The sequence below is a fragment of the Castellaniella defragrans genome (assembly GCF_014203015.1).
Lineage (GTDB): Bacteria > Pseudomonadota > Gammaproteobacteria > Burkholderiales > Burkholderiaceae_B > Castellaniella > Castellaniella defragrans.
The window spans coordinates 226277-273708 of the sequence record NZ_JACHIB010000002.1 but is presented as its reverse complement, the minus strand read 5'-3'; the positions used below and the strand labels follow the sequence as shown (position 1 = coordinate 273708).

General features: G+C 69.1%; 43 protein-coding genes, 2 tRNA genes, 1 rRNA gene and 1 riboswitch (1 of these 47 cut by a window edge). Of the genes, 14 read left to right on the top strand and 32 right to left on the bottom strand.

The genetic code is table 11. The features are described from left to right. Positions 1-205 precede the first annotated feature (205 nt). Positions 206-318 (top strand): 5S ribosomal RNA (rrf, locus tag HNR28_RS02505). A 266-nt stretch (positions 319-584) separates the two neighbouring features. Here the strand turns inward: rrf and trpB are convergent. The 10 genes from trpB to HNR28_RS02455 all read right to left on the bottom strand — a co-directional run bounded on the left by trpB (position 585) and on the right by HNR28_RS02455 (position 10187). Then, positions 585-1787, bottom strand: coding sequence for a tryptophan synthase subunit beta (gene trpB / locus HNR28_RS02500; RefSeq protein ID WP_151024413.1), 1203 nt, complete (start codon positions 1785-1787; stop codon positions 585-587). Positions 1788-1892: 105 nt separating this feature from the next. Further along, positions 1893-3356 (bottom strand): Nramp family divalent metal transporter, encoded by a 1464-nt coding sequence (locus tag HNR28_RS02495; protein WP_151024412.1) that lies wholly within the window; start codon positions 3354-3356, stop codon positions 1893-1895. A gap of 265 nt (positions 3357-3621) precedes the next feature. Then, positions 3622-4248: a Maf family protein gene (locus tag HNR28_RS02490; RefSeq protein ID WP_151024411.1), complete on the bottom strand. Its 627-nt coding sequence runs from the start codon at positions 4246-4248 to the stop codon at positions 3622-3624. Positions 4249-4303: 55 nt separating this feature from the next. After that, positions 4304-5746 carry a pyruvate kinase gene (pyk, locus tag HNR28_RS02485; RefSeq protein WP_043683297.1) on the bottom strand — a complete coding sequence of 481 codons (1443 nt, stop codon included), beginning with the start codon at positions 5744-5746 and terminating at the stop codon, positions 4304-4306. A 16-nt stretch (positions 5747-5762) separates the two neighbouring features. Then, complete coding sequence (gene rlmH / locus HNR28_RS02480) at positions 5763-6233, bottom strand: 23S rRNA (pseudouridine(1915)-N(3))-methyltransferase RlmH (RefSeq protein WP_043683295.1); 471 nt, start codon at positions 6231-6233, stop codon at positions 5763-5765. Between the two features lie 14 nt (positions 6234-6247). After that, complete coding sequence (gene rsfS / locus HNR28_RS02475) at positions 6248-6640, bottom strand: ribosome silencing factor (protein ID WP_043683292.1); 393 nt, start codon at positions 6638-6640, stop codon at positions 6248-6250. After that, entirely contained in the window at positions 6637-7242 is a 606-nt protein-coding gene (nadD, locus tag HNR28_RS02470) for a nicotinate (nicotinamide) nucleotide adenylyltransferase (RefSeq protein WP_043683289.1), read from the bottom strand. Before nadD ends, rsfS begins: the two co-directional genes overlap by 4 nt. Further along, entirely contained in the window at positions 7233-8135 is a 903-nt protein-coding gene (hemF, locus tag HNR28_RS02465; protein WP_151024410.1) for an oxygen-dependent coproporphyrinogen oxidase, read from the bottom strand. The genes nadD and hemF overlap by 10 nt, the downstream gene beginning before the upstream one ends. A gap of 22 nt (positions 8136-8157) precedes the next feature. Beyond that, entirely contained in the window at positions 8158-9459 is a 1302-nt protein-coding gene (purD, locus tag HNR28_RS02460; protein WP_151024409.1) for a phosphoribosylamine--glycine ligase, read from the bottom strand. Then, the gene (locus tag HNR28_RS02455) at positions 9456-10187 is read right to left on the bottom strand and encodes a YebC/PmpR family DNA-binding transcriptional regulator (protein ID WP_043683283.1); all 732 of its coding nucleotides are present in this window, start codon (positions 10185-10187) and stop codon (positions 9456-9458) included. Before HNR28_RS02455 ends, purD begins: the two co-directional genes overlap by 4 nt. 219 nt (positions 10188-10406) lie before the next feature. Here HNR28_RS02455 and HNR28_RS02450 point away from each other — a divergent pair, with 219 nt between their 5' ends. Then, positions 10407-11399 (top strand): quinone oxidoreductase family protein, encoded by a 993-nt coding sequence (locus HNR28_RS02450; protein ID WP_276809257.1) that lies wholly within the window; start codon positions 10407-10409, stop codon positions 11397-11399. Positions 11400-11486: 87 nt separating this feature from the next. Here the strand turns inward: HNR28_RS02450 and HNR28_RS02445 are convergent, their stop codons facing one another. Together HNR28_RS02445 and pepN are read right to left on the bottom strand one after the other, a co-directional pair. Continuing rightward, on the bottom strand, positions 11487-12497 hold the full coding sequence (locus HNR28_RS02445) for a class 1 fructose-bisphosphatase (protein WP_043683281.1): 1011 nt from the start codon (positions 12495-12497) through the stop codon (positions 11487-11489). Between the two features lie 179 nt (positions 12498-12676). Beyond that, positions 12677-15379, bottom strand: a complete 2703-nt coding sequence (gene pepN / locus HNR28_RS02440; protein ID WP_151024408.1) for an aminopeptidase N — start codon at positions 15377-15379, stop codon at positions 12677-12679. Between the two features lie 348 nt (positions 15380-15727). On the opposite strand from pepN, the gene HNR28_RS02435 reads away from it, so the two are divergent. Continuing rightward, complete coding sequence (locus HNR28_RS02435) at positions 15728-16267, top strand: DUF4136 domain-containing protein (RefSeq protein ID WP_170288446.1); 540 nt, start codon at positions 15728-15730, stop codon at positions 16265-16267. Positions 16268-16273: 6 nt separating this feature from the next. On the opposite strand, the gene HNR28_RS02430 is transcribed toward HNR28_RS02435, so the two are convergent. Further along, on the bottom strand, positions 16274-16648 hold the full coding sequence (locus HNR28_RS02430) for an H-NS histone family protein (RefSeq protein WP_043683276.1): 375 nt from the start codon (positions 16646-16648) through the stop codon (positions 16274-16276). A gap of 160 nt (positions 16649-16808) precedes the next feature. Between HNR28_RS02430 and HNR28_RS02425 the strand changes: the two genes are divergently transcribed. Further along, entirely contained in the window at positions 16809-17627 is an 819-nt protein-coding gene (locus tag HNR28_RS02425; RefSeq protein WP_043683274.1) for a carbon-nitrogen hydrolase family protein, read from the top strand. A 65-nt stretch (positions 17628-17692) separates the two neighbouring features. Beyond that, a complete protein-coding gene (tldD, locus tag HNR28_RS02420) occupies positions 17693-19147 on the top strand; it encodes a metalloprotease TldD (protein WP_043683271.1) in 1455 nt (484 codons plus the stop codon). 69 nt (positions 19148-19216) lie between these two features. Here tldD and pncB read toward each other — a convergent pair whose 3' ends face one another. After that, positions 19217-20422, bottom strand: a complete 1206-nt coding sequence (gene pncB, locus HNR28_RS02415; RefSeq protein ID WP_151024406.1) for a nicotinate phosphoribosyltransferase — start codon at positions 20420-20422, stop codon at positions 19217-19219. A 175-nt stretch (positions 20423-20597) separates the two neighbouring features. After that, a tRNA-Thr gene (locus HNR28_RS02410) sits at positions 20598-20673 on the bottom strand. A gap of 215 nt (positions 20674-20888) precedes the next feature. Here HNR28_RS02410 and HNR28_RS02405 point away from each other — a divergent pair. Further along, a complete protein-coding gene (locus HNR28_RS02405) occupies positions 20889-21257 on the top strand; it encodes an MAPEG family protein (protein ID WP_043683266.1) in 369 nt (122 codons plus the stop codon). On the opposite strand, the gene HNR28_RS02400 is transcribed toward HNR28_RS02405, so the two are convergent. From HNR28_RS02400 to HNR28_RS02385, 4 genes are all read right to left on the bottom strand, one after another. Beyond that, entirely contained in the window at positions 21208-22323 is a 1116-nt protein-coding gene (locus tag HNR28_RS02400; RefSeq protein WP_084330661.1) for an AI-2E family transporter, read from the bottom strand. The two genes, HNR28_RS02405 and HNR28_RS02400, sit on opposite strands and share 50 nt — an antisense overlap. A gap of 24 nt (positions 22324-22347) precedes the next feature. Then, positions 22348-23577 carry a DUF3422 domain-containing protein gene (locus tag HNR28_RS02395; protein WP_151024405.1) on the bottom strand — a complete coding sequence of 410 codons (1230 nt, stop codon included), beginning with the start codon at positions 23575-23577 and terminating at the stop codon, positions 22348-22350. A gap of 167 nt (positions 23578-23744) precedes the next feature. After that, positions 23745-23987 carry a hypothetical protein gene (locus tag HNR28_RS02390; protein WP_151024404.1) on the bottom strand — a complete coding sequence of 81 codons (243 nt, stop codon included), beginning with the start codon at positions 23985-23987 and terminating at the stop codon, positions 23745-23747. Positions 23988-24196: 209 nt separating this feature from the next. Continuing rightward, positions 24197-24760, bottom strand: a complete 564-nt coding sequence (locus HNR28_RS02385; RefSeq protein WP_151024403.1) for a DUF488 domain-containing protein — start codon at positions 24758-24760, stop codon at positions 24197-24199. A gap of 113 nt (positions 24761-24873) precedes the next feature. On the opposite strand from HNR28_RS02385, the gene HNR28_RS02380 reads away from it, so the two are divergent. The 5 genes from HNR28_RS02380 to HNR28_RS18840 all read left to right on the top strand — a co-directional run bounded on the left by HNR28_RS02380 (position 24874) and on the right by HNR28_RS18840 (position 28881). Continuing rightward, positions 24874-25257 carry an RNA-binding S4 domain-containing protein gene (locus tag HNR28_RS02380; protein ID WP_151024402.1) on the top strand — a complete coding sequence of 128 codons (384 nt, stop codon included), beginning with the start codon at positions 24874-24876 and terminating at the stop codon, positions 25255-25257. Positions 25258-25338: 81 nt separating this feature from the next. After that, the gene (locus HNR28_RS02375; RefSeq protein ID WP_170288445.1) at positions 25339-25485 is read left to right on the top strand and encodes a hypothetical protein; all 147 of its coding nucleotides are present in this window, start codon (positions 25339-25341) and stop codon (positions 25483-25485) included. Between the two features lie 192 nt (positions 25486-25677). Further along, positions 25678-26655 carry a 4-hydroxyphenylacetate catabolism regulatory protein HpaA gene (hpaA, locus tag HNR28_RS02370; protein WP_151024401.1) on the top strand — a complete coding sequence of 326 codons (978 nt, stop codon included), beginning with the start codon at positions 25678-25680 and terminating at the stop codon, positions 26653-26655. Between the two features lie 154 nt (positions 26656-26809). Continuing rightward, the gene (locus tag HNR28_RS02365; RefSeq protein ID WP_151024400.1) at positions 26810-28735 is read left to right on the top strand and encodes an FAD-dependent monooxygenase; all 1926 of its coding nucleotides are present in this window, start codon (positions 26810-26812) and stop codon (positions 28733-28735) included. 29 nt (positions 28736-28764) lie between these two features. Beyond that, a complete protein-coding gene (locus tag HNR28_RS18840) occupies positions 28765-28881 on the top strand; it encodes a FecR/PupR family sigma factor regulator (RefSeq protein WP_151024399.1) in 117 nt (38 codons plus the stop codon). A gap of 94 nt (positions 28882-28975) precedes the next feature. On the opposite strand, the gene HNR28_RS02355 is transcribed toward HNR28_RS18840, so the two are convergent. From HNR28_RS02355 to HNR28_RS02335, 5 genes are all read right to left on the bottom strand, one after another. Next, positions 28976-29051 (bottom strand) — tRNA-Asn (locus HNR28_RS02355). 106 nt (positions 29052-29157) lie between these two features. Then, on the bottom strand, positions 29158-30684 hold the full coding sequence (locus tag HNR28_RS02350; RefSeq protein ID WP_043687014.1) for a DHA2 family efflux MFS transporter permease subunit: 1527 nt from the start codon (positions 30682-30684) through the stop codon (positions 29158-29160). 95 nt (positions 30685-30779) lie between these two features. Further along, positions 30780-32105 carry an HlyD family efflux transporter periplasmic adaptor subunit gene (locus HNR28_RS02345; protein WP_151024398.1) on the bottom strand — a complete coding sequence of 442 codons (1326 nt, stop codon included), beginning with the start codon at positions 32103-32105 and terminating at the stop codon, positions 30780-30782. Between the two features lie 19 nt (positions 32106-32124). Then, a complete protein-coding gene (locus HNR28_RS02340; protein ID WP_084330656.1) occupies positions 32125-33615 on the bottom strand; it encodes an efflux transporter outer membrane subunit in 1491 nt (496 codons plus the stop codon). 91 nt (positions 33616-33706) lie between these two features. Continuing rightward, on the bottom strand, positions 33707-34246 hold the full coding sequence (locus HNR28_RS02335) for a MarR family winged helix-turn-helix transcriptional regulator (RefSeq protein WP_043683248.1): 540 nt from the start codon (positions 34244-34246) through the stop codon (positions 33707-33709). Positions 34247-34287: 41 nt separating this feature from the next. Here HNR28_RS02335 and HNR28_RS02330 point away from each other — a divergent pair, with 41 nt between their 5' ends. Next, positions 34288-35208 (top strand): DMT family transporter, encoded by a 921-nt coding sequence (locus tag HNR28_RS02330; protein WP_043683246.1) that lies wholly within the window; start codon positions 34288-34290, stop codon positions 35206-35208. 87 nt (positions 35209-35295) lie between these two features. On the opposite strand, the gene HNR28_RS02325 is transcribed toward HNR28_RS02330, so the two are convergent. The 5 genes from HNR28_RS02325 to norR form a co-directional block, all read right to left on the bottom strand. Then, positions 35296-36480, bottom strand: a complete 1185-nt coding sequence (locus tag HNR28_RS02325) for a DUF3734 domain-containing protein (RefSeq protein WP_043683243.1) — start codon at positions 36478-36480, stop codon at positions 35296-35298. After that, a complete protein-coding gene (locus HNR28_RS02320; protein WP_244978160.1) occupies positions 36467-37258 on the bottom strand; it encodes a LysR substrate-binding domain-containing protein in 792 nt (263 codons plus the stop codon). The genes HNR28_RS02325 and HNR28_RS02320 overlap by 14 nt, the downstream gene beginning before the upstream one ends. Positions 37259-37384: 126 nt before the next feature. After that, the gene (locus HNR28_RS02315) at positions 37385-37762 is read right to left on the bottom strand and encodes a SirB2 family protein (RefSeq protein WP_043683238.1); all 378 of its coding nucleotides are present in this window, start codon (positions 37760-37762) and stop codon (positions 37385-37387) included. 93 nt (positions 37763-37855) lie between these two features. Continuing rightward, on the bottom strand, positions 37856-39646 hold the full coding sequence (locus HNR28_RS02310) for an ABC transporter ATP-binding protein/permease (RefSeq protein ID WP_151024444.1): 1791 nt from the start codon (positions 39644-39646) through the stop codon (positions 37856-37858). Between the two features lie 130 nt (positions 39647-39776). Then, positions 39777-41351, bottom strand: coding sequence for a nitric oxide reductase transcriptional regulator NorR (gene norR, locus HNR28_RS02305; RefSeq protein ID WP_043683233.1), 1575 nt, complete (start codon positions 41349-41351; stop codon positions 39777-39779). A 194-nt stretch (positions 41352-41545) separates the two neighbouring features. Between norR and HNR28_RS02300 the strand changes: the two genes are divergently transcribed. Next, positions 41546-43831, top strand: coding sequence for a nitric-oxide reductase large subunit (locus HNR28_RS02300; RefSeq protein WP_151024443.1), 2286 nt, complete (start codon positions 41546-41548; stop codon positions 43829-43831). Between the two features lie 124 nt (positions 43832-43955). On the opposite strand, the gene HNR28_RS02295 is transcribed toward HNR28_RS02300, so the two are convergent. The 3 genes from HNR28_RS02295 to panD all read right to left on the bottom strand — a co-directional run bounded on the left by HNR28_RS02295 (position 43956) and on the right by panD (position 46455). Further along, positions 43956-44396, bottom strand: a complete 441-nt coding sequence (locus HNR28_RS02295) for a nucleoside deaminase (RefSeq protein ID WP_043683229.1) — start codon at positions 44394-44396, stop codon at positions 43956-43958. Between the two features lie 142 nt (positions 44397-44538). Continuing rightward, complete coding sequence (locus HNR28_RS02290) at positions 44539-45804, bottom strand: purine-cytosine permease family protein (protein ID WP_043683227.1); 1266 nt, start codon at positions 45802-45804, stop codon at positions 44539-44541. Positions 45805-45856: 52 nt separating this feature from the next. Next, positions 45857-45949, bottom strand: a riboswitch (TPP riboswitch). A 92-nt stretch (positions 45950-46041) separates the two neighbouring features. After that, positions 46042-46455: an aspartate 1-decarboxylase gene (gene panD, locus HNR28_RS02285; RefSeq protein WP_043683224.1), complete on the bottom strand. Its 414-nt coding sequence runs from the start codon at positions 46453-46455 to the stop codon at positions 46042-46044. 165 nt (positions 46456-46620) lie between these two features. On the opposite strand from panD, the gene HNR28_RS02280 reads away from it, so the two are divergent. Then, positions 46621-47432: the 5' end (the start) of a SulP family inorganic anion transporter gene (locus HNR28_RS02280; protein WP_151024442.1), read on the top strand. The gene runs 958 nt beyond the window's last position; 812 of the gene's 1770 nt are visible here — the first part of the coding sequence; it begins with the start codon at positions 46621-46623; the stop codon falls past the right edge of the window.

Below are 47432 nucleotides of genomic sequence, written 5' to 3'. Positions count from 1 at the left end.
TAGTGATCGTGTGTGTGTAGCCGACACAATTGAACGAAACAACGCAACCCCAGTGCAAGGCGCCCCGAGTCTGCTACAATGCAGCCCGTCGCGTCGAACACTGCAAGCGCCGCAGGCCCGCTAGGCTTGCCGCGCAGTGCTTCTTCCAAATTGGCGATCCAGTCCAAGGCCCTCGCGGCCCCAGACTCGACCGCAACCAGTTATGCTTGACGACCATAGCAAGGTGGACCCACTCCTTCCCATCCCGAACAGGACAGTGAAACGCCTTCGCGCCGATGATAGTGGGTGGACACCTGTGAAAGTAGGTCATCGTCAGGCTTCTATGCCTCAAAGCCCCTGCAGATAACCTCTGCAGGGGCTTTGTCTTTGGGGGGGGGCGCCGCGCGCCAGGCAGCGCGAGCTCCCGCAACGGCGCGTTGCCAGGCCACGCACGGGCGGCCACGGCGCGTCTCCGGACCACGCACGGGCGGCCAGACCGGCCTCCTGGCCACCCACGAAACGGCACAAGGCCGCCGCAGAAAACCGGCCCCCGCGGGATCACGTCCCCCGGGGGCCTTCGCGTTTCCGGGCGCGGAGTTCCGGACTCAGAGATCCAGCACCTGTGCGACGTAGTCCGCGTCCTTGTCGCCGCGCCCGGACAGGTTCACCAGGATGTGCCCGTCGCGCGGCAGCGTGGGGGCGGTGCGCATCGCCCAGGCGACCGCATGGGCGCTTTCCAGGGCGGGAATGATGCCTTCCACGCGCGACAGGGTCATGAAGGCATCCAGGCATTCCTGGTCGGTCACGGTGTCGTAGCGCACCCGGCCGACGTCCTTCAGATAGCTGTGCTGCGGCCCCACGCCCGGGTAGTCCAGGCCCGAGGCGATGCTGTGCACGACGTCGGGTTCGCCCTGGGCGTTTTCCAGCACGTAGCACTTCATGCCGTGGATCTGGCCGGGCTTGCCCATGCTCAGCGTGGCGGCGTGGCGCCCGGGCCGGTCGGTGCCTTCGCCGGCGGGCTCGACGCCCACCAGCCGGACCTCGGCATCGCCCAGGAAGGCGGTGAACAGGCCCATGGCGTTCGAGCCGCCGCCGACGCAGGCGCAGGCGTAGTCCGGCAGCCGGCCGTGGCGTTCCATGAACTGCTGGCGCGCCTCGCGGCCGATGACGCTCTGGAAGTCCCGCACCATCATCGGGAAGGGATGCGGGCCGACCACCGATCCGATGGCGTAGAAGTAGTCCTGGGGATTGGAGAGGTATTCCTCGAAGGCGCTGTCCACCGCTTCCTTCAGGGTGGCCGCGCCTCGCGTCACGGCGACGAGCCGGCAGCCCAGGATGCGCATCTTGGTGACGTTGGGATGTTCTTTCTCGATATCGACCTGGCCCATGTGGATTTCGCAGGGGATGCCCACCAGGGCGCAGGCGGTGGCCAGCGCCACGCCGTGCTGGCCCGCGCCGGTCTCGGCGATGACCTTTTTCTTGCCCATGAACTTCGCCAGCAGGGCCTCGCCCAGGCAGTGGTTGATCTTGTGCGCGCCGGTGTGGTTCAGGTCTTCGCGCTTGAGATGGATCTGGGCGCCGCCGAGCCGTTCGGACAGCCGCCGGGCATGGAAGATCGGGCTGGGGCGGCCGACGTAGTCGGCCAGCAGGCCGGCCAGTTCCTGCTGGAAATCCTCGCGCCGGGTGATCTCGGCGTAGGCGCGGCCGATGTCGTCCATGACGTGCTTGAGGACGGGCGGGACGATCTGGCCGCCGTAGGGGCCGAAGAACCCTTCGGCGTCGGGCATGGGGGCAAACGATGAGGTCATGATCTGCAGCTCGGGTTGAAAGACTGGGTTGGAAAAGAATGGTTGCAGATCAGTTTAATCGCATCGGCCCCGCCGCGTCCGGCCCGGCGCGGCGGGGCCGAAGGATCAGAAGAGCTTGCCGAACTGGTTGATGACCAGGTAGATCGAAAAGCCGCCGTAGAACAGCACGGCCCACAGGATGGCGACGTAGCGGGCGCCGCCCAGGCCGATGGTGCGCGGCAGCATGCAGCGGTTCAGCTGGATCAGCAGCACGGAATACACGAACATCACCAGGCCGTTGAGCGCCGAGGCGATCACCAGCAGGAGCAGCGGCTGGCTCACGCCCGAGAGCAGGATGATGGAGCCGAAGGCCACCATCAGCCACACCACCAGGAAGTACAGGCGGCTTTCCGTCCAGGTCTGGCTGTCGCGCAGCCAGTTGGTCTTGGCGATGTCCGCCACGATGCGGCCGATCATGTCCAGCACGGTCAGGTTGGTCGACAGCAGCACCACCACGCCGGTGAACCAGAAGGCCGGCCCGACCCAGGAGCCGACGCGCTCGTTCAGGGTCTCGCCCAGCAGCCGCACGAAATCGAAGTTCTGCGCGGTGCTGCCGACGCCGACGTACATGTAGGCGAGCATCATGAACAGCAGGATGGCGAACAGGCCCAGCACGAAGAAGGTGACGAACTGCTCGCGGTCGGCGACTTTCCACCAGCCCTTCCAGCGCCGCAGGTTGGCTTCGTCCTGGCGGAAGAAATAGCCGATCGCCGCCTCGGTGGTTTCCTGGCCGGTGATGGGCGAGACGATCTTCGGCAGGTGGGCGCCCATGCCCAGGCCTTTGTCGCGCACCCAGTTCGACTGCGCCAGGTTCATCACCCCGCCGGCTCCGGCGAAGGCGATGGCGCCCAGCAGCAGGGCGATGGGCAGCTTGCCGATGGATTCGGGGATCTTCGGGATCTCGGTCGTGAAGCCCGCCACCAGCGCGCCCCAGGTCTGGCCGTCGAGCAGCCCGACGACGATGTAGATCATGAACAGCACGATCAGGGCGACGAGGAAGAACTGGATCTTCTCGACCGTCTGGTAGACCACGGGCGAAATGGTCAGGATGATGCCGATCAGCACCAGCGAGGCGATGGTGATCGGGATGACGGCATCGGCCGACAGGCCGAAGGCGTAGGTCAGCGCCGTGGAGCTGCCGGTGGCCCAGCCGGGCCACATCCAGGGAATCACGGCCATGATGATGAACAGCCAGCTCCAGGGTTTCCATAGCCGCGTGAAACCCGTCACCGCGGTCTCGCCGGTGGCCAGCGTGTAGCGCGTGATTTCCATGTTGAGGAAATACTGGGTCAGGATGCCGATGGTGGCCAGCCAGACCAGCGCCAGGCCCGTCTGCGTGGAAATGTAGGGCCACAGCACGAATTCGCCCGAGCCGATGGACCCGGCCAGCAGCAGCACGCTGGGGCCGATGACCTTCTTCATGGGCAGGGGTTCGGGCAGGTCGCGGTAGGTTGCGGGAGGCAGGTTGTGGCTGCGGATTTCGCTGGCGGCCTGGGAGGACGGGTCTGGACTGACGGCTGGATCGACCATGTGTGGGACCTCTTCGAGGTGAGGTTGTGTGCCACGATGGTCATGCGATGCAGCCATGGCCATCACCGCGCGCCTGCCGGATTCAGCAAGACGTCAGTTCATGCTAGGGGTCCGGGCGGCAATGGTCAAGATAGTCGAAGCCTAAACGAGGGTTAACCAGTATGCCGGACCGGTATTCCAGCCCGCGGTTTCGAGCCGGGATCTCGAGCCGGGATCCCAGGGGGCCGGACCGGTCGCCAGGCCGGGTCTCAGCCGGAGCTCCGCCTCAGCCGGGGCTCTGCGCCAGCAGCCGGGCGGTCTCGTGCGCCGGCAGGCCCATGACGCCGCTGTGGCTGCCCGACAGATGGACGACGAAGGCGGCCGCACGGCCCTGGATGGCGTAGCCGCCCGCCTTGCCGAAGGGCTCGCCGCTGGCGATGTAGGCCGCGATGTCGGCGTCCGCGAGCGGCTGGAAGCGCACCGTGCTGATGCTGACCGCCTCGTGGAAGCGCCCGCCGCGCGCCAGGACCACGGCGGTGTGGACCGCGTGCTCCCGGCCGGACAGGCGCCGCAGCATGTCGGCGGCGTCGGCCGCGTCGCGCGGCTTGCCCAGCACGTCGCCGTCCAGGATGACCGTGGTGTCGGCGCAGAGGATGGGCGCGTCCCGCCATCCGGCCGGCCAGGCTCCGGGCAGCGGATCGGGCGTGCCGCCCGAGGTCAGCCAGGCGGCCGCCCGTTCGGCCTTGTCCCGCGCGGTGCGGCGCACGTAGTCGGCGGCCGGCTCGCCCGGCAGGCGGGGCTCGTCCTCGCCTGCCGGCGCGGGCACGCGCAGGATGCCGTGGGGAATGGCGAGCTGGTCGAGGATCTCGTGGCGGCGGGGGCTGGCGGAGGCCAGCAGGACGAAGGGCGGCATGGCGGCTGGAACGGGTTTCGGGATGGAGGGATGCGGGCCGGAGCTCAAGCCGCGCTCAGGCCACGCGCAGGATCTTCATGCCGTTGGTGCCGCCGCTGTCGCTGTAGAAATCGCCCTTGGTCAGGATGATCCAGTCGCCCGGCCGCAGCAGGCCCCGCTGGCGCAGGATGTCGATGGCGGCCTCGCTGACCTCCGCGGGCGGCAGCGTCGCCGCGTCGAAGGGCACGGTGTAGACGCCGCGGAACAGGGCGGCGCGGCGCTGCGTGGCGGGGTGCCGCGTGTAGCAGTAGATGGGCACGCCCGAGCGGATGCGCGACATGATGAGCGGGGTGTGGCCGCTTTCGGTCAGGCTGATGATGGCCTTGATGCCGGGGAAGTGGTTGGCGGCGTACATGCTGGCCAGGGCGATGGTCTCGTCGCAGCGCGAGAAGGTCTCGCCCAGGCGGTGGTGGGATTTGATGCTGGTGGGTTCCTGTTCGGCGCCCAGGCAGATCCGCGCCATGGCCTGGACCGCCTCGACGGGGTATTGCCCCGAGGCCGATTCGGCCGACAGCATGACCGCGTCGGTGTAGTCGAGCACCGCGTTGGCGACGTCGGAGACCTCGGCGCGGGTCGGGATCGGGCTGGCGATCATGGATTCCATCATCTGGGTGGCGGTGATCACCAGCTTGTTCAGGGTGCGGGCGTGCTGGATGATGCGCTTCTGGATGCCGACGAGCCGGGCGTCGCCGATTTCCACGCCCAGGTCGCCCCGGGCCACCATCACGCCGTCGCTGGCGCGGATCAGGTCGTCCAGCGCGGCGTCGTCGGCCACGGCCTCGGCGCGCTCGATCTTGGCGATGATCCAGGCGGAGCTGCCGGCCTTGCGCACCAGCCGGCGCGCCTGCTCGATGTCGGCCCCCGCGCGGGGAAACGACACCGCCACGTAGTCCAGTTCGAGTTCGGCGGCCAGCAGGATGTCCTGGCGGTCCTTGTCGGTCAGGCTGGGCGCCGAGATGCCCCCGCCGCGCCGGTTGATGCCCTTGTTGTCGGACAGCGGCCCGCCGACTTCGACGCGCGTGTGGACGGCTTCCGTGTCCACGGATTCGACCCGCAGGATGACCCGGCCGTCGTCGAGCAGCAGTTCGTCGCCCGGGGTGCAGTCCTGGACCAGAGGCGGGTATTCGATCCCCACGATGCCGGCGGTGCCGGCGTCCAGCGGGTGCCGGATGGACAGGGTGAAGGTGTCGCCCGGGTTCAGCATGACCGGGCCGGCGGCGAAGCGGCCGATGCGGATCTTCGGCCCCTGGAGATCGCCCATGAGGGCGATGTGGCGGTCGTGGCGGGCGGAGATCTCGCGCACCAGACGGACGCGCTCGCGGTGGTCGTCGGCGCTGCCGTGCGAGAAGTTCAGCCGGGCCACGTCCAGGCCGGCCAGGATCAGGGCTTCGATGCGTTCGGGGCTGGAGGTCGAGGGCCCCAGCGTGGCGACGATCTTGGTGCGGCGGCGGGCGGTCATGGTCGGGAGTCTCCTTTCAGTCGCGGTGGTAGGGATGGCCTGCCAGGAGGGTCCAGGCGCGGTAGAGCTGCTCGGCCAGCAGGATGCGCACCATGGGGTGCGGCAGGGTCAGGGACGAGAGCCGCAGGGTCTGGCGGGCGGTCCGTTTCAGGGCCGGGTCCAGCCCGTCGGGGCCGCCGATGACGAAGGCGACGTCGCTGCCGCCGGCCCGCCAGGCTTCCAGGTGGCCGGCCAGCTCGCGGGTCGTCAGGTCGCGGCCGTGTTCGTCGAGGACGACGCGCCAGGCCTGCGCGGGCAGGGCGGCCTCGATGCGCTGGGCCTCGGCGTGCATGAGCTGCTGGGCGGTCTTGCCGCTGGTGCGGGGCTCGGGGCGGATTTCGTGCAGCTCCAGGGCGCAGTCGCGCGGCATGCGCTTGGCGAAGTCCTGCCACGCCGCCTGGACCCAGGCCGGCATGCGGGTGCCGACGGCGTAGATCAGGAGCTTCATGGGGCGGGCCGCGCCTAGTCTTCGTCCGGCTCGCCGGGCTCGCTGGCCTGCGCCGGGCCCGTGGGCAGCAGCCGCACGCGTACCGGCTTGGCGCCCCAGATTTCTTCCAGGTTGTAGTAGGCGCGGATGGCCGGCTGCATGCAATGCACCACGATGTCGCCCAGGTCGATCAGCAGCCATTCGCCGGTGTCCTCGCCCTCGTAGGCGACGATCTGCAGGCCGTGCTTGCGGGCCTGCTCGGCCACGTGGCTGGCGATGGCGCGGGTCTGGCGGTTGGAGGTGCCGCTGGCGATGACGACGCGGTCGAACAGGCCCGTCAGGCCCGTAGTGTTGAAGACCTTGATGTCCTGGGCCTTGGCGTCCTCGAGGGCGTCGATGACGAGGCGTTGCTGTTTTTGCAGATTCATGGAGTTTCGGGGTCCAGGTAGAGCCGATGGGTTCGGATGTAGTCCAGCACGCGGGGGTCCAGCAGCGCGTCCACCGGCCGGCCGGCCGCCAGGTCCCGGCGGATCGCCGTGGCGGAAACCGGCTGCGGCGTGAAGGGAATCCGGACCAGTCCGCCCGGCGCCAGGGCCTGCGCGAGTTCGGGGGGCGGCGTGGCGGAGGTGCCGGGGCGTTCGGCCACCGCCAGGCGGACGTGCTGCAGCAGTTCGCGCCAGCGGTGCCAGGTATGGAAGTTGGCGAGCTGGTCGGAGCCCAGGATCCAGGTGTAGCGGGCCGTGGCGGGCAGGGCGGCGAGGGTGTCGATGGTGTAGGTGTCGCCCGCGCGGTGCAGCTCGATGGGATTGACGCGCAGGCCGGGGTCGCCGGCGCAGGCCAGTTCCAGCATGCGCAGCCGGTGCTCCGGCGTGGCCCCCAGGCGGCCGCGCTGCCAGGGGCGCGCGGCGGGCAGCAGTTCGACGTATTCCAGGCCCAGGGCGTCCCGGGCGGCCCGCGCCAGCGCGATGTGGACCCGGTGGACCGGGTCGAAGCTGCCGCCCAGCAGCCCGACCTGGGGGGTCACAGCCATGCGCGCGGCCGCAGATAGTCGGCCAGGGCCGATTCGGGCGATCCCGGCTCGGGCGTCCAGTCGTAGCGCCAGCGGGCGACGGGCGGCATGGACAGCAGGATGGATTCGGTGCGCCCGCCCGACTGCAGGCCGAACAGCGTGCCGCGGTCGTAGACCAGGTTGAATTCCACGTAGCGGCCGCGCCGGTAGGCCTGGAAGTCGCGTTCGCGCTCGCCGTAGGGCGTGTCGCGGCGGGCCTGGACGATGGGCGCGTAGGCCGGGATGAAGCAGTCGCCCACCGCGCAGGTGAGGGCGAAGCAGGTGTCGAAATCCGGCGCGTTCAGGTCGTCGAAGAACAGGCCGCCGACGCCGCGCGTCTCGCCCCGGTGGCGCAGCAGGAAATAATCGTCGCACCAGGCCTTGTAGCGCGGGTATTTGTCGTCCCCGAAGGGGGCGACCGCGTCGTGGCACACCTGGTGGAAGTGGCGCGCGTCGGCCTCCACCGGATAGTAGGGCGTCAGGTCCAGGCCGCCGCCGAACCAGAAGACGTCGGCGTCGCCGCCCTGGCCGTGGGCGACGAACAGGCGCACGTTCATGTGCGTGGTCGGCACGTGTGGATTGCGCGGATGCAGCACCATGGACACGCCCATGGCTTCCCAGCCGCGGCCGGCCAGCTCGGGCCGGTGGGCGCTGGCCGAGGGCGGCAGGGCGTCGCCGTGCACGTGGCTGAACAGCACGCCGGCCCGCTCGAAGACCGCGCCGTCCTCGCAATACCGGGCCACGCCGCCGCCGCCCTCCGGGCGCGTCCAGGGATCGCGGCCGAAGGCGCCGCCTTCGAGCGCTTCCAGAGACCGGACGATGCGGTCCTGGAGGTCGGAGAAGGTGTCGTGGACCAGGGAGACGGGGACGTGCATGGCGGGACCTGTGCTTCGGTGATCAGTCGTGCCGCTTGCCTGCGGCGGCCAGCGCGCGCCAGCCGATGTCGCGGCGGAACTGGCGGCCCTCGAACTGGGTCTGGTTGACGGCTTCGTAGGCGGCCTGCTGGGCGCGGCGGATGGAGTCGGCCAGCGCCGTGACGCACAGGACCCGCCCGCCGCTGGTGCGCAGGGGGCCGCCGTCGGCCGTGGTGCCGGCGTGGAAGGTGACGCGTTCGGCGGTGTCCGGGGCCAGCGCCGTGATGGGGTCGCCCTTGCGGGGGGCGTCGGGGTAGCCGGCCGCGGCCAGCACCACGCCCACGGCGGTGCGCCGGTCCCAGTCGATTCCGGCCTGGTCCAGCGTGCCGTCCACGGCGTGTTCCAGGGTCTCGGAAAAATCGTTCTTCACGCGCAGCATGATGGGCTGGGTTTCCGGGTCGCCCAGGCGGCAGTTGAATTCCAGGACCTTGAGGCTGCGGCTGGCGTCGGGGCCGGGGCCGATCATCAGGCCGGCGTAGAGGAAGCCGGTGTAGGGGATGCCGTCGTGCGCCATGCCCTGGATCGCCGGCTGGATGATTTCGCGCATGATGCGGTTGTGCAGGGCCGGGGTGACGATGGGCGCGGGCGAATAGGCGCCCATGCCGCCGGTGTTGGGTCCCGCGTCGCCGTCGAGCAGGCGCTTGTGGTCCTGGCTGGTGGCCAGCGGCAGGACGTGCTGGCCGTCGCACATGACGATGAAGCTGGCTTCTTCGCCGTCGAGGAATTCCTCGACCACCACGCGCGCGCCGGCCGCGCCGAAGGCGCCGTTTTCGCCCAGCATGTGGTCGATGGCGGCCAAGGCTTCGTCCAGGTCCTGGGCCACGACCACGCCCTTGCCGGCGGCCAGGCCGTCGGCCTTGACGACGATGGGCGCGCCCTGGGCGCGGATGTAGGCGCGGGCCTCGCCGGCATCGGTGAAGGTGGCGTACGCGGCGGTGGGGATGCCGTGGCGCACCATGAAGGCCTTGGCGTAGTCCTTCGAGCTTTCCAGCTGGGCGGCGGCCCGCGTCGGCCCGAAGATGCGCAGCCCGGCGGCGCGGAAGGCGTCCACGATCCCGGCGGCCAGGGGGGCCTCGGGGCCGACCACGGTGAAGGCGATCTTTTCCCGCCGGGCGAATTCGATCAGGGCGTCGATGTCCTGCAGCGGCACGTTTTCCATCAGCGGCGCCTGCGCGGTGCCGCCGTTGCCGGGCGCGACGTAGATCTTCTGCACGCGGGGGGATTGGGACAGCCGCCAGGCCAGGGCGTGTTCGCGGCCGCCGGAGCCGATGACGAGCAGCTTCATTCGGCCTCGTCCATGACGGCGGTGGTGTAGACCTCCTGGACGTCGTCCAGGTCTTCCAGGAGGTCGATGATCTTCTGCATCCGCTCGGCGTCCTCGCCGGCGAGCTGGACCTTGGACAGGGCCTTCATGACCACGCCGTGGATCTCGGCCGTCAGGCCGGCGGCGTCGAAGGCCTGCTTCAGGCCGGCGTAGTCGCCGGGCTCGCAGGTGACCTCGATCACGCCTTCCTCGTCCGTCTGGACGTCGTCGGCGCCGTTGTCCAGGGCGATTTCCATGACCTGCTCTTCCGAGGTGCCGGGGGCGAAGATGAACTGGCCGCAGTGCTTGAACATGAACACCACGCTGCCGTCCTGACCCAGGTTGCCGCCGTGCTTGGCGAGCGTGTGGCGCACTTCGGACACGGTGCGCTGGCGGTTGTCGGTCATGCAGTCGATGATCAGCGCGGCGCCGCCGATGCCGTAGCCTTCGTAGCGGATTTCCTCGTAGTTGGCGCCGTCCTCGGTGCCGGCCCCGCGCTGGATGGCGCGCAGGATGTTGTCCTTGGGCATGTTGGCGGACGTGGCCTTGTCCCAGGCCAGGCGCAGGGCGGGATTGGCGTCGGGGTCGGGGCCGCCGGCACGGGCGGCCACGGTGATTTCACGGATGATCTTCGTCCAGAGCTTGCCGCGCTTGGCGTCCTGACGCCCTTTGCGGTGCTGGATGTTTGCCCATTTGCTGTGTCCGGCCATGATGTGTGGAGTTCTAGAGGAAGCGTTCAACGAACCCTGGATTTTAGCGCCTTGGGCGGATTCAGTCTGCGGCGCCGCCCTGGATCGGCTCGCCGGAGATGCCGGTCAGCCCGAACGGGACGGCGGCGGCGTGGACGGCCATCGTGGCCTGGCGGGAATTCATGCTAGTCTGGTCCGGTGTCGAACAGTCGGGCCCCGGCGGGGCCGGAGGTGTCCATCGTGGAGAAAACGGAGAAGGCCCGGGCGATCCTCGTCCATGAGCATGGCGGCCCGGAATGCATGCGGCTGGAAGAAGTGGACGTCCCGCCTCCCGCGCCGCACGAGGTGCGCATCCGCCAGAAGGCGGTCGGCCTGAATTTCATCGACATCTATTGTCGCACGGGGCTGTATCCGAACCCGCTGCCGCACGGCCTGGGGGTCGAGGCCGCCGGCGTGGTCGAGTCGGCGGGGACCGAGGTGCGCCACCTGCGCGCGGGCGACCGCGTGGCCTACGGCCAGGGCCCCATCGGCGCCTACGCGGAGCTGCGCAACGTGCCGGCCGACCGGGTGGTGAGGATCCCCGACGGCGTGGGCTTCGAGCAGGCCGCCGCGCTGATGCTCAAGGGCCTGACGGTGCAGTACCTGTTCCGCCAGACCTACCGGCTGCAGGGCAACGAGACGATCCTGTTCCATGCCGCCGCGGGCGGCGTGGGCCTGATCGCCTGCCAGTGGGCCCGCGCGCTGGGCGTGCGCCTGATCGGCACCGCGTCCACCCCGGAAAAGGCGGCGCTGGCGCGCCGCCACGGCGCCTGGGAAGTGATCGACTCCTCGCGGGAAGACATCGTTGCCCGGGTCAAGGAACTGACCGAAGGGCGCAAGGTCCCGGTGGTCTACGACGGCGTGGGCAGGAGCACCTGGGAAATCTCGCTGGACTGCCTGCAGCCGCGCGGCCTGATGGTCAGCTTCGGCAATGCGTCCGGCCCGGTCGAAGGCGTGAACCTGGGCGTGCTGGCGGCCAAGGGCTCGCTGTACGTCACCCGGCCGACGCTGGCGACCTACGCGGCCACCGCCCAGGCCATGCAGGCCGCCGCCACCGAGCTGTTCGATCTGGTGGCGGCCGGCAAGCTGGACATCGTCATCGGCCAGCGCTTCACCCTGGCGCAGGCCGCGCAGGCGCACGAGGCGCTGAATGCGCGCGCCACGGCCGGCGCGACGGTGCTGACGCTGGACTGAGGCCGCCGAGAGGCCGCCCTGGGCCGCACCGGGCCCGCCGGGTCGAAGGCCGCGCGGGCCGCTCCGGCCGGCCCGGCGCGGGCCGGATCAGGCTTCCTGGTGGTAGCGCTGCAGGCGCTCGACTTCCTCGCGCGAGCCCAGGATCACGCCGACGCGCTGGTGCAGGGCCTCGGGCTGGATGTCCAGGATGCGGCCGGCGCCGTCGACGGCGCGCCCGCCCGCCTGCTCGACCAGGAAGCTCATGGGATTGGCCTCGTACATCAGGCGCAGCTTGCCCTTGCGCCCGGATGCGCGGGCGTCGCGCGGGTACATGAAGACCCCGCCGCGCGTCAGGATGCGGTGCACGTCGGCCACCATGGACGCGATCCAGCGCATGTTGTAGTTCTTGCCCAGGGGGCCGGTCTCGCCCTGCAGGCATTCGTCGATGTAGCGGCGCACGGGCGCTTCCCAGTGCCGCATGTTGGACATGTTGATGGCGAATTCGGCGGTCTGCTCGGGCAGGCGGATGTTCTCGTGCGTCAGCAGCCAGGACCCCATCTCGCGGTCCAGCGTGAAGCCCATGACGCCCGCGCCCACGGTCAGCACCAGCATGGTCTGCGGGCCGTAGACGGCGTAGCCGGCGGCGACCTGGCGGGTGCCGGGCTGCAGGAAGTCGGCTTCGGCGATTTCCCGGCCGGCGGCTTCGGCGGGCGCCTGCAGCACGGAGAAGATCGTGCCGATGGAGACGTTCACGTCGATGTTCGAGGAGCCGTCCAGGGGGTCGAACAGCAGCAGGTTCTGGCCCTTGGGGTAGTGGTTGGGAATGCGGTGGATGGTCTGCATTTCCTCGGAGGCCATGGCCGCCAGGTTGCCGCCCCATTCGTTGGCTTCCAGCAGGATCTCGTTGGACAGCACGTCGAGCTTCTTCTGCACCTCGCCCTGGACGTTTTCAGTGCCCAGGCTGCCGAGCACGCCGCCCAGCGCCCCCTTGCTGACGGCGTGGCTGATCGCTTTGCAGGCGCGCGACACGGTTTCGATCAGCAGGCGGACGTCGGCCGAGACGGCCTTGTGTTCGCGCTGCTGTTCGACCAGGTACTGGGTCAAGGTCTTGTATTTCAAGGTGGCTCCCTGAAGAAAATGGAATCAGTAAATGTTTGTTGTAGCGCTGCGTGGGCTGTGCCTACTGGCGTCCGCCTCGCGGCCTGCATGCCGCTCGGATTCGCCCGGCATGGGCAGTCCATGAGGACCGCCCCATGTCCGGGCCCATCCCGGCGGCAAAACGGCGGCAAAAGGACATGCTAAGTGGCAAGTGCTTTTGAAACGATTTCCCGGACGTTGCGCGACAGGCCCGGGGCGTCGAGCACGCGCCGCAGGGCGGCCTGCATGCCGGCGCGGGCGACGGGCTCGTGGCGCGCCCAGTTGTCGAAGGCGCGCGACAGCCGCGCGGCGACTTCCGGGTTCAGGGCGTCGAGCGCCAGCACCTGCTCGGCCCAGAAGTCGTAGCCTTCCGGGGTGTGCAGGTTGCCGGGGTTGTCCAGGCAGAAGCGGAAGACGACGGCGCGCGCGCGGTTGGGATTGCGCAGCGAGAAGTCGGGCAGGGCCATCAGGGCGCGCACGCCGGCCACCGTGCAGCCGGGCGCGCCCGCCTGGGCGCCGAACCAGCGGTCCAGCACCAGCGGGTCGTCGCGCCAGCGCGCATGGAAGTCGGCCAGCGGCCCGGCGGCATCCTGCGGCGCATGCTGCAGCAGGGCCGTCAGCGCGCCCAGGCTTTCGGTCATGTTGCGCGCCTGGCGGTATTGCGCCAGGGCCAGCTCGACGGCGCCCGGCGCCTGGCCGGCCAGCAGGTTGTCCAGCGCCAGGTTGCGCAGCGCGCGGCGCCCGGACGAGACCGGGTCGGGCGAATAGGGGCCGCCGTCGTCGGCCAGGGCGTCGTAGGCGGCGCGCCAGGCATCGGCCAGCCGTGCGCCCAGCGCCTGCCGGGTACGGGTCCAGGCCGCCACCGCGGCCTGCGGATCCATGGGCTCGCCGCGGTCGATGACCTCGCGCAGGGCGGGCAGGGCCAGCAGCCGCGCCTGGTAGGCGGGCGACAGTCGTTCGTCTTTCAGCGCGGCGCGCCAGATCTCCAGCAGCGTGTCCAGCGCCGGCTGCGGGCCGCCGGAGCGGCCGGCCTCGATGCAGGCCTGCAGGTGGCGGTGGGCGGTTTCCTGGACCGCGTCCCAGCGGGCGAAGGGGTCCGGATCGCGGCGCGCCAGCAGGGCCAGGTCGTCGGCCGTGCGGTCGGTTTCCAGGATGACGGGGGCGGAAAAGCCGCGCAGCAGCGACAGGACGGGTGCGCGCGGGATGTCCGTCAGGGTCCAGGTGCCGCTCGCCTCGCGCAGTTCCAGGACCACGGTGTCGCGCGCTTCGCCTTCCCACTGGATGGGCATGGAGCGGCCGTCCGCGTCGATCAGGCCGATGGCCAGGGGAATGTGCAGGGGCGGTTTTTCGGGCGGCGGGGATTGCCGGGCCTCCAGGCCCGCCGGCGTGCAGCGCTGCTCCAGGGTGATGCGGCAGGCGCGGGCGGCGGGGTCGTAGTGCGAGCGCACCCGCACGCGCGGGGTGCCGGCCTGCTCGTACCAGCGCCGGAAGACGGAGAAATCCTGGCCCGGGTGCCGTTGCGCGTAGATGGATTCCATGGCATCGACGAAGTCGTCGCAGGTCACCGCCTGGCCGTCGTGGCGGCGGAAGTATTCGTCCATGCCGGCGCGGAACCCGTCCTCGCCGAGCAGAGTGTGCTGCATGCGGATGACTTCGGCGCCTTTCTCGTAGACCGTGGCGGTGTAGAAATTGCCGATCTCCTGGTAGCTGTCGGGCCGGATGGGGTGGGCCATGGGGCCGGCGTCCTCGGGGAACTGCGCCAGCCGCAGGGTGTGCACGTCGTCGATGCGCTTGACGGCGCGGGCGCTGGCGGCCTCGGCGGGCGGCAGGCCCGCGGCCAGCATGTCGGCGGAGAATTCCTGGTCGCGGAAGACCGTCAGGCCTTCCTTCAGGGACAGCTGGAACCAGTCGCGGCAGGTCACGCGGTTGCCGGTCCAGTTGTGGAAGTATTCGTGGCCGATCACGGCCTCGATGCCGCGGTAGGCGGCGTCCGTGGCGGTGGCGGGGTCGGCCAGGACGTAGGCGGCGTTGAAGATGTTCAGGCCCTTGTTTTCCATCGCGCCCATGTTGAAGTCGCGCGCCGCCACCACCATGAAGCGGTCCAGGTCCAGTTCCAGGCCGAAGCGCCGCTCGTCCCAGTGCAGGGCGTTGGCCAGGCAGTCCAGCGCCCAGCGGGTCTGCTCGCGGTAGCCCTTGTCGCTGTAGACCTGCAGCAGCACTTCGCGTCCGCTGCGGGTGGTCTCGGTGCGCTCGATGCAGTCGAAGTCGCCGGCCACCAGGGCGAACAGGTAGCAGGGCTTGGGATGGGGGTCGCGCCAGAGGGCCTGGTGGCGGCCGTCCGGCAGGCCGGCCTGCTCGATCAGGTTGCCGTTGGACAGCAGCAGCGGATAGGCGGCCGGGTCGGCGCGCAGCAGGACCTCGAAGCGCGCCATCACGTCGGGCCGGTCCGGGAACCAGGTGATGCGGCGAAAGCCCTGGGCCTCGCACTGGGTGAAGAGCTTGTCGCCCGAGACGTACAGGCCCATCAGGGTGGTGTTCTCTGCCGGGCGGCACAGGCTGACGATGCCGATGGTGAAGGGCTTGCCGTGGCCCGGCGGGACCAGGCTGAGCGTGTCGTCGGCCAGCTGGTATTCGTCGGCGGCCAGCGGCCGGCCGTCGAGGCGGACCTCGACCAGCTCCAGGTCCTCGCCCTGCAGCACCAGCGGGGTGCCGGGCGCGGTGCCGGGGGCGGGCTCGAAGCGCAGTTCGGAGCGCACCCGGGTGGATTCCGCCGCCAGGTCGAATTCCAGCCGGACCCGGGGCAGCCGGTAGGGGTAGGGGACGTAGTCCTGGCGGAAGATGGTGGGGGCGGTATCCGTGCGCATGGTCTGTTCCGAAAGCGGTTTCGTGCCCTCATTGTAGTCGGCCCGCCGCGTCCGTCCCCGCCTGTATCGGAGTGCAACGGCCGGCTTCTCGCGCGGCGCGGCTGCGCCTATGATGGCTGATATGACCGGCTGCGGCGCGGACCGCGAAAATGGGGCCGCGTGAATGGGCCAGCGTGAATGGGCCCCGTGAATGGGCCGCGTGAATGGTTTCGCGCCGGACGGGTTTTTGGAATCGGAATGGGATGTGCGATGAAGGACGGTGGCCTGGGCGGGATGCAGAGGGGGCGCGGATGGATCCGGTGGTTTTCCGGATTATGTCTGGCGCTGTTGCTGGGCGGATGCGCCTCGGTGTTTTCCGCGCAGGTCACGCGCTATCAGCAGTGGCCGGAAAACGCCCAGGCAGCCACCTACTGGATCGCGGCCGACGAGACGCAGCGCAATAATCTGCAGTTTCAGACGTACGCCGACACGGTGCGCGCCGCCCTGGGGCCGACCGGACTGGTCGAGGCCCATTCGGAAGCTCAGGCGCGTTTCACGGTGCACATCGAATACGGCAGTCCGCGCGAACGCGAATGGCGCCAGGAATTCGTCGATCCCTACATGTATCCGGGCTTCTACGGGCCTTATGTCGGGTTTCATCATCCCCGCTGGGCCTGGGGGATGGGGCCGGCGATCCAGACCGTCGCGGTGGACGTGTATCGCATGACCCTGTCCGTGCGCATCGACGACCGGACGCAGCAGGGGCGCGAGGTCTATCGCGCCACGGCGGTGGCGTCCAGCCGGCAGGATCAGCTGGGCGCCGCCATGCCGTATCTGGCGCGCGCCATTTTCGACCGCTTCCCCGGCCGCAATGGCCAGGTCGTCGAGGTGCGGTATCCTGTGCAGTGAATCCGCTCAGGCGGATTCGGCGGCGATCAGGAAGGATTCGCGCGGGGTGCCGGCGGCTTCCGCATCGGTGATCCAGCGCGGCGCCTTGCCGCGGCCCGTCCAGGTGGCCTGGGTTTCGGGATGGCGGTATTTCGGCGCGACCACGCGCTTGGTGGCGGTGGCGGCCTTGCGCGGCGAGGCGACGCGTGCGCGGCTGGCCGGCTTGCGGCTGAAGGCCGCGGCGATTTCTTCCGGACTGATGTCGTATTCACGCATCGAACGCACGATCGCGGCGATCTTGGGCTGGCGCTGTTTGGCCTGCAGCGACTGAATCCTTTTCTGGATCTTGGCCATTTCTTTTTCGAGGCGGGATTTTTCGGTGTTATAGCTGGTACGGGTCATTCATGGCTCCGTTCGTGGTCGATCGATATGGCGGGATTCAAAAGAACCGGCATTTGAATACTGGCGAGTGATTTTAAACTTATTTCAGGCAATGTGCGCGACGCATTCCATTTCGAGGTGTGACCATGGCGCGGCATTCATTCGATAATCGGGAGCATTCATGAGCGGTCAGGACCATTCGATGGCGGTCGCGGCGGTGCAGATGGTATCCGGGATGGAGGTGGCGGATAATCTGGAGCAGGCGGCGCTGGGGATCGGGGATGCCGTCTCCGGCGGCGCGGCGCTGGTGGCGCTGCCGGAATATTTCTGTTTCATGGGCCGCCGGGATACGGATAAACTGCCGCTCGCCGAAACGCCGGGCGACGGGCCGATCCAGGCGTTTCTTTCGGACCAGGCGCGGCGCCACGGCATCTGGCTGGTGGGCGGCACGCTGCCCCTGCGCAGTCCCGACGCGGACCGCGTCCATAACACGTGCCTGGTTTACGATCCCCAGGGCCGGGCGTGCGCGCGCTACGACAAGATCCATCTGTTCGGTTTTCAGCGCGGCGAGGAATCCTACGACGAATCCCGCGCCATCCGTCCCGGCGACGGGCCTCCGCCGGTATTCGACATGCCGTTCGGCCGCACCGCCCTGGGCATTTGCTACGACCTGCGTTTCCCCGAATTCTTCCGCGCCCAGGGCGACGTGCGTCTGATGGTGCTGCCCGCCGCTTTTACCTGGACCACGGGTTCGGTACACTGGGAAGTCCTGCTGCGCGCGCGGGCCATCGAGAACCAGTGCTACGTGCTGGCCAGCGCCCAGGGCGGCACGCATGCCAACGGCCGGCGCACCTGGGGTCATTCGATGCTGATCGATCCCTGGGGCGAAATCCTGGATTGCGTGCCCGAAGGCCCGGGCGTGGCCGCGGGCACGCTGGACGCGGATCGCCTGGCGGCGGTGCGGGAATCCCTGCCCGCGCTGCGCCACCGGGTCCTGTGAATGCGAAACGCAAAAAAAGGCCGCGCGCGGGCGCGGCGCGACGATCGATTGATGAATGGTGTCAGATGAAAATTGTTGAACCGGGCCTGGATGCCCTGAATACCGCCCGGACATTATTGCTGGAACCCTGGGGATTGGACGAATCCCATCTGGCGCGCGCACTGTCCGATATCCACAGCCACCGGGTCGATTATGCCGACCTGTATTTCCAATACAGCTGCTCGGAAGGCTGGAGCCTGGAAGAAGGCATCGTCAAGACCGGCAGTTTCTCCATCGACCAGGGCGTGGGCGTGCGGGCCGTGAGCGGCGAGAAAACCGCCTTCGCCTATTCCGACAGCCTGTCGCCGCAGGCGCTGATGTCCTCGGCCGCGGCGGTGCGCACCATCGCGCGCCAGGGCGCGGGCCGCTGCCGCGTCGACGGCGGGGTCGATACGCCGCACCATCTGTACGCGGCCGTCAATCCCGTGGACTCGATGTCCGCCCCGGACAAGGTGGCCCTGCTGGAGCGGGTCGAACGCATGGCCCGCGCCGCCGACCCGGAGATCATCCAGGTCATGGCCGGGCTGGCGGCCGAGTACGACGTCATCCTGGTGGCCGGCAGCGACGGCCGCCTGGTGGCCGACGTGCGCCCGCTGGTGCGCCTGTCCCTGACCGTCATCGCGGAACGCAAGGGACGGCGGGAAATGGGCCACGGCGGCGGGGGCGGCCGCACCGGCCTGGCCTATTTCACCGATGAGATCCTGCGCGGCTACGTGGAGCGCGCGGTACACGAGGCGCGCGTCAATCTCGAAGCCCGGCCGGCGCCGGCGGGCCAGATGACGGTGGTGCTGGGTTCGGGCTGGCCCGGCATCCTGCTGCACGAGGCGGTCGGCCACGGCCTGGAAGGCGATTTCAACCGCAAGGGCTCCAGCGTGTTTTCCGGCCGCATCGGCGAGCGCGTGGCCTCGCGCGGCGTCACGGTGGTGGACGACGGCACGCTGGCCGACCGGCGCGGCTCGCTGAACGTGGACGACGAGGGCCATCCCACCCAGCGCAACGTCCTGATCGAGGACGGCATCCTGCGCGGCTACATGCAGGATTCCATGAACGCCCGGCTGATGAAGCAGGCCCCCACCGGCAACGGCCGGCGCGAATCCTACGCGCACCTGCCCATGCCGCGCATGACCAACACCTACATGCTGGCCGGGCGCGACGACCCCAAGGACATCATCGCCTCGGTGGACCGCGGCCTGTACGCCGTCAACTTCGGTGGCGGCCAGGTGGACATCACCAGCGGCAAGTTCGTGTTCTCGGCGTCCGAGGCCTACCTGATCGAGAACGGCCGCGTCACCCATCCCGTCAAGGGCGCCACGCTGATCGGCAGCGGCCCCGAGGCCATGGGCCGCATCGGCATGATCGGCAACGACCTGGCCCTGGATTCGGGGGTGGGCACCTGCGGCAAGGAAGGCCAGAGCGTGCCCGTGGGCGTGGGCATGCCAACCCTGCGCATCGACGGCCTGACCGTCGGCGGCACGGCGTAGTCCGGGCCTTTTCGCCGCTCCGCCGCCCGCAAGCGGCGAGGTGGGCGCAAGTCGCGGCGTGAGGGGGGTTCAGGCCGCGCGGCCGAACACCTGACGCAGGTAGGCCAGGAACGTCTCGTCGGTGCAATGGACCTTGCCGGGGCTGTCGGGCAGCTTGGCGGTCGGCATGCCGTTGCAGTGGAACAGCTTCATGACGATGTTCAGCGGCCTGGGGCCCAGGTCGTTGGTCAGGTTGGTGCCGATGCCGAAGGCCGGCTGCACCCGGTCGGCGAAGTGGCGGTACAGCGCCAGCGTGCGCGGCAGGTCCAGCCCGTCGGAAAACACGAAGCGCTTGCCCGCCGGATCGACGCGCAGCGTCCGGTAATGGGCGATCGCCCGTTCGCCCCAGGCGATCGGGTCGCCCGAATCGTGGCGCAGGCCGTCGAACAGCTTGGCGAAATACAGGTCGAAGTCCGCCAGGAAGGCGTCCATGCCGACCACGTCGGTCAGGGCGATGCCCAGGTCGCCGCGGTATTCCTGCACCCAGTCCTCCAGCGCGGCGCGCTGGAAATCGCGCAGCCGCACCTTGCCGAAGGCCTGGTAGGACTGCAGGTATTCGTGCGCCATTGTGCCCACCGGCACCAGACCCAGCGCGCGCGCCAGCGCGACGTTCGATGTGCCGGTGACGAACTGCGGCACCGCCTGGCGCAGGGCCGTCACCACCTCGGTCTGCCAGGCGCGGGAAAACCGCCGCCGCAGGCCGAAATCCGAGATCAGCAGGGGAAAGCGCCGCGCCGGCTCGCGGCCGAAATCCCGCAGCAGGGCGATCTTGTCCTGCAGTCGCCGGCGTCCCTCCGCCAGCACGTCCGGCGTCTGGTGGCGGCGGAAATACAGCTCGTTGACGATCGCCAGGACGAAGACCTCGAAGGCCATCACGTGGACCTGCGGGCCTTGCGCCACGATGTCCAGCGCGTCGCCGCGGGTCGAGACGCGGATGAAATGGCGCTGGAAGTGGAACAGCGACAGGAAATCGACGAAATCGGACTTGATGTAGCGCAGCCCGCGCAGGTAATCGAGCTCTTCGGGCTGGAAGCGCAGGGCGCAGAGGTGGTCCAGCTGCCGCTCGATCTCCGGCGCCAGCGCCGCCAGCGGATATTCCGGACGGTCGCGGCAGATGAAGCGGTATTCGGCCTGCGCGGCCGGATGGCGGTGCAGCATGGCCTGCCACATCGTGAACTTGTACAGATCGGTATCCAGCAGGGATTCGATCACGGGAACGAAGGATTCGGTCGGCATGCCCGGGCGGCCTTGAGGGGTGGACGATTCGGTCCATGTTAGCGGATTTCAAACGAACCATTCCGGCGCCGCCGCGGGCCATGCGCGCCCACGTCCAGGCGGCGGCCGATGACCGAAAAAATACCGGACAAAGAAAAAGCGGCTTTGCGAAATGCCCGCAAAGCCGCTTGAATCCTGGTGCCGGCTAGAGGAGTCGAACCCCCGACCTTCTCATTACGAATGAGCTGCTCTACCAACTGAGCTAAGCCGGCGACGGCGGGTGCATGAGGCACCCCGCCGATCTGGCGGCAAAGCAAATTCTTGCTCACCACCAAAGCCAGCCATTGTACATGATTTTTTCTGCGATTTGGAAGGCGACAGGCGACGGCAAGTGGCGGCATGGCGCCAAAATCCGCCCCCCCGGATGCCGTCCTCATGGGATGCCGTCATAATATCCGCATCGAACATCTCGCAGAACGAGGCCGGAATGAGCTGGATCCAGGGATTGATGGTGGCGGCGGCCGTGCTGCCGTACGGGGCCGCGGTGGCGGCCAAGGTGGGCGGACGCAGGTTCGACAACGACGATCCGCGCCCCTGGCTGGCCGCCCAGCAGGGCTGGCGGGCGCGCGCCAACGCGGCGCAGGCGAATCTGTTCGAGGGCCTGCCGTTCTTCTATGCCGCGGTGCTGTACGCCCTGTACGCCGGGGCGCAGCCGGAGCGGCTGGCAGGCCTGATGGGCGCCTGGGTGGCGCTGCGGGTGCTGTACGTGCTGGCCTACATCCTGGGGCGCGGCACGGTGCGCTCGCTCATCTGGGGAGCCGCTCTGGCGGTGAATCTGGCGATTCTGTGGGCCTGATGTCCCGCAGCCCCTGCTGGTGCTGGGCCACCGCGTCGGGGAACAGGTCCCAGCAGGCGATGAACAGCGCGGCGAACAGCGGTCCGATGACGAAGCCGTTCAGGCCGAACACCGACAGGCCCCCCAGGGTGGAGATCAGCACCACGTAGTCGGGCAGCTTGGTGTCCTTGCCCACCAGGATGGGGCGCAGCAGGTTGTCCAGCAACCCGATGACCAGCACGCCGAACAGGATCAGGACGACGCCCTCCCACAGGGCGCCGGTGACCAGGAAATAGATGGCGACCGGCACCCAGATGAGCGAGGCGCCCACCGCCGGCAGCAGGGACAGGAAGGCCATCATCACCCCCCAGAACAGCGAGCCCTGGATGCCCAGGAAGGCGAACATCAGGCCGCCCAGCAGGCCCTGGGTGGCGGCGATGACGATGTTGCCCTTGACCGTGGCGCGCACCACCGTGGCGAATTTCTGGAACAGGCCGTGGCGGTGCGAGTCTTCCAGGGGGATCAGGCGCTTGAGCTTGGGCACGATGGCGGCCCCGTCGCGCAGCAGGAAGAACAGCAGGTACAGCATGATGCCCAGGCCGACCACGAACTGGAAGGTGTTCTGGCCGATGTTGACGGCCTGCTTGGCGAGGAATTGGCTGGCCTGCAGGGCGCCGGTGGACAGTTTCTCGCGGATGCTGAGCAGGTCGCCCACGCCGAAGGAATCCAGCCAGCCGTGCACGGAGGGCGGCAGGGCGCCGACGATCTGCTCGTAGTAGACGCCCAGGTTCAGCTGGCCGGAATTGATGCGCGTGTACAGCCCGGCGACCTCGTTGGCGAGGGCGCCGGCGATGAACAGCATCGGCAGGATCACGATCAGGGTGATGCACAGCACCGTGAGGAAGGCCGCCAGGCTGGGGCTGTTCCCGCCCACGGCGCGCAGCAGGCGCCGGTACAGGGGGCGGAAGATCACCGCCAGCACGCCGCCCCAGAAGATCGCCGGGTAGAAGGGCAGCAGGATGCTGATGAAGGCGATGGAGACGGCGGCCAGCAGCAGCAGGAAACTACGGAAGTGCAGGGTGGGCATGATCGGGCAGGGAAGTCGGGACTGTCAGTGGCGCCGGGTGTTGCGGATGCGGTAGGCGATCGCGCCGATGATCAGCGCCGCCAGCGGCGTGCCGGCCAGCAGCGCCGTGCGGGGCGGCAGCTCGATTCCCAGCGTGAGCATGCCCTGGTACAGCAGCTTGAACAGGCTGAACAGATAATAGCTGATGGCGATGATGGACAGGCCTTCCACCGCCTTCTGGATCTTGATCTGGGTTTCGGCGCGGGTGCTCAGGCTTTGCAGGATCTGGCTGTTCTGCTCCTCCATCTCGACCTGGACGCGGGCCTGCAGCAGGCTGCTCAGGTGGGACACGGCGCTGCCGATGCGGCTCAGCCGCTGGTCGGTGGAGGCGCAGTAGCGCACCGTGGGGCGGAAGCGCTGGGCGATGAAGGTGCCCAGCTGCTGGCAGTCGCCGGTGCGGCTTTCGTGCAGTTCCGCGATGCGCTCGAAGACCAGCTGGGCGTAGGCCTCGGTGGCGCTCAGGCGCAGCCGCGTGCGGGCGCTGGTCTGGGTGATCCGGGCCGACAGGCGGGTGATGCGTTCCAGCAGGGCCTTGATGTCCTGGGATTCCGCGCGGGCGTTGGCATCGGACAGGGCGGCCAGTTCCTGCTCGTACTGGCGCAGTTCGGCGCTCAGGGCGCGCGCCACGGGCAGGGTCAGGGACGCCATCAGGCGGTAGGTCTCGACCTCCAGCAGGCGGCGCACCATGCGGCCCAGCCGCCGGCCGTCGAACTGCCGGTTGAGCACCAGGATGCGGTTCAGCCCGTTGCCGTTCAGGCGCAGGTCGCTCCAGACGATGGCCTTGCCGTCGTCCAGGCTGGAGCCCACCGGATCCTTGAAGCCGTAGTCCTCGACCGAGCCGCGCCAGCTGGCCTCGGATTCCACGCAGACCTGGTCGGCATTGACGAGCAGGGCGCTGTGGGCCTCGGCGACTTCGGCCAGCACGGGCGGCAGGGCGACCCAGGGCGTGGCCTGGGGGCCGGGCAGCACCAGGGTCAGGGTGAGGAATTCGGTGTGCCGCTCCCATTTCAGCCGCGCGCCGCCCACCGGGAACTCGCCCTGGGGCAGGCTGGGGTCGGCCAGCGCGACGTGGCGGTCGCACAGCGAGCGGACGATGGCTTCCGCCGCCTCGTGCTCGTCCAGGAAGGCCAGGTGGAAGACCTGGGCCGGCGCGTCGAAGTACATCGAGGGACGGGCGTGCAGTTCGTTGTGCAGGGCGTTGCGGTGCGGATGCATGCGGCGGGTCGGGACGAGAGGGGGAAATGGAAAAGGGAACCAGTGTATCGGAAGTCCCCGCCCCGCAGTATGAAAAAGGCAGGATGAAAAACGCGGAACGCCGCGGGTGGGAGCCCGCGGCGTCGGGATGGGCCCGGGCGCGCGCCCGGGGTGTGGGGGGGAGGCGCTCAGGCCGGCGTTTTCGGCGCCTGGGCGTGGTGCGTCTTCGCGCCCGGGTGGCTCTTGGCCGTCTTGGCGTGATGGGCGGCCATTTTCCGGGCGGGCATCTTCTTGCCGGCATGCTGCGGCGCCGATTGTGCGGCGGGCTGGCCGGCGGCGGGCGCGTCGGCGGCGAAGGCGGATGCCGTGGTGAGACCCAGGACGGCGGCCGAGCAGGCAACCAGGAAGGCAATGCGGGAACGTGTCGTCATGACATCAACTCCAGAGAACGCCCCGACACCCCTGTGTCCGGGCCGGTGGCGGACCACCTGATGCTCAGAGCGGCGGGCGGGAGGGAAGTTCTTCGCGGCCTTTCCGCCGTTTGTAATCAGGTGTTCCGCCCGCCCGGCAGCGGCCGCATGCGGCAGCAGGCGCGGCGCGGGTTTCCGCCAGGCGGTCCACCCGTGCCGGAAGCAGCTGATTACGAGGCTGACGGCGGGTTGAACGCCGCCTGCGGTCCCGGATAGGCGACCGAGCCGTCGTCGCGGACCACGGCGCCGGGCGTCAGGCTGGCCGGCTCCAGCCGGCCGGCGCCCATGATGTGGAACACGGGAATGCCCCGGGCGATCAGGTGGTCGGCCACGATGCGGCGGTGGCAGCGCCACCAGACCGATTCGGAGCACATCATGGCGGTGGGCCGCGCCCGGCCCAGCGCGATCAGCGCCTCCAGCCCCTGGCGGAACGCATCGCCCAGGGCGTAGTCCGCGTAGTGGTGGAAGCTGTCGTTTTCCCAGTAGCCGTTGGTGGCCGGCGGCACGGTCTTCGACCGGCCGCGCAGGCCGCCGAGCTCGGCCATGTGTTCGTAGGCGATGCCGTGGGGCGCCAGGGCTTCGGGCAGGCTGTCCCGGTTGAACTGGGGATTGGTGCGCGAGCGCGGCACGGTGCGGATGTCGGCCAGGCATTCGATGCCCGCCTGGGCCAGCAGGGCGATGAAATCGTCCAGGCTGCGGTTGGAATGGCCGATGGTGTAGAGGGGGTTCGTCATGGATCGACGATAATCCTTCTCTTGGGCGGGGGACAAGCCGGGCGGCACGGCCGGCGGCCCCCGGCAGGCGGCAGGCCCCCCGGGGGGCCGCGGACAGGCAGGATGGAGGCGCGATGGACAGGATGCGACTGGACAAATGGCTGTGGGCCGCCCGTTTCTTCAAGACCCGCAGCCTGGCGACGCACGAGGTCGATGCCGGGCGGGTGCTGGTCGGCGGCCAGACGGTCAAGCCCGCCCGCGAGATCGCCGTGGACGATCTGATCGAGGTGCGCCGCGCCGGCAGCCCGCCGGTGCGGGTCCGGGTGCGCGCGCTCAGCCTGGTGCGCGGCCCCGCGCCCAAGGCCGCGCTGCTGTACGAGGAAACCCCGGACAGCGTGGCGGCGCGGGAACGGGCCGCCGAGATGCGCCGCCTGGCGCCCGAGCCGGCCCGGGACTTCGAGGAGGGCCGCCCCACCAAGCGCGACCGGCGGCAGATGGACCGGTGGCGGGGGCGCTGATCGCAAGCCATCCCGGCCCGCCATCATCCGTCCGGCGGACCGTGTTCCACCCCCGCATCATGCGGCCAGCCGCCTCGGTCCATGGACAGCCGGGCATGCGCGGCGCATGCATTCCAGCATCGACCCGAAGACACGTTCATCCACTTCCGCGGCCGCTTGCAGGCCGCCGGCGGTGGCCTGCCGCTGTTCATCGTGGCGGTGAAGGCGGCCGCAGGCTTCCGCCACTGAATCGCCCGCCGGGGGGGAAGCGCATCCGCCGGGGCGTCCCCCTGGACGGGACGTCTTGCAAGAATCCCAAGCTATTCTGTTAACATATTAGCTAAATAGAGTCCCTTCAGACTGAGGACCCTCCAGCCTTCAGGACAGGCGCCCGCCCTTCCGCACTTCCGGTTCCGAGCTGCCATGAGCCATTGGCCAGACATGAACTCCAGGCGACGCCTCGCCAGCATCCCGATCCTCGATCTTGGCCAGGTCTACGATCAGCGCTACGCCGACGCCGACTTTCACTACGACGGCCATGACCGTCTCTGCGAATTCTTCGGCCGCAGCGTGGCGGTGCATCGCCATGACCGCTTCTTCCAGATCCATTACCTCCACAACGGCCACGTCCACCTCTACCTGGATGATCTGCAATACCGCCTGGACGGTCCGCTGTGCTTCCTGACCCCGCCCGGCGTCCCCCATGCCTTCGTCACCGATGCGGCCTGCGAGGGCCAGGTCATCACCGTGCGCCAGCAGTTGGTATGGAAGCTGTTCGACGGCGAAGCCGCCCTGTCGCTCCGGCTGAACCAGCCGCTGTGCGTCAGCCTGGGCGAGCAGCGGGGCGAGGCCGCCCGCGTCGCCGCGCACCTGGAACCTCTGTTCCATCAGGTGGCCGACGAATTCGCCGGCCGGCGCGACGGCCGCGAGGCCAACCTGCTGGCCCTGCTGCGGCTGATCCTGGCCAAGCTGCTGCACCTGGTCGAGCAGGCGCAGCATGACAATCCCGTGCCGGCCCATGACTTGCTGCAGTTTCACCGTTTCAATCAGCTGGTGGAGGCCCGCTACACCGAGCACTGGCCCCTGCAACGCTATGCCGGCGAGCTGGGCCTGACCACCGCGCGGCTCAACCTGATCTGCCGGCGCCTGGCGGGCATGTCGTCCAAGCAGCTGATCTTCGAGCGCCAGCTGCAGGAGGCCAAGCGCCTGCTGCTGCACAGCGGCCAGTCGGTCAACCAGATAGGCTTCGTCCTGGGTTTTTGCGATCCGGCCTATTTTTCGCGGTTTTTCCGCCGCCATGTCGGCATGTCGCCGAGCGACTATCTTGCACGGCGGGGGATCGCCGTGAAGCCTTGCGAAAAGTCCAAGATTAACGGCGAAAGCTGCATTCAGCGCACCCCCTCCATGCTCCTATCATAGTGTCTCCAACAGTCAGAAACAGCGGAGACGCCATGCCCCCCGAAACCCTGCGCCCCGGTAAATTCCCTGCCGGCGGCAGCCGCCCGTCCGCCGGCGATGCACGTCCGGCCAGCCTGCGCCGCGATCCCGATGCCACGACGGAAGGAGCGCGCTCATGCAGTACCATCTGAACGGCTTCAAGCCCGGCAATTACCAGGTTCCCGATGCGGCGCGCGAGCCCGCGCCGCCGCCGCCGATGGTCGATCTGCCGAAAGAGGTCGATGTGCTGATCGTCGGCTGTGGTCCGGCGGGCCTGGCGCTGGCGCGGCAACTGGCGGATTTTGCCGACATCAGGACCTGCATCGTCGAGCAGAAGTCCGGGCCGATGCTGTTCGGCCAGGCGGACGGCATTTCCTGCCGGACCATGGAAATCATGGAGGCCTTCAACAGCAGCGAGCTGCTGGTGAAGGAAGCCTATCAGCTGCACCAGAACGCCTTCTGGGAGCCGGATGCGCGGAATCCGCAGCAGATCAAACGCACGCACAGGGTGGCGGATGCGCGGCTGGGGCTGTCCGAGTTCACCCACGGGGTGGTCAACCAGGCGCGCCTGCACGACATCCTGCTCGACGGCATGGCGCATTCGGTCACGCATCTGGTCCCGCATTACAACCGCCGCCTGCGGGAACTGGTGGTGGATCGGAACCTGACCCAGGACCTGCGCGCGCATCCGATCACCGCGACTTTCGAGCGCAACGATGCCAGCCAGTCGAGCCAGGTCGAAACCGTCAAGGCCCGCTATGTGGTGGGGTGCGATGGCGCCCGCAGCACGGTGCGCAAGAGCCTGGGGATCGAGCTGCGAGGCGACTCGGCCAACAAGGCCTGGGGCGTGATGGACGTGCTGCCGGTGACGAATTTCCCGGACATCCGGGTCAAGAGCTTCATCCAGTCGAAGGACAACGGCGCGGTGATGCTGGTGCCGCGCGAAGGCGGCTACCTGGTGCGCCTGTACGTCGAACTCGATCTGCTGGGCAAGGACCAGCGCGCTTCGCAGCTGGACCTGCACGCCGAAGATCTCATCGCCAAGGCCCGGCAGATCATGAATCCGTATCAGCTGGAGGTCAAGGAGGTCGCCTGGTGGTCGATCTACGAAGTCGGGCAGCGCGTTGCCGAGCGCTTCGACGACACCCCGGCGGGTTCGGAGGACCTGATTCCGCGCGCCTTCGTCGCCGGCGATGCCTGCCATACCCACAGCCCGAAAGGAGGGTGGGGCCTGAATACCTCGCTGCCGGATACCTTCAATCTGGGCTGGAAGCTGGCGGCGGTGCTGCAGGGCAGGTCGCACCCGAAACTGTTGCAGACTTACGAGGCCGAGCGCCGCAAGGTGGCCTTCATGCTGATCGACGCCGACCGCGAAATGTCGGCGCTGGTCGCCACCCGCCCGGGTGCCGGAAGGGATGCCTCGTCGGCGAAAATCAGTACCGCCGACATAGAAAAATTCATCGCCCGCCAGAATGGCTTCATCGCCGGCACCTCGATTGGCTATGACGAATCCTGGCTGTGCACGGGACACGAGCATCAGGCGCTGGCGAGCGGGTTTCCGATCGGGCAGCGTTTCCATTCCGCCCAGGCCGTGCGCGTGGCCGACGGCCGGCCGGTGCAGCTGGGACACCTGAACAAGGCGGATGGCCGCTGGCGCATCTTCCTCTTTGGCGATGCGAAAAGCCCGCTGGATGCGTCTTCCGGGTCGGCCCGGCTGATCGGGTTCCTGGCCGGCGCGGACACCTCGCCGGTGAAACGATACACGCCGGCCGGGGCGGACGTCGATTCGGTGATCGATGTCTGCGCCGTGTTCCAGCAACGGGACCTGGCCATCGAGGAACTGCCGGATTTCCTCTGGCCCGCAAAGGGAAAATACGGCCTGCGCGATTACGAAAAGGTCTTCCAGACGACCGAGGCGCACGACATCTTCGCGCAGCGCGGCATCGACCGCTCGAAGGGCTGCATCGTGGTGGTCCGCCCGGACCAGCACATCGCCAGCATCCTGCCGCTCGATGCCCATGCCGAACTGAGCCGGTTCTTCGATGGGTTCATGCTGGGGTAAATCCGGGCGCCCGTGATGGTCGCCGGGATATGCGCGGGAAGTCCGGCCGCATGGACGAAGCCGAGCGCCGGCGGTTCGAGGCCTGGCTGCGGGCGTCTTCGGAGCATGCGCGGGAATACCGCCGGGCGCAAGGCCTTCGTGACTGACGCCCAGGCGCCCGGCCCTATCGCGGCGCATAGGGACAAACGCATGCGGGCAAACAAAAAGGACCTAGGTTTTCACCTAAGTCCTTGAATTTCTTGGCTCCCCGACCAGGGCTCGAACCTGGGACCTGCGGATTAACAGTCCGTCGCTCTACCGACTGAGCTATCGGGGAACTGCGAAGAAGCGAAACTATAGCATAAATTTCCGTGTGTGCGCAAAGCGGGGTGACAAGCGGGTTGGCGGGTTTGACGCGCCCCTTGCATCCCCTGGAGTGAGGCTCAATGCGCCCCCGCCGCCGCTCCCGATCCGCCGTGGGCCGCCGACTTCGGCCGGGCCAGCCAGATCAGGCCGATCAGGACCAGGAAGATCAGCGCCGAGGCGTAGAAGATGTCGGTGGCCGACATCGTGTAGGCCTGCTGGTTGATCACCCGGTCGAGCATGCCCGCGCCGCGCTGCGGGTCCACGCCCAGGCTCTGCAGGCCGCCCATGATGTGGTCGAAGGCCGGTTCGCCGGGGCGGGCGGCTTCGGTCAGGCGGCTGTGGTGCAGCGAGGCGCGGTTGTCCCAGATCGTGGTGGTGATCGAGGTGCCGAAGGCGCCGCAGACCAGGCGGAAGAAGTTCGACAGGCCGGCGGCGGCGGGGATCCGGTCCGGGCTCAGGCCCGACAGGGAGATCGTCGTCAGCGGGATGAAGAACGTCGCCATGGCCGCGCCCTGGATGAAGGTGGGCAGCATCACCGTGTACAGGTCCACGCTGGTGTTGAACTGGGCGCGCATGTAGCTGATCAGGGCGAAGATCAGGAAGGCGATGGTGGCGATCGGACGCGGGTCGTGGTGGGCCAGCAGCTTGCCCACCACCGGCGACAGGATGATGGCCAGGATGCCCACCGGGGCCGAAGCCACGCCCGCCCAGGTGGCCGTGTAGCCCATGGTGTTCTGCAGCCACAGGGGCAGCAGCACGACGGTGCCGAAGAACACGCCGTAGGCGACCGACAGGGCGATGGTGCCGGAGGTGAAATTGCGCTGGGCGAACAGGGTCAGGTCCACCACCGGGTGGGCGGCGGTCAGCTCCCAGATCACGAAATAGACGAAGGCCACCACCGTGGCCACGGCCAGCACGCAGATCAGCGGGCTGGCGAACCATTCCAGCTCCTTGCCCTTGTCCAGGATCAGCTGCAGGGCGCCGACCCAGACGACCAGCAGGAACAGGCCGATGCGGTCGATGGGCAGGCGGACGCGGCGCGATTCACGGTCCTTGTAGACCTGCCACGAGGCCCAGCCGGCGAGCAGGCCGACCGGCACGTTGATGTAGAAGATCCAGGACCAGGAATAATTGTCCGAGATCCAGCCGCCCAGCAGCGGCCCGGCGATGGGGCCGACCAGGATGGTCATGGACCAGAGCGCCAGGGCCATGCCGGCCTTGGCCCTGGGGTAGCTGGCCAGCATCAGGGACTGCGACAGCGGGATCATCGGCCCGGCCACCGCGCCCTGCAGCACGCGGAAGAACACCAGCGATTCCAGCGACCAGGCGAAGCCGCACAGCCAGGAGCTGATGACGAACAGCAGCACCGACAGCACGAACAGGCGCACCTGGCCGAAGCGCTGCGTCAGCCAGCCGGTCAGCGGCACGGTGATGGCGTTGGCGACGGCGAAGGAGGTGATCACCCAGGTGCCCTGGGTGGCGCTGACGCCCAGGTCGCCGGCGATGGTGGGAATGGAGACGTTGGCGATGGACGAGTCCAGCACGTTCATGAACACCGCGGCCGACAGGGCGATGGTGCCGAAGGCGCGGGCGCTGCCTTCCAGGGGCGGATAGCCCGTGGCGGCCGGCTGGGCCGGCGCGGCGGGCGCGTCGTCCGGGCGCGGGCCGGCCTGGTCTTCCGGCGTGGCGGCCGCGCTGCTCACGGCGTTTCCTTGGCGTGGCCGGCCGTGCCTTTGGCGCTGCCGGGCGTGCCCTGGGCGGTGCCGGCCGTCCCCGCCGGGGCGGCGCCGCCGCGGGAAAGGCCGGGCGCGTCCGCCGAGCCGATGTTGTCCTGGATGATCTGGCGGATGCGGGCGTCGATCTCGGCCGGGTCGTGGTCGAAGACCGGGGTGCTCAGGGCCGCTTCGGCCGCCTGGCCGCTCCGCCCCTGTCCGCCTTCGGTGGCCTGTCGTTCGGGCGCGGAGTTCAGATCGACCTCGACCGTCATGGACAGGCCCACGCGCAGGGGATGGTCCTGAAGCTCCTTGGGGTCCAGGCGGATGCGCACGGGCACCCGCTGGATGACTTTGATCCAGTTGCCGCTGGCGTTCTGCGCCGGCAGCAGGGCGAAGGCGCTGCCGCTGCCGGCGGCGATGCCCGCGACCGTGCCGTGATAGGTGACCTTGCCGCCGTACAGGTCGGAGCTCAGGGTGGCCTGCTGGCCGGGCCGCATGGCGTCGAGCTGGTTTTCCTTGAAGTTGGCCTCCACCCACAGGCTGTCCAGCGGCACGATGGTCATGAGCGGCGTGCCCGGCTGGATGCGCTGGCCCAACTGGACGGAGCGCTGGGCGACCATACCGCCCACCGGGGCCGGGATGCGGGTGCGCACGCCGGCGAGCCAGGCCTGGCGCACCTGATCGGCGGCCTGCAGCACGTCGGGGTGGGTGGCCACGGTGCTGCCGCGGGTCAGGGCCTGGTTGGTGGCAAGCTTGGCGCGCGCGGCCGCCAGGCCGGCGCGCGCCTGGGCCAGGCCGGCCTCGGCGGATTTCACGGCGACCTGGGCGTGCAGCAGTTCCTCGCCGCTGACGCCGCCGGTGCCGCGCAGCGCGTCGCGCCGCTGCAGGTCGTTGCGCGCCTTGCTGAGCTGCGTTTCCGCCTGCGCGACGTTGGCCTCGCCCACGGCGACGTCGGCCGCCAGGGCGTCGTTCTGCACGAACAGGGTCTGGGTGTGGCGCACGGTCTGGGCGAGCGCCGCCTCCGCCTGGGCCAGTGCGATGCCGGTGTCGCTGTCGTCCAGGGTCACCAGATGGGCGCCCTGGGCGACGGACTGGGTTTCCTCGGCGCCGATGGCGACCACCGTGCCGGGGATCTGGGCGCTGATCTGCACCAGATTGCCGTGGACGTAGGCGTCATCCGTGGATTCGTAATGGCCGGCGAAGAGCAGCCACCACGCGCCGTAGAGCAGGGCGGCCAGGACGAAGACGCCGGTGGCCCAGAGCAGCAGGCGGGTGCGGGCGGGAGAAGTGCTGGGGCTGGATACGGTCATGATGCGGTCGGGGTAAGGTTCACGGTTGAGTCGGATGCGTGGCGGCGGGCTGCCCGGCGGCCGGAGCCGAAGGGGCCGGATTCCCGGCGGCCGGATTCCCGCCGGCGGCGCGCGGCGCGCCGTCGTCCTGGACGTAGCCGCCGCCCAGGGCGGTCGCCAGCTGCACGTCCAGGATGTAGGCGCGGGCGTGCAGGTCGGTGGTCTGCACGGTCTGCTTCAGCGCCTCGCTCTGCGCCAGCAGCACCTGCACGAAGTCGCCCAGGCCGGCCTTGTAGCGGCTCAGGGCCACGTCGTAGGCCGAGGCGATGGCCTTCATGCTGGCTTCCTGGTGGCGGATCTGGTCCTGCAGCGAATGGATCGAGTCGCGCGCGTCGGCCACCTCGCGCAGGGCGCCCAGGATGGTCTCGTTGTAGCGGGCGATGGCCTCGTCGCGCTCGGCGCGGCGGCCTTCCAGCCGGGCGTTCAGGCCGCCGGCGTTGAAGATCGGCAGGGTGATGACCGGGCCGGCGCCGTAGTTCTCGCTGCTGCCGCGCACCAGCTTGTCCAGACCCAGCGACAGGTAGCCGAAGCTGGCCGACAGGTCGATGTTGGGCAGGAAGTCGGCCTTGGCGGCGGAGACTTCCGCGCCGGCCGCCTCGGCCTGCAGGCGGGCGGCGGTGATGTCGGCGCGCCGGCCCAGCAGGGCCATGGGCAGATGGCCGGGCACGTCGGGCGGCAGCGCGGCGCCCGGGCGCGCGGCCAGGTCCGGCAGTTGCTCGGGCGACTGGCCCAGCAGGGCGGCGAGCTGGTGGTGCAGCAGCTGGGCATTGTTGCGCGCCTGGCTGAGCTGCACCCGCGCGGACGAGACCGCCGAGTCGGCCTGGTCCACGTCCACCTGGGTGCCCAGGCCGTTCCTGTAGCGGTCGCGGGTGATGTCCAGGGCTTCCTGCAGCTTGCTGGCGATGTGGCCGATGGCGTCGGCCTGGGCGCGGGCGTTCTGCAGCTGGAAATAGGCCTGGGCGACCGCCGAGACCAGCAGCACGCGGGCCTGCCGGCGCGAGGCTTCGGCCGCGGCGGCGCGCTGGACGGCGGCGCCGGTCAGCGCGCGCTGGCGGCCCCACAGGTCCAGGTCGAAGTCCAGCTGCAGCCCCAGTCCGGTGTCGGTCTGGTACGAGCCGCCCAGGGGCGGCGGATAGATGTAGTTCTCGCTGTAGCGCTGCCGCGTCAGGTGGTAGTTGGCATTGACCTGCGGCCACTGCACGGCGCGGGCGCCGCGCGCGGCGGCCCGGGCGGCGCGCACGCGGGCGGCGGCGGCGTCCAGGGACGGGTTCGAGCGCAGCGCCTGGTCGATCAGGCCGTCCAGTTGCGGGTCCTGGTAGCGCGTCCACCACCGTTCACCGGGCCAGGCGATGGCGTCGTCGGACAAACCCAGGGTCTGGGCGTCGAGCGCGCGGGTGGCGGGCGTGCCCGGGTCCATGGGGGCGCAGGCGGAAAGCGACAGGGCGAGCAGCAGGGGGATGAGGGGTTTCATGCTGACAGGAAGCTGAATGTTATTGATTGGGTCTGTATCTGACTAGACAGTTATAGGACGCGGGCAGCGGCTTTCGTGCCTGGAGGAATCGTCAGGGGGTGTCGGGGCGGTCCGCGGCCTGCTGGAGGTGCCGTTCGCCGTTGGTGATCATGCGCTTGAGCAGGGCGATCAGCATGTGGATTTCGTCTTCGGAGAAGCCGCTCAGGTGGATGTTCAGCGTCTGGGCGATGGCGGGCAGGATCCGGGCGCCCACCGCGCGGCCCGCTTCGGTCGGTACGATCTTCACGACGCGCCGGTCTTCGGGCACGCGCTCGCGCCGCACGAAACCCTTGGATTCCAGGCGGTCCAGCATGCGCGTGGTGGCGCCGGTGTCCACGTCCAGGGTGCGCGCGAGTTCGGCCGGAGTGTCGATGCCGCGGTGCAGGATCAGCATCAGGGGGCGCCACTGGTTGGCCGTCAGGCCCAGGGGGCAGACCTGCAGGTCGATGATCCGGTGCAGCAGGACGTGCACGTGCTTGACGAGCAGGCCCACGTTGCGTTCGGGACCGAGATCGCCGGGGACGCCGCCATAGTGCTGGCAGGCGCCGCCCTGCGGAGGAGAGGGGGGGCCGTCGGGCCGGGTATCTTGCATGTTAAAATTCTAACCCAACAATATCTGACTAGGCAAATAAAATGACACCGCCTTCCCGGGGCATGTTCTGGACCGGCTTCGTGCTGGCGGGCCTGGGAGCCGTGCTGTTCTCGGCCAAGGCGATCGTGGCCAAGCTGCTGTACCTGCACGGGGTGGATGCGCTGGACGTGATCGGCTTTCGCATGCTGCTGGCGCTGCCGTTCTTCGCCGCGATCGCCCTGGCGCAGATGGCGCGCGTGCGCCGCGGGCTGCTGGCGCGGCTGGACCGGCGCGACAGCCTGCGCATCGCGCTGCTGGGCTTCATCGGCTACTACCTGTCCAGCTTCCTGGATTTCCTCGGGCTGCAGTACATTTCCGCCGGGCTGGAGCGGCTGATCCTGTTCCTCTCGCCGACCTTCGTGCTGCTGTTCTCCGCCTGGTTCCTGCGCAAGCCCATCGCCCCGCGCCAGTGGCTGGCCATGGCCCTGGCCTACGGCGGGGTGGCGCTGGTGTTCTGGGCCGACCTCTCGCTCTCGGGCGAGGACGTCGTCCTCGGCTCGGCCTGCGTGCTGGGCGCGGCGTTCTCCTATTCCATGTATCTGATCGGCTCGGGCGAGCTGGTCGAGCGGGTCACGGCGACCCGGCTGACGGCCTATGCGATGACGGTGTCTGCCGGGGTGACGATGGCGCACTTCTTCGCGGTCAAGGGCCTGGCCGGGCTGGATCAGGAACTGCCGGTCTACGGCCTGTCGCTGGTCCACGCCACGCTGAACACGGTGCTGCCGACCTTCATGATCATGTGGTCGGTGGCGCGCATCGGCGCGCCGCTGACGGCCCAGCTCGGGCTGCTGGGGCCGGTGTCGATCCTGTTCCTGGCCTGGCTCTTCCTGGGCGAGCCGATCACGCTGCTCCAGGTGGCGGGCACGGTCCTGGTGGCCGTTTCCGCCATCGTGCTGGGACACCGGCCGAAGGGGCGGGGCTGAGCGCGGCCGTTCCGGCGCGGCGGTCCCCGCGGTGGTCCCTTTCGGGCGCGGCGCTCCCGCATCCCGCCGCTCCGGGCCGGCGGGGGCTCACTTCATGCCTTGCTCGATCTCGTCGCGGTGCACGTCGTGGGTGATGAACCCGGCCGCGTTCTCGGGCATCGCCAGGTAGCGCGGATGGGCCAGCGTCTTGCGGATGTCCTGCAGGCCCGAGGCCCAGTGCTCCCGCATCGTCGCCAGGCCGAACTGGTAGTCGCGGAAGTGCTGCTCGTAGGGTTTGTCGCGGTAGATCAGGTGGATCACGTTGCTGCGCTTGTCGCTGGCCATTGCGGCGGCCTTCTGGCAGGCCGGATCGGCGCTGCGCCGGCTGGCCGGCACCTGGTCCAGGACCTCGCGCAGCAGGCGCTGCATCCTGCGGTAGGCCTGCATCTGGTCGGTCACCAGCCGGGTGCGGCTGGAATAGCGGATGTCCTGGATGCGGTCGCCGACCTCGCTCAGGCTGCGCGGCACGGGGCCGCGCGCCGACCACAGGTCCACCTGGAACACCAGCGTGTCGCGCCCCAGGTTCTGCTCCAGGATCTGGGACAGGGGGGTGTTGGACACCAGGCCGCCATCCCAGTAGTACTCGCCGTCGATCTCGATGGCCGGGAAGGCCGGGGGCAGGGCGCCCGAGGCCATGAAATGCTCCGGCCGCAGCCGGATGCGGCGGTTGTCGAAATAGGCGAAATTGCCGGTGCGCACGTTGACCGCGCCGACCGAGACGTGCAGCCCGCCGTCGTTGATGCGGTCGAAGTCGCACAGGGCCTCCAGCGTGTCCTTCAGCGGGCGGGTGTCGTAGTGGCCCACGCAGGCCGGGTCCAGCGCGGCCGACAGGGCGGCCGGCGGGAAGCGCGGGCGGAAGAAGCCCTTCTGGCCCACCATCAGGGCGCTGCCGGCGTGCACGGCGCCCAGGAACTGGCGCGCGAGGTCGTTGATCTGGAACAGGCTGTGCTCGAACAGCGGGTTGGCCGCCGGGCCGACGTAGGGCTGGCAGATGGTGTTCCAGAAGGCATGCAGCCGCTCCACCCGCCGTTCGGGCGGATTGCCGGCGATCAGGGCGATGTTCAGCGCGCCGATGGAAATGCCGGCCAGGTCGGTGAGCTCGACGCCCGCCTCGTGCAGGCCTTCGTAGACGCCCGCCTGGTAGGCGCCCAGCGCGCCGCCGCCTTGCAGCACCAGGGCGCGGGTTTCGTAGGCGCGGGCGGCCGTCGCCGGACGGGGTTCATTCTTGGGCATGGGTTCCGGTCTCCAGGGATTGCAGGAAGGCTTCGATCAGGGCGCCGCGATAGCGGCTGCGGTGCAGCACGATGGACAGGCGCCGGTCCAGCTGCAGGAAGGGCGTGCGCAGCACGCGCAGCCGGCCCGTCGCCACGGCGTCCAGGGTGGCGGCGTAGGGCAGGCAGGCGATGCCCAGGCCGGCGATCACGGCCTGCTTGATGGCTTCGATCTGGCCCAGCTCCAGCAGGATGCGGCCCGGGGGCAGGGCGGTCAGGGCCTGCTCGGTCAGGCTGCGGGTGGCCGAGCCGCGTTCGCGCAGGATCCAGCGGGCGTCGGCGAAATCGCGCGGCTGCAGCCGCGCGCGCTGCGCCAGGGGGTGGGCCGGCGCGGCGCAGACGACCAGCGCGTCGGTGCGCCAGGGCAGGGTTTCGAGCTGGGCATGATGCACGGGGCCTTCGACGCAGGCGACGTCCACGGCGTGGTCGAGCAGCATGCGCGTGATGTCCCGCGTGTTGTCCACGGTCAGGTGCAGGGCCACCATGGGGTGGCGGGCCGCGATGGGGCCCAGCAGCTCTCCCACCAGGTAGTTGCCGACCGTGTTGCTGGCGCCGATGCGCAGTTCGCCTTCCAGGGCGCCGCCGGGTTCGTGGTGGCGGCGCTGCATGTCGCCCAGGCGCTCCAGGATCTCGCGCGCCAGGGGGAGCTGTTCCGCCCCCTGGGCGTTCAGGCGCAGGCGGCCCCGCTCGCGGTCGAACAGAGGGGCGCCCAGCTGGCGTTCCAGCTCGCCCAGGGCCATGCTGACGGCGGGCTGGGGTGAGGTGCAGCTGGTCGGCGGCCTGGCGCACGCCCCCGGCGGTGGCGACCGCGACGAAGACTTCGAGCTGGCGGATGCTCAGGCCGAGCATGGCGGGCGAACCCGCCGTCAGGCGAACCAGCCCGCGGGGCTCTTGGCGAGGGCCACGCCGACGATGTAGACGAAGATCGCCACGGCGCACACGGCGGCGATCAGCCGCGTGCGCGGCGTGCGGCCGCGCTTGATGGCGTAGGTGCCCACGCCGATGTAGGCGATCAGCAGCACGATCTTGGTCAGGATCCAGGGCTGCTCGGGGCCGATCATGGCCGCCAGGATCACGCCGCAGGTGAGCAGCACGGTGTCGATCACGTGCGGCAGGATGCGCACCAGGCGCTTCTGCAGCAGGGGCGATCCGGTCACGGACCAGTAGGCCCGGATGAGGAACAGGATGATGCTCAGGCTGACGGCCGTGACGTGCAGGTGCTTGATGGGAAAGTAGTAATTCATGGCATTGGAAGTGGGTGCGGCAGGCCGGCGCGGCCTGGACGAGTGTACCGTACCCGGGCCGCCGGACGGGCGCGGCCCGGGCCGGGCGCGGGGTCATTCGATCGGATTCAAGGTCCAGCCGCCGCTTTCGCCCTGCAGCACGAACTCGTGGCGGTGGTGCCGGCGCAGGGTGCCGCGGTGGCCCACGCTGATGATTCGGGCCTCCGGCAGCTGTTCGCGCAGCAGCCGGTACATGGCGTCCTCCAGGCCCTCGTCCATGGCGGAGGTGGCCTCGTCCAGGAACGCGGCCTGCGGCCGGGCGATCAGCAGGCGGCCGAAGGCCAGGCGCTGCTGTTCCCCGAGCGACAGGATGCGGCTCCAGTCGTCCTCGACGTCGAGCCGGTCGCGCAGATGGCCCAGCTGCACCTGGTCCAGGATGGCCTCGTCCTGGCCGGGCGGGACCGCGTCGGCGGGCTGCGGATAGTGCAGCGCCTGGCGCAGGGTGCCCAGGGGCAGGTAGGGCTTCTGGGCGAGGAACAGGGCGGAGGTGTCGGGACGGATGATCTCGCCCGAGCCGTGCGGCCAGATGCCGGCGATCATGCGCAGCAGCGTGGTCTTGCCCGAGCCCGACGGGCCGCGCACCAGCAGCGGCTGGCCTGGGGCGACTTCCAGGCTCAGGTCGCGGATCAGCGCCTGGCCGTCGGGGCGGTTGACGGTCACGCCCAGCAGCGCCAGGCGCGCGCCGTCCTGATGGGTGCGCGGCAGTTCCATGGCGCGGGCCGCGTCGATGGCGTCGTCGAATCCGGCCAGACGCTCCAGCGTGGCGCGGTAGGTGGCGAAGCTGTCGTAGATGTTGCGGAAGAAGGACAGGTTCTCCTGCAGGCGGCCGAAGGCCTGGGCGGTCTGGATCAGGTCGCCCAGGCTGATCTGCTTGGAGAAGAAGCGCGTCGCCTGCAGGATGAAGGGGAAGACCACCGCGGTCTGGGTCACGACGAAGTTGAAGCCGAGGAACTTCAGCGACCGGTAGATGATGTCCCAGGCGTTGCCGATCACCTGGGCGAAGCCGTTTCTCAGCGTGCGGCCCTCGACGCGCTCGCCCCGGTAGAAGGCGATGCTTTCGGCGTATTCGCGCACGCGCACCAGGGCGTAGCGGTAGTCGGCGTTCAGCTTTTCGTTGAGGAAGTTCAGCCGGATGAGCGGCTTGCCGATCCAGATGGCCAGCAGGGTGGCCAGGAACACGTAGATGAAGACCAGGAACACCATGGCCCGCGGGATCTCGTGGCCCAGCACGGTCATGGGGCCCGACAGGTTCCACAGGATCACGGTGAAGGCGATGGTGGACACGAGCGCGTTGATCAGCCCCACGGCCAGGGTCATGGAGGTCTGCGCGAAATTGGTGATGTCCTGCTGGATCCGCTGGTCGGGGTTGTCGGCCAGGTTGCTGAGCGACTGCGAGCGGTAGTAGGCCTGGCCCTGCATCCAGCGGCCCAGCAGCTGCTCATTGAGCCATTCGCGCCAGTGCACGACGAAGGCCTGCTGGACGTAGAAATCGAACAGGGAGCGGATCACGTGCACGGCCGCCAGCAGCGAGAACAGCAGCATGGCCGCCCAGAAGCCCGGTTCGTCCAGCGCCTGCAGCGCGCTGTACATGGTGTTGTACCAATTGGAGAACAGCACGTCCAGGCGCACGGCGGCGAGCGTCAGCAGCAGGATCAGGGCGACGCCGGCGAGCGGCTTCCAGCTGCGGCGCAGGGAGAAGTAGCCGGCGCTCAGGCGGCGGAACTGGCGCCCCCAGCGCGTGAAGCGCGTCAGGCCCCAGACGACGGCGGCGCCGGCCAGCAGGGTGAGCGCGTAAGCCTTGGCCAGCCACAGGCCGCTTTCGATCAGGACGTCTTGCCATTGCATGGGGATGCGGTTCCTTGTAGGACGATCGGAGGCGCCCGCCGGACCGGGCCGAGCGTGAGGATTGTAGTTGGAGGCGCGGCGATGCGGAATAGTTCCGGCGCGGCGACGGCGCGCGGCGGCCGGAATCGGTTCAGGACAGGGCGCCCGGCTCGGGCTTCATGCCCAGGCGGCGGGCGAGCTTGTGCAGATTGCTGGAATCCAGCCCCAGCGCGCGCGCGGCGCGTGCCCAGTTGCCGTGGTGGGCGGCCAGCGCCGCGCCGATGGCGCTCCGCTGGCAGGCCTCGACGCTGTCGCGCAGCGGGACGATGGCGTCGGCCGGCGGCGGGGCGGCTTCGCCGTCCGGGCCGACGGGGGCGGGCGCCGGCGCCGGCGGCGGGGATTCGGGCGCGGGGATGTCCAGGTCCAGCAGTTCCGGGCCGATGGTCAGCACCTGGTCGCGCGAGGCGCCGCGGCTGAGCATCTTCAGCGCCGCGCGGCTGATGACGTGTTCCAGCTCGCGCACGTTGCCGGGCCAGGGATACTGGCGCAGGGCGCGCTCGGCCTCGTAGGACAGGCGCACGCCGCGCAGCCCCAGGCGCGCGCGGCTGAACTCCAGGAAATGGCCGGCCAGGATCAGGACGTCGCGGTCGCGCTCGCGCAGCGGCGGGATCGGGATGGGATAGACCGAAAGGCGGTGGTACAGGTCGGTGCGGAACAGCCCCGCCTGCGTGTTGGCCTTCAGGTCGCGGTTGGTGGCGGCGATGATGCGCACGTCGGTCTTGATGACCTGGTCCGTGCCCAGCCGCTGGATCTCGCCGTTCTGCAGCACGCGCAGCAGCTTGGCCTGCAGGCTGAGCGGCAGTTCGCCGACCTCGTCCAGGAACAGGGTGCCGCCCTGGGCGGCCTCGAAGCGCCCGGGGCGGTCGGACGTCGCCCCCGAAAAGGCGCCCTTCACGTGGCCGAACAGCTCGCTTTCGGCCAGGGACTCGGGCAGGGCCGCGCAGTTCACCTGGATCATGGGCTGCTGGCTGCGGCGCGAGCGCCGGTGCAGGCGGCGGGCGAACAGGTCCTTGCCCACGCCGGTCTCGCCCAGCAGCAGGATGGGCAGGTCCGAGTCGGCCACCAGATCCAGTTCGTGCAGCAGCGACTGGATGGCCTCGCTGTGGCCGAGGATCTCGGTGGCCTCGCCGATGTGCTCCAGGCCCTGCTGGGTGCTGCCCAGCTGGCGCAGCTGGCGGTTCTCGCGCTCCAGGTCGGTCACGCGCACGGCGGCCTGCAGGATCAGGCCGAGCCGCCGCAGCCGCGCGCGCGCGGCCTCGTCGAAGGCGCCGGTGGTGAGCGCGTCCAGCGTCATGATGCCCCAGGGGCGGTCCTGGCGGTACAGCGTCATGCCCATGCAGTCGTGCACCGGCAGCGGCGAGCCCTTGCGGTCGTCCAGCAGGCCGTCGTAGGGATCGGGCAGCACGCTTTCGGGATCGAACCAGGTGGGCTCGCGGCGCGACAGGATGGTGGCGAAGCGCGGATGCTGGGCGACGACGAAGCGCCGGCCCAGGGCTTCGTGGGCCAGCCCGGAGGCGGCGACCATGTGCAGGGTGTCGGCGGCGTCGAGCATCAGCAGGCCGACGGCGTCGCAGGCGAAGGCCTCGCGGATGGCCGTGGCGGCGCGCTGCAGGCGCACGCCGTCGGGCAGATCGGCGGACAGATCGTTCAGAAGCGTCGTTTCCATAGGGTGTTTTATACCATGCAATGGTATTTAATACCCTGTTAGAAAGGGTAAAAAATACCTCTTTTGATTTATATCAGTAGTTTCCCTAGGTGAGGGAGTTGGCACGCATATTGCTTGATGAGGGATGAAGCAACACACGTGACGCCCCCCGGCGTCGTAACCGGAACCTCTCGCGGCTGCAGAAGGAGCGCAGAATGGGTGAGTACAAGAAGTTATGGTGGACGCTGATCGGCGTTCTTGTGGTGGCATTCGGCATCCTGGGATGGATGGGCAAGGAAGTCTACAACCAGGCTCCTCCCATTCCGGCCCAGGTCGTCACCACCGACGGCAAGGTCCTGATGACCGAAGCCCAGATCCTGGACGGCCAGAGCGCCTGGCAGTCCGCGGGCGGGATGACGGTCGGCTCCATCTGGGGCCACGGCGCCTACCAGGCGCCGGACTGGACCGCCGACTGGCTGCACCGCGAACTGTCCGCCTGGCTGGACCTGGCCGCCGAGCAGCAGTACGGGATGAAGTTCTCCCAGCTGGACGGCGACGCCCAGGCCGTGCTGCAGCGCCGCCTGAAGGAAGAGTACCGCAAGAACACCTATGATGCCGCCACCGGCGCCGTCACGGTGTCCGACCGGCGCGCCCAGGCCATCGCCGAGACGGCCGCCTACTACGACAAGCTGTTCGGCGACGACGCCTCCCTGCACGAGTCGCGCAAGCACTTCGCCATGAAGGAAGCCACGCTGCCCTCGCCGGAAGCGCGCGCCCGCCTGGCGAACTTCTTCTTCTGGACCGCCTGGGCCGCCTCGACCGACCGGCCGGGCTCGGTCGCCAGCTACACCAACAACTGGCCGCACGAGCCGCTGATCGACAACGTGCCGACGGCGGAAAACATCATCTGGTCCGTGATGAGCGTGATCATCCTGATCGCGGGCGTGGGCCTGCTGGTCTGGGGCTGGGCGTTCACGCACAAGGAGCACGACGACGCGGGTCCCGTGCCGGCCCGCGATCCGGTGCTGCAGATTCCGCTGACCGCCTCGCAGCGCGCGCTGGGCAAGTACCTGTTCCTGGTGGTGGCGCTGTTCGTGTCGCAGATCTTCATCGGCGGCTTCACCGCGCACTACACGGTCGAAGGCCAGACCTTCTACGGCATCAACGTGTCCCAGTGGCTGCCGTATTCCCTGGTGCGCACCTGGCACATCCAGGCGGCCCTGTTCTGGATCGCCACCGGCTTCCTGGCGATCGGCCTGTTCGTGGCGCCGATCCTCAACGGCGGCAAGGACCCCAAGCACCAGAAGCTCGGCGTGGACGTCCTGTTCTGGGCGCTGGTCCTGGTGGTCGTGGGCTCGTTCACCGGCAACTTCGCCGCCATCGCCCACCTGCTGCCGGCCGAATGGAATTTCTGGCTCGGCCACCAGGGCTATGAATACGTCGAGCTCGGCCGCCTGTGGCAGATCGGCAAGTTCCTGGGCATCGTGTTCTGGCTGTTCCTGATGCTGCGCGGCATCGTGCCCGCGTTCCGGCAGAAGGGCGACAAGAACCTGCTGGCCCTGTTCAGCGCCTCGGTGGTCTGCATCGGCCTGTTCTACGGCGCCGGCCTGGCCTACGGCGAGAAGACCCACCTCTCGGTCATGGAATACTGGCGCTGGTGGGTGGTCCACCTGTGGGTCGAAGGCTTCTTCGAAGTGTTCGCCACCGCGGCGCTGGCCTTCATCTTCTCGACCATGGGCCTGGTGTCCAAGCGCGGCGCCACGATCGCCAGCCTGAGCTCGGCCGTGCTGTTCATGCTGGGCGGCACGCCGGGCACCCTGCACCACCTGTATTTCTCGGGCACCACCACTCCGATCATGGCCATCGCCGCCTCGTTCAGCGCCCTGGAGGTCGTGCCGCTGGTCGTGCTGGGCTACGAGGCCTGGGAAAACTGGCGCCTGAAGGACCGCGCGCCGTGGATGGAAAACCTGCGCTGGCCGCTGAAGTTCTTCGTCGCCGTGGCCTTCTGGAACATGCTCGGCGCCGGGGTGTTCGGCTTCATGGTCAACCCGCCGATCGCGCTCTACTACATCCAGGGCCTGAACACCACGGCGGTGCACGCGCACGCGGCCCTGTTCGGCGTGTACGGCTTCCTGGCCCTGGGCTTCACGCTGTTCGTGCTGCGCTACCTGCGTCCCAACATGCAGTTCAATGAAAGCCTCATGAAGACGGCGTTCTGGTGCATGAACATCGGCCTGGTGATGATGATCTCCCTGAGCCTGCTGCCCATCGGCCTGATGCAGTTCCACGCCAGCTACAGCGTGGGCACCTGGTGGGCCCGCGGCGAGGTCTTCATGCAGCAGGAAATCCTGCAGACGCTGCGCTGGACGCGCACCTTCGGCGACGTGGTGTTCATCGTTGGCGGCCTGGGCGTGATGTGGCAGGTCGTGACCGCGCTGCTGGACGGCAAGGCCGCTCCGGCCCCCGCCACCGACGCCGGCCTGGCCGCGCAACGCACGTAAACGGTTTCGTCTTGCACGAGGGGCGCCCGAAACGGGCCCCCGACCCGGCCCGCCTCGAAAGAGGCGGGCTTTTTCGTTCCCGCGTGCGCGCCGTCGGGGGCCTCCCGCGCGGGCCGGCCGGTCTTCAGACCCCGATGTCCTCGTTCCAGAGGCGCGGGTGCTCGGCGATGAAGCGGCGCATCATCTCCAGGCATTCGGGGTCCTGCAGGACCTCGATCCGGACGCCGCGCGAGCGCAGCAGATCTTCCTCGCCCATGAAGGTCTGGTTCTCGCCGATGATCACGCGGGGAATGCCGTACAGCAGGATCGTGCCGCTGCACATGGCGCACGGCGACAGGGTGGTGTAGAGCACGGATTCGCGGTAGACGTCGGCCGCGCGGCGGCCGGCGTTTTCGAGCGCATCCATCTCGCCGTGCAGGATGGCGCTGCCTTTCTGCACGCGCTGGTTGTGGCCGCGGCCGATGATCTCGCCGCGATGCACGATCACCGAGCCGATGGGGATGCCGCCCTCGGCCAGTCCCTGGCGCGCTTCCTCGATGGCCGCCCGCATGAAGGGGTCGCTCATGGCTTCGTCTCCCGGAAAATGGTTCTCGAAGCCTGCATGATACGGGCGCGGGACGGCTGGGGGAAGCCGGACCGTCCCGCCTGGCGCTCTGGTCCTGCTCCGTGCCGCCGGGGGCCCGCGGGGCCCCGCCCCGCGTCGCCGTTCAGGCGGCCTGCGCGGCCCGGGCGCCGGCGCGCGCGCCGAGGGCGCCCAGCACGAAGGTTAGCAGCAGCGTCGGCAGCGCGCTGCCGTACTGCGGCGCCCATTGCGCCAGGGCGTGGTAGACCGCGATCCCCAGCACCCAGGTCAGGGCCGGGGCGGCATGCAGGGCGCGCGGCGCGTCGGCCAGGCGCGCCGGCTGCGTGCCCAGGCGCCCGAGGATGGTGCCGAACAGCGGCACGAACACCGAGCTGAGCGTCAGCAGGAAGGGCTCCAGCGTGTGCATGGGCAGCACCATCGCCAGCCCGATCGAGGCCGCGGCCAGGAGCGTGCCCCAGGTCTTCAGGCTGGCGCCCTGCCACAGGCTGTGGGCGGACACGGAACCCGAATACAGGTCGCCGTAGGTGTTGTCCAGCTCGTCGATCAGGATCAGGCCCAGGGCCACCAGGCCGCCCTGCGCCAGCAGCAGGGCGGCGACCATGTCGAGATCCGGGCCGGTGACGGCGATCACCAGCACGCCCAGGGCGTAGCACCAGATGTTGGCGATCGTGTAGCCCAGCCAGGTGCCGCCCAGGGCGCCCCGGCCGCTGCGGCCGTGCCGGGCGTAGTCCGCGACCAGCGGCAGCCACGACACCGGCATGGCGATCACCAGGTCCAGCGCCTGGAAGGCGTTCATGCTGCCGTCGCCGGCGCGCAGCCACAGGGCGCGCAGGCCCTCGGCATCCAGCTTGAGGGCGAACTGGACGCTCAGCCAGATCAGCGACAGGATCACCAGGGGCAGGCCGATGCGGCTGACGATGCGCCGCACCAGCGTGATCATGGAGCCGCGCAGCAGGGCCAGGACGACCAGCCCCCAGAACAGGGTGGGCAGCACCAGGCCCGTGTCCAGGCCCAGGGCCTGGCGGGCGATGGCGGCGGTGCCGTCGCGCATCACGACCAGCTCGAAGGTCGCCCAGCCGAGCAACTGCGCGATGTTCAGCAGCACCGGCAGGCGGGCGAAGCGCTGGCCGTAGACGGCGTGGATCAGGCCGGCGCTGGACAGGCCGCTGTCGCAGCCCAGGCGGGCCACCCAGGCCAGCAGGCCGGCTCCCAGGATCGAGCCGAAGACCACGGCGGCCAGGGCGTCGCGCGTGCCCAGTGCCGGCACCAGGTAGGCGCCGACCTGGATCACCAGCAGGCCCACGCCCAGGCTGAACCAAAGGGCGGCGTGATCGTGCCAGCCGAACACGCGTTCGGGGGCGGAGGAAATGGGGGAAGCGGATGTCTGCATGGCGTGCCTGTCGGAAAAGGCAGGGGGCAGACGCGGGCGGCGCACGAGCAGCCGCCGTGGCGAGCTGCTTTCCTGCGCGAGGATGATCTCAATCAGGTTCGAAGGGACTGTCTCAGCCGCCGCGGCGGCACCCCTAGCGAGGCTCGGTAAAAGGCGTATCGGGTTCGATTGTAGGATCGGCCCGGCCGGCGGGCAAGCCTGGTCGAAATGCCTGGTCGAAATGCCTGGTCGAAGTGCCTAGTCGAAGTGCACGATCTCGAAGCTCAGCCGGCCCTGTTCGTCGCGGCCGACGGAATAGCCCAGGCGCTCGCGCACGCTGTTGTCGGGATGGAAGGTGAGCACCACCGGCTTGATGTGCTCCAGCTCGGATTCCTGGATGTATTCCGAGTTGGCGATGATGACCTCGTCGCCGCGCTGGCAGGTGCGCGCCGCGGCGCCGTTCAGGATGCAGCAGCGCGAGCCGCGTTCGCCGTAGATCACGTAGGTGCTGATGCGGGCGCCGGAATTCTTGTTCCAGATGTCCACGAATTCCATGGGCAGGATGCCGGCGGCCTCGCAGTGGTCGGGGTCCAGGGTGATGGAGCCGTGGTAGTCCAGGTCGGCCCCGGTGACGCGGATGCCATGCAGTTTGGCGCGGACGATTTTTCTCACTTGGAAGTCCGGAGAAGGAAATTGAGCAGGCGACATTCTAGCGCGTTGCGTCGCAGCATCAGTCCGCCACGGGAAATTGCTCCCGGACATGTGCAGATCATTATAATCAAATGTTCATGGAATGAGGCTGTGTTCCGCAGGGGCGGCACGAGCGCCGAATTCGGCATGCGGATCATCGGACGGGACATCATGTTGTTTGCTGCGCGGGAAGCCTTGAAAGCGGGGCTGTGGTCTCCCCGGCATTGGGCGGGCAACATCGCGGCGGGCGTGATCGTCGGCGTCGTGGCGCTGCCGCTGGCCATGGCCTTCGCGATCGCCTCGGGGGTCAAGCCCGAGCAGGGCCTCTACACCGCCATCGTGGCGGGGGTGGTGGTGTCCCTGTTCGGCGGCAGCCGCGTGCAGATCGCCGGCCCCACGGGCGCCTTCATCGTCATCCTGTCGGGCATCGTCGCCGAGCACGGCGTCGCGGGCCTGCAGCTGGCCACCCTCATGGCCGGCCTGATGCTGTGCGCCTTCGGCCTGGCCCGCCTGGGCGGCGTGATCCGCTACATCCCGCTGCCGGTGATCCTGGGCTTCACGGCCGGCATCGGCATCATCATCTGGGTCGGGCAGTGGCAGGCCTTCTTCGGGCTGCCGGCGGTGCCGGGCCATTTCTTCCACGAAAAGCTCTGGTTCCTGCTGCGCAACCTGCCGCGGCTGGATCCGGTGACCACCGCCTTCGGCTTCGGCTCGCTGGCGCTGGTGCTGCTGCCGCGGCGGGTGCGGATCCTGCAGCGCGTCCCCGGGCCGCTGCTGGCGCTGGTCGCGGCCACGGTCCTGCAGGGCGTCGCCCAGTTCCCGCATCTGGCCACCATCGGCAGCACCTTCGGCGACCTGCCGCGCGGGCTGCCGTTGCCCCACTGGCCGGGGGGCGGGCTCGACCGGATCGTGCCGCTGATCGGCCCGGCGTTCACCATCGCCCTGCTGGGCGCCATCGA

Bases quoted from the DNA above. Each gene is read 5' to 3' on its own strand.
- pncB (WP_151024406.1), bottom strand. From the start codon at position 20,422: ATGCCGACCGAATCCTTCGTTCCCGTGATCGAATCCCTGCTGGATACC.
- HNR28_RS02290 (WP_043683227.1), bottom strand. From the start codon at position 45,804: ATGCAGACATCCGCTTCCCCCATTTCCTCCGCCCCCGAACGCGTGTTC.
- HNR28_RS02320 (WP_244978160.1), bottom strand. From the start codon at position 37,258: ATGGCCCTGGGCGAGCTGGAACGCCAGCTGGGCGCCCCTCTGTTCGAC.
- pepN (WP_151024408.1), bottom strand. From the start codon at position 15,379: ATGCGCACGGATACCGCCCCCACCATCTTCCGCCAGGACTACGTCCCC.
- HNR28_RS02330 (WP_043683246.1), top strand. From the start codon at position 34,288: ATGACACCGCCTTCCCGGGGCATGTTCTGGACCGGCTTCGTGCTGGCG.
- nadD (WP_043683289.1), bottom strand. From the start codon at position 7,242: ATGGCTGTGACCCCCCAGGTCGGGCTGCTGGGCGGCAGCTTCGACCCG.
- HNR28_RS02300 (WP_151024443.1), top strand. From the start codon at position 41,546: ATGGGTGAGTACAAGAAGTTATGGTGGACGCTGATCGGCGTTCTTGTG.
- HNR28_RS02345 (WP_151024398.1), bottom strand. From the start codon at position 32,105: ATGACCGTATCCAGCCCCAGCACTTCTCCCGCCCGCACCCGCCTGCTG.
- HNR28_RS02425 (WP_043683274.1), top strand. From the start codon at position 16,809: ATGAGCGGTCAGGACCATTCGATGGCGGTCGCGGCGGTGCAGATGGTA.
- HNR28_RS02430 (WP_043683276.1), bottom strand. From the start codon at position 16,648: ATGACCCGTACCAGCTATAACACCGAAAAATCCCGCCTCGAAAAAGAA.
- HNR28_RS02295 (WP_043683229.1), bottom strand. From the start codon at position 44,396: ATGAGCGACCCCTTCATGCGGGCGGCCATCGAGGAAGCGCGCCAGGGA.
- tldD (WP_043683271.1), top strand. From the start codon at position 17,693: ATGAAAATTGTTGAACCGGGCCTGGATGCCCTGAATACCGCCCGGACA.
- HNR28_RS02380 (WP_151024402.1), top strand. From the start codon at position 24,874: ATGGACAGGATGCGACTGGACAAATGGCTGTGGGCCGCCCGTTTCTTC.
- rsfS (WP_043683292.1), bottom strand. From the start codon at position 6,640: ATGAATCTGCAAAAACAGCAACGCCTCGTCATCGACGCCCTCGAGGAC.
- rlmH (WP_043683295.1), bottom strand. From the start codon at position 6,233: ATGAAGCTCCTGATCTACGCCGTCGGCACCCGCATGCCGGCCTGGGTC.
- HNR28_RS02310 (WP_151024444.1), bottom strand. From the start codon at position 39,646: ATGCAATGGCAAGACGTCCTGATCGAAAGCGGCCTGTGGCTGGCCAAG.
- HNR28_RS02455 (WP_043683283.1), bottom strand. From the start codon at position 10,187: ATGGCCGGACACAGCAAATGGGCAAACATCCAGCACCGCAAAGGGCGT.
- purD (WP_151024409.1), bottom strand. From the start codon at position 9,459: ATGAAGCTGCTCGTCATCGGCTCCGGCGGCCGCGAACACGCCCTGGCC.
- HNR28_RS02490 (WP_151024411.1), bottom strand. From the start codon at position 4,248: ATGCCGCCCTTCGTCCTGCTGGCCTCCGCCAGCCCCCGCCGCCACGAG.
- HNR28_RS02325 (WP_043683243.1), bottom strand. From the start codon at position 36,480: ATGCCCAAGAATGAACCCCGTCCGGCGACGGCCGCCCGCGCCTACGAA.
- HNR28_RS02340 (WP_084330656.1), bottom strand. From the start codon at position 33,615: ATGAAACCCCTCATCCCCCTGCTGCTCGCCCTGTCGCTTTCCGCCTGC.
- HNR28_RS02365 (WP_151024400.1), top strand. From the start codon at position 26,810: ATGCAGTACCATCTGAACGGCTTCAAGCCCGGCAATTACCAGGTTCCC.
- HNR28_RS18840 (WP_151024399.1), top strand. From the start codon at position 28,765: ATGCGCGGGAAGTCCGGCCGCATGGACGAAGCCGAGCGCCGGCGGTTC.
- HNR28_RS02400 (WP_084330661.1), bottom strand. From the start codon at position 22,323: ATGCCCACCCTGCACTTCCGTAGTTTCCTGCTGCTGCTGGCCGCCGTC.
- norR (WP_043683233.1), bottom strand. From the start codon at position 41,351: ATGGAAACGACGCTTCTGAACGATCTGTCCGCCGATCTGCCCGACGGC.
- pyk (WP_043683297.1), bottom strand. From the start codon at position 5,746: ATGACCGCCCGCCGCCGCACCAAGATCGTCGCCACGCTGGGGCCCTCG.
- hpaA (WP_151024401.1), top strand. From the start codon at position 25,678: ATGAACTCCAGGCGACGCCTCGCCAGCATCCCGATCCTCGATCTTGGC.
- HNR28_RS02495 (WP_151024412.1), bottom strand. From the start codon at position 3,356: ATGGTCGATCCAGCCGTCAGTCCAGACCCGTCCTCCCAGGCCGCCAGC.
- HNR28_RS02405 (WP_043683266.1), top strand. From the start codon at position 20,889: ATGAGCTGGATCCAGGGATTGATGGTGGCGGCGGCCGTGCTGCCGTAC.
- HNR28_RS02385 (WP_151024403.1), bottom strand. From the start codon at position 24,760: ATGACGAACCCCCTCTACACCATCGGCCATTCCAACCGCAGCCTGGAC.
- HNR28_RS02375 (WP_170288445.1), top strand. From the start codon at position 25,339: ATGGACAGCCGGGCATGCGCGGCGCATGCATTCCAGCATCGACCCGAA.
- HNR28_RS02395 (WP_151024405.1), bottom strand. From the start codon at position 23,577: ATGCATCCGCACCGCAACGCCCTGCACAACGAACTGCACGCCCGTCCC.
- hemF (WP_151024410.1), bottom strand. From the start codon at position 8,135: ATGCACGTCCCCGTCTCCCTGGTCCACGACACCTTCTCCGACCTCCAG.
- HNR28_RS02335 (WP_043683248.1), bottom strand. From the start codon at position 34,246: ATGCAAGATACCCGGCCCGACGGCCCCCCCTCTCCTCCGCAGGGCGGC.
- HNR28_RS02390 (WP_151024404.1), bottom strand. From the start codon at position 23,987: ATGACGACACGTTCCCGCATTGCCTTCCTGGTTGCCTGCTCGGCCGCC.
- HNR28_RS02315 (WP_043683238.1), bottom strand. From the start codon at position 37,762: ATGAATTACTACTTTCCCATCAAGCACCTGCACGTCACGGCCGTCAGC.
- trpB (WP_151024413.1), bottom strand. From the start codon at position 1,787: ATGACCTCATCGTTTGCCCCCATGCCCGACGCCGAAGGGTTCTTCGGC.